Annotated in this window: 52 protein-coding genes and 1 tRNA gene (1 of these 53 cut by a window edge); 30 read left to right on the plus strand and 23 right to left on the minus strand. The window is 73.0% G+C overall.

What is annotated here, in order from left to right:
* Window positions 1–177 precede the first annotated feature (177 nt).
* A complete protein-coding gene (locus CELGI_RS02660; protein ID WP_013882571.1) occupies window positions 178–567 on the plus strand; it encodes a hypothetical protein in 390 nt (129 codons plus the stop codon).
* Between the two features lie 865 nt (window positions 568–1432).
* Entirely contained in the window at window positions 1433–3703 is a 2271-nt protein-coding gene (locus CELGI_RS16715; RefSeq protein ID WP_169315128.1) for an N-6 DNA methylase, read from the plus strand.
* Window positions 3704–3726: 23 nt separating this feature from the next.
* Here the strand turns inward: CELGI_RS16715 and CELGI_RS02670 are convergent, their stop codons facing one another.
* The 10 genes from CELGI_RS02670 to CELGI_RS02720 all read right to left on the minus strand — a co-directional run bounded on the left by CELGI_RS02670 (window position 3727) and on the right by CELGI_RS02720 (window position 12749).
* Window positions 3727–4932 carry a hypothetical protein gene (locus CELGI_RS02670; RefSeq protein ID WP_150104641.1) on the minus strand — a complete coding sequence of 402 codons (1206 nt, stop codon included), beginning with the start codon at window positions 4930–4932 and terminating at the stop codon, window positions 3727–3729.
* Between the two features lie 247 nt (window positions 4933–5179).
* Window positions 5180–6339, minus strand: a protein-coding gene (locus CELGI_RS02675; protein WP_169315122.1) for an IS3 family transposase whose coding sequence is annotated in 2 segments (ribosomal slippage) — window positions 5180–6058 and window positions 6061–6339 — 1158 coding nt in all. Because the reading frame shifts where the segments join, the coding sequence is not laid out codon by codon here.
* Window positions 6340–6706: 367 nt separating this feature from the next.
* Window positions 6707–6949: a hypothetical protein gene (locus tag CELGI_RS02685; protein WP_013882574.1), complete on the minus strand. Its 243-nt coding sequence runs from the start codon at window positions 6947–6949 to the stop codon at window positions 6707–6709.
* A complete protein-coding gene (locus CELGI_RS02690; protein WP_013882575.1) occupies window positions 6946–7185 on the minus strand; it encodes a ribbon-helix-helix protein, CopG family in 240 nt (79 codons plus the stop codon). Before CELGI_RS02690 ends, CELGI_RS02685 begins: the two co-directional genes overlap by 4 nt.
* A 391-nt stretch (window positions 7186–7576) precedes the next feature.
* Window positions 7577–8410, minus strand: a complete 834-nt coding sequence (locus CELGI_RS02695) for a hypothetical protein (protein WP_013882576.1) — start codon at window positions 8408–8410, stop codon at window positions 7577–7579.
* Window positions 8407–9642, minus strand: a complete 1236-nt coding sequence (locus CELGI_RS02700; RefSeq protein WP_150104642.1) for a hypothetical protein — start codon at window positions 9640–9642, stop codon at window positions 8407–8409. The genes CELGI_RS02695 and CELGI_RS02700 overlap by 4 nt, the downstream gene beginning before the upstream one ends.
* A gap of 17 nt (window positions 9643–9659) precedes the next feature.
* Window positions 9660–10268, minus strand: a complete 609-nt coding sequence (locus tag CELGI_RS02705; protein WP_013882578.1) for an ATP-binding cassette domain-containing protein — start codon at window positions 10266–10268, stop codon at window positions 9660–9662.
* On the minus strand, window positions 10265–11455 hold the full coding sequence (locus CELGI_RS02710) for a hypothetical protein (protein WP_150104643.1): 1191 nt from the start codon (window positions 11453–11455) through the stop codon (window positions 10265–10267). Before CELGI_RS02710 ends, CELGI_RS02705 begins: the two co-directional genes overlap by 4 nt.
* 3 nt (window positions 11456–11458) lie before the next feature.
* Window positions 11459–11911 carry a hypothetical protein gene (locus CELGI_RS02715; RefSeq protein ID WP_150104644.1) on the minus strand — a complete coding sequence of 151 codons (453 nt, stop codon included), beginning with the start codon at window positions 11909–11911 and terminating at the stop codon, window positions 11459–11461.
* 415 nt (window positions 11912–12326) lie between these two features.
* A complete protein-coding gene (locus CELGI_RS02720; RefSeq protein ID WP_049785506.1) occupies window positions 12327–12749 on the minus strand; it encodes a hypothetical protein in 423 nt (140 codons plus the stop codon).
* Window positions 12750–13331: 582 nt separating this feature from the next.
* Here CELGI_RS02720 and CELGI_RS02725 point away from each other — a divergent pair.
* Together CELGI_RS02725 and CELGI_RS02730 are read left to right on the plus strand one after the other, a co-directional pair.
* Entirely contained in the window at window positions 13332–13982 is a 651-nt protein-coding gene (locus CELGI_RS02725) for a suppressor of fused domain protein (protein ID WP_013882582.1), read from the plus strand.
* Window positions 13983–14211: 229 nt separating this feature from the next.
* Window positions 14212–14697, plus strand: coding sequence for an NUDIX hydrolase (locus CELGI_RS02730; protein WP_013882583.1), 486 nt, complete (start codon window positions 14212–14214; stop codon window positions 14695–14697).
* A gap of 71 nt (window positions 14698–14768) precedes the next feature.
* Here the strand turns inward: CELGI_RS02730 and CELGI_RS02735 are convergent, their stop codons facing one another.
* Both CELGI_RS02735 and CELGI_RS02740 read right to left on the minus strand, forming a co-directional pair.
* Complete coding sequence (locus CELGI_RS02735) at window positions 14769–15215, minus strand: DUF6924 domain-containing protein (RefSeq protein ID WP_013882584.1); 447 nt, start codon at window positions 15213–15215, stop codon at window positions 14769–14771.
* A 63-nt stretch (window positions 15216–15278) separates the two neighbouring features.
* A complete protein-coding gene (locus CELGI_RS02740; RefSeq protein ID WP_013882585.1) occupies window positions 15279–16154 on the minus strand; it encodes a class I SAM-dependent methyltransferase in 876 nt (291 codons plus the stop codon).
* Window positions 16155–16500: 346 nt separating this feature from the next.
* Here CELGI_RS02740 and CELGI_RS02745 point away from each other — a divergent pair, with 346 nt between their 5' ends.
* Window positions 16501–18639 carry a DEAD/DEAH box helicase gene (locus CELGI_RS02745; RefSeq protein ID WP_013882586.1) on the plus strand — a complete coding sequence of 713 codons (2139 nt, stop codon included), beginning with the start codon at window positions 16501–16503 and terminating at the stop codon, window positions 18637–18639.
* 6 nt (window positions 18640–18645) lie between these two features.
* On the opposite strand, the gene CELGI_RS02750 is transcribed toward CELGI_RS02745, so the two are convergent.
* A complete protein-coding gene (locus CELGI_RS02750) occupies window positions 18646–19533 on the minus strand; it encodes a nuclease-related domain-containing protein (RefSeq protein ID WP_013882587.1) in 888 nt (295 codons plus the stop codon).
* A 90-nt stretch (window positions 19534–19623) separates the two neighbouring features.
* Entirely contained in the window at window positions 19624–20043 is a 420-nt protein-coding gene (locus tag CELGI_RS02755) for an ABC transporter permease (protein ID WP_321572180.1), read from the minus strand.
* A 282-nt stretch (window positions 20044–20325) separates the two neighbouring features.
* Here CELGI_RS02755 and CELGI_RS17255 point away from each other — a divergent pair, with 282 nt between their 5' ends.
* Window positions 20326–20475, plus strand: coding sequence for a hypothetical protein (locus tag CELGI_RS17255; protein ID WP_169315129.1), 150 nt, complete (start codon window positions 20326–20328; stop codon window positions 20473–20475).
* Between the two features lie 229 nt (window positions 20476–20704).
* Entirely contained in the window at window positions 20705–21115 is a 411-nt protein-coding gene (locus CELGI_RS02765) for a transferase (protein WP_013882589.1), read from the plus strand.
* A gap of 6 nt (window positions 21116–21121) precedes the next feature.
* On the opposite strand, the gene CELGI_RS02770 is transcribed toward CELGI_RS02765, so the two are convergent.
* Entirely contained in the window at window positions 21122–22225 is a 1104-nt protein-coding gene (locus tag CELGI_RS02770; RefSeq protein WP_013882590.1) for a GTP-binding protein, read from the minus strand.
* A gap of 70 nt (window positions 22226–22295) precedes the next feature.
* Between CELGI_RS02770 and rpmB the strand changes: the two genes are divergently transcribed.
* From rpmB to CELGI_RS02800, 6 genes are read left to right on the plus strand one after another with little or no spacing between them, the layout of a single operon-like run.
* Window positions 22296–22532 (plus strand): 50S ribosomal protein L28, encoded by a 237-nt coding sequence (gene rpmB, locus CELGI_RS02775; RefSeq protein ID WP_013882591.1) that lies wholly within the window; start codon window positions 22296–22298, stop codon window positions 22530–22532.
* Window positions 22532–22699 (plus strand): 50S ribosomal protein L33, encoded by a 168-nt coding sequence (gene rpmG / locus CELGI_RS02780; RefSeq protein ID WP_013882592.1) that lies wholly within the window; start codon window positions 22532–22534, stop codon window positions 22697–22699. The genes rpmB and rpmG overlap by 1 nt, the downstream gene beginning before the upstream one ends.
* Before the next feature lies 1 nt (window position 22700).
* Window positions 22701–23006: a 30S ribosomal protein S14 gene (rpsN, locus tag CELGI_RS02785; protein WP_013882593.1), complete on the plus strand. Its 306-nt coding sequence runs from the start codon at window positions 22701–22703 to the stop codon at window positions 23004–23006.
* Window positions 23007–23016: 10 nt separating this feature from the next.
* On the plus strand, window positions 23017–23139 hold the full coding sequence (gene ykgO, locus CELGI_RS02790; RefSeq protein ID WP_013882594.1) for a type B 50S ribosomal protein L36: 123 nt from the start codon (window positions 23017–23019) through the stop codon (window positions 23137–23139).
* A complete protein-coding gene (rpmF, locus tag CELGI_RS02795; RefSeq protein ID WP_013882595.1) occupies window positions 23139–23306 on the plus strand; it encodes a 50S ribosomal protein L32 in 168 nt (55 codons plus the stop codon). Before ykgO ends, rpmF begins: the two co-directional genes overlap by 1 nt.
* A gap of 45 nt (window positions 23307–23351) precedes the next feature.
* Window positions 23352–24524: a YibE/F family protein gene (locus tag CELGI_RS02800; protein WP_013882596.1), complete on the plus strand. Its 1173-nt coding sequence runs from the start codon at window positions 23352–23354 to the stop codon at window positions 24522–24524.
* Here the strand turns inward: CELGI_RS02800 and CELGI_RS02805 are convergent.
* Genes CELGI_RS02805 through CELGI_RS02815 form a run of 3 tightly spaced genes read right to left on the minus strand, consistent with a single transcriptional unit; the run spans window position 24512 to window position 27644 of the window.
* Window positions 24512–25795, minus strand: a complete 1284-nt coding sequence (locus CELGI_RS02805; protein ID WP_150104645.1) for a YibE/F family protein — start codon at window positions 25793–25795, stop codon at window positions 24512–24514. The two genes, CELGI_RS02800 and CELGI_RS02805, sit on opposite strands and share 13 nt — an antisense overlap.
* 53 nt (window positions 25796–25848) lie before the next feature.
* A complete protein-coding gene (locus CELGI_RS02810; protein ID WP_013882598.1) occupies window positions 25849–26781 on the minus strand; it encodes an aldo/keto reductase in 933 nt (310 codons plus the stop codon).
* On the minus strand, window positions 26778–27644 hold the full coding sequence (locus tag CELGI_RS02815) for an aldo/keto reductase (RefSeq protein ID WP_013882599.1): 867 nt from the start codon (window positions 27642–27644) through the stop codon (window positions 26778–26780). Before CELGI_RS02815 ends, CELGI_RS02810 begins: the two co-directional genes overlap by 4 nt.
* 106 nt (window positions 27645–27750) lie before the next feature.
* Between CELGI_RS02815 and CELGI_RS02820 the strand changes: the two genes are divergently transcribed.
* A complete protein-coding gene (locus tag CELGI_RS02820; protein ID WP_013882600.1) occupies window positions 27751–28635 on the plus strand; it encodes a LysR family transcriptional regulator in 885 nt (294 codons plus the stop codon).
* A gap of 3 nt (window positions 28636–28638) precedes the next feature.
* Here CELGI_RS02820 and CELGI_RS02825 read toward each other — a convergent pair whose 3' ends face one another.
* Window positions 28639–30030 carry a basic amino acid/polyamine antiporter gene (locus CELGI_RS02825; protein WP_321572177.1) on the minus strand — a complete coding sequence of 464 codons (1392 nt, stop codon included), beginning with the start codon at window positions 30028–30030 and terminating at the stop codon, window positions 28639–28641.
* Window positions 30031–30498: 468 nt separating this feature from the next.
* On the opposite strand from CELGI_RS02825, the gene CELGI_RS02830 reads away from it, so the two are divergent.
* The gene (locus CELGI_RS02830) at window positions 30499–34902 is read left to right on the plus strand and encodes a hypothetical protein (protein WP_013882602.1); all 4404 of its coding nucleotides are present in this window, start codon (window positions 30499–30501) and stop codon (window positions 34900–34902) included.
* 168 nt (window positions 34903–35070) lie between these two features.
* Here the strand turns inward: CELGI_RS02830 and CELGI_RS02835 are convergent, their stop codons facing one another.
* Entirely contained in the window at window positions 35071–35337 is a 267-nt protein-coding gene (locus tag CELGI_RS02835; protein WP_013882603.1) for a hypothetical protein, read from the minus strand.
* A 108-nt stretch (window positions 35338–35445) separates the two neighbouring features.
* Here CELGI_RS02835 and CELGI_RS02840 point away from each other — a divergent pair, with 108 nt between their 5' ends.
* Entirely contained in the window at window positions 35446–36111 is a 666-nt protein-coding gene (locus tag CELGI_RS02840; protein ID WP_013882604.1) for an SAF domain-containing protein, read from the plus strand.
* 50 nt (window positions 36112–36161) lie between these two features.
* Window positions 36162–36716 carry a large conductance mechanosensitive channel protein MscL gene (gene mscL / locus CELGI_RS02845; protein ID WP_013882605.1) on the plus strand — a complete coding sequence of 185 codons (555 nt, stop codon included), beginning with the start codon at window positions 36162–36164 and terminating at the stop codon, window positions 36714–36716.
* A 102-nt stretch (window positions 36717–36818) separates the two neighbouring features.
* On the opposite strand, the gene CELGI_RS02850 is transcribed toward mscL, so the two are convergent.
* Window positions 36819–37166, minus strand: a complete 348-nt coding sequence (locus CELGI_RS02850; RefSeq protein ID WP_013882606.1) for an FmdB family zinc ribbon protein — start codon at window positions 37164–37166, stop codon at window positions 36819–36821.
* 136 nt (window positions 37167–37302) lie between these two features.
* On the opposite strand from CELGI_RS02850, the gene CELGI_RS02855 reads away from it, so the two are divergent.
* A complete protein-coding gene (locus tag CELGI_RS02855) occupies window positions 37303–39867 on the plus strand; it encodes a penicillin acylase family protein (RefSeq protein ID WP_013882607.1) in 2565 nt (854 codons plus the stop codon).
* A gap of 8 nt (window positions 39868–39875) precedes the next feature.
* On the opposite strand, the gene CELGI_RS02860 is transcribed toward CELGI_RS02855, so the two are convergent.
* Window positions 39876–40511 (minus strand): 5-formyltetrahydrofolate cyclo-ligase, encoded by a 636-nt coding sequence (locus tag CELGI_RS02860; protein WP_013882608.1) that lies wholly within the window; start codon window positions 40509–40511, stop codon window positions 39876–39878.
* Between the two features lie 150 nt (window positions 40512–40661).
* Here CELGI_RS02860 and galU point away from each other — a divergent pair, with 150 nt between their 5' ends.
* The 8 genes from galU (at window position 40662) to CELGI_RS02900 (ending at window position 51636) form a co-directional block, all read left to right on the plus strand.
* The gene (gene galU / locus CELGI_RS02865; protein ID WP_013882609.1) at window positions 40662–41555 is read left to right on the plus strand and encodes a UTP--glucose-1-phosphate uridylyltransferase GalU; all 894 of its coding nucleotides are present in this window, start codon (window positions 40662–40664) and stop codon (window positions 41553–41555) included.
* A 72-nt stretch (window positions 41556–41627) separates the two neighbouring features.
* A complete protein-coding gene (locus CELGI_RS02870; RefSeq protein ID WP_013882610.1) occupies window positions 41628–42863 on the plus strand; it encodes a molybdopterin molybdotransferase MoeA in 1236 nt (411 codons plus the stop codon).
* Window positions 42863–43474, plus strand: a complete 612-nt coding sequence (locus CELGI_RS02875) for a GNAT family N-acetyltransferase (protein ID WP_013882611.1) — start codon at window positions 42863–42865, stop codon at window positions 43472–43474. The genes CELGI_RS02870 and CELGI_RS02875 overlap by 1 nt, the downstream gene beginning before the upstream one ends.
* Before the next feature lie 73 nt (window positions 43475–43547).
* Window positions 43548–44528 carry a hypothetical protein gene (locus CELGI_RS02880; protein ID WP_013882612.1) on the plus strand — a complete coding sequence of 327 codons (981 nt, stop codon included), beginning with the start codon at window positions 43548–43550 and terminating at the stop codon, window positions 44526–44528.
* Between the two features lie 74 nt (window positions 44529–44602).
* Window positions 44603–44675 (plus strand) — tRNA-Ala (locus tag CELGI_RS02885).
* Between the two features lie 233 nt (window positions 44676–44908).
* Window positions 44909–48970, plus strand: coding sequence for an Ig-like domain repeat protein (locus CELGI_RS02890; RefSeq protein WP_013882613.1), 4062 nt, complete (start codon window positions 44909–44911; stop codon window positions 48968–48970).
* 113 nt (window positions 48971–49083) lie between these two features.
* Entirely contained in the window at window positions 49084–50082 is a 999-nt protein-coding gene (locus CELGI_RS02895; protein WP_013882614.1) for a bile acid:sodium symporter family protein, read from the plus strand.
* Between the two features lie 60 nt (window positions 50083–50142).
* Complete coding sequence (locus CELGI_RS02900) at window positions 50143–51636, plus strand: beta-N-acetylhexosaminidase (protein ID WP_013882615.1); 1494 nt, start codon at window positions 50143–50145, stop codon at window positions 51634–51636.
* On the opposite strand, the gene CELGI_RS02905 is transcribed toward CELGI_RS02900, so the two are convergent.
* Complete coding sequence (locus CELGI_RS02905) at window positions 51620–53431, minus strand: dolichyl-phosphate-mannose--protein mannosyltransferase (RefSeq protein ID WP_013882616.1); 1812 nt, start codon at window positions 53429–53431, stop codon at window positions 51620–51622. The two genes, CELGI_RS02900 and CELGI_RS02905, sit on opposite strands and share 17 nt — an antisense overlap.
* Before the next feature lie 141 nt (window positions 53432–53572).
* On the opposite strand from CELGI_RS02905, the gene rsmI reads away from it, so the two are divergent.
* The 4 genes from rsmI to CELGI_RS02925 all read left to right on the plus strand — a co-directional run.
* Window positions 53573–54421, plus strand: coding sequence for a 16S rRNA (cytidine(1402)-2'-O)-methyltransferase (rsmI, locus tag CELGI_RS02910; protein WP_013882617.1), 849 nt, complete (start codon window positions 53573–53575; stop codon window positions 54419–54421).
* 61 nt (window positions 54422–54482) lie between these two features.
* The gene (locus tag CELGI_RS02915; protein ID WP_013882618.1) at window positions 54483–56252 is read left to right on the plus strand and encodes an ABC transporter ATP-binding protein; all 1770 of its coding nucleotides are present in this window, start codon (window positions 54483–54485) and stop codon (window positions 56250–56252) included.
* Between the two features lie 90 nt (window positions 56253–56342).
* Window positions 56343–56954, plus strand: coding sequence for an isochorismatase family protein (locus CELGI_RS02920; RefSeq protein ID WP_013882619.1), 612 nt, complete (start codon window positions 56343–56345; stop codon window positions 56952–56954).
* 2 nt (window positions 56955–56956) lie between these two features.
* Window positions 56957–57384: the beginning of a PQQ-dependent sugar dehydrogenase gene (locus tag CELGI_RS02925; RefSeq protein ID WP_013882620.1), read on the plus strand. The gene runs 769 nt beyond the window's last position; only the first 428 of its 1197 coding nucleotides appear in the window; the start codon lies at window positions 56957–56959; its stop codon lies beyond the right edge, outside the window.

The raw sequence follows: 57384 nt of genomic DNA on the forward strand, positions 1-57384 counted from the left end.
CTCGGGCGAGCGCTCCCGAAACCAGGTGTCCGGAAGGGTGCGCAAGACGCGACGCGGAAGTCGTGGGCGCGCGAGAAGTGCCAGGCGTGCGACTGGGGCAATTCTCGAAACCCGCACGGGCCCCGTGGAAGCTCGAACGATCTGGGCCGTGGTTCGCACGAGTTCTACACTCTTCGCGTGGCGGACGACCTGGACGAGGCCCGCGAGACGCAGTTCTTGGCCACAGCGATCGATCCGCTAGCGCGCAAGATCCTCGACGCCACGGACCCGTGGGATGCGTACGACACGGCGGGGCGCATCCTTGGCTCCCTCGTGGATGACATTCACTGGTTGCCCCACGGTGGCAACCTGTACACCGTGTGGGCGGAACTCATCGACTTGTTCGAGACAGGCGAGACGCCTATCCCGGCCGCTCTCGCGGTCCTACGCCAGGCAGCGACCGACTGGCTCGGAAGACCCGTTGCACTCACCACCGAGTTCATCGAGACGTGGTCGGAACGCACTCAGATGGCCGCCAACGACCTATTCGACCGCGACGGCACGTTCTGGAGCCGGCCAGAGGAGTAGAACGCGCGGTCGGGCGGATCGTCTGGGGTCGAATCTGGCCCACGCTGTACACACAGATGCGCCAGCGGTGCCGGAAACACCGGCGGGTCAAGGGCGTGTGGGGCCTCGACCAGGGCGCCCAGCGGCATGTGGCGCCCGTCGACGAGCTGAGTGGGAGACTCCGACAACCCGCCGCGGGACCGCCCAATGGCGTGATCAAGCGGTCCGAGAAGCAGACTCGTGTGATTCGCCGCGGCACCTGTGTCGCACGGCAGGCCGGTCGTGTAGCTCACGGACTCGGTTGCTCCGGCCAGACTCGCCCTCGCCCTCGCCCTCGCCCTAGCCCTCGCCTCGGCCGGTGGTCGATCACATGGCGGACTCTTCTTGCACGGACACGTGCGCCAGGGCCGAACGGGCTGTGGAAAGGCGGACGGGCTCCGTCCACAGCCCTTGGATGCGGCATGCGCGTCCACAGCGGGGACCGGCGTGCACAGGTGATGTCGTACCCCCGTGCTCAACTCGCGGGGTGCACCTAGATCGAACGACGTTGGATGCGTCCGAGCAACCCGAAGCGTTGCCGTGCCAGCCAGAACTGCCGCTCCAGTACGGTCTTGACCCGTCGGAGGCCACAGCCCAGCAAACTAGCGGCGGGACGAAGGCGGTAGCCACTGCTGACCGCGATCGGAAGTCGGACGGAGACCACAGGCGAGAGTCGGACAGTCGGTACCGAGTCTTCCCGTGTGTCCCCGCTGAAGCGGCCGCCGCAGCGCAGGGCGCCCTTGACATCCCCGGCCTCGGGATACCCTTGCGGCGGCAGATTCCACAAACGCCCGCTACAAGAGGGAGCGATCGTCCATTGCGGGAGCATCAGAAGCAGATCCTTACCGTGCTCTACAACGCGACCCTGGAGCACGAAGGCCCGATTTCCCACGACTTTCAGGACTGGGCGGCCGACGTCGCGCATGTTCGAGGAGAGCTCGATCGAAAGAAGAAGGTGCCGCCTGGAGCGATTGAGACGCTCCTAGATTCTCAAGTGCGCGAACCCGAGCTTGCGAGATTCATCTATGCAGCGGAACGCTATATGCTTCTACGGGCTACCTCGGCGATCGCTGAATGTGCCCCGCTCGCTCTGGCAGATCCTGCATTCCGGAGCGGACCACTCGGCAAAGCCCTGGCGATTGTTGAGGCGATAGACGGTATTCTCGCAGAGCGCGCTCCAAACGCTCTCGCGACGGAACAACTGCAAGTGCGAGAGTTGGTGCATGGATCTCACGGCCCGCTCGCAGACGCCTTTCAAACGGAGTATGCACAACTCATTCCTCGCGAGGTCAGGCATGCCATCGGCTCGTTCTACACGCCGCAGTGGCTCGCGCGCCACGTGATCCGATCCTCCGGATACATCTGGGAGGATCGTGCGTCGCTGGTCCGGGTGGTATGTGATCCATCCTGTGGATCCGGTGTCTTTTTAGTAGCCGCCGCCGAAGAGATCCGACAGGCTGTCGAATACGGGTCAATGGATCACCGTGATGCGATAGAACTCATCGCAACGAGTTTGCGTGGTATCGACATCGAACTGGTTCCATGCATCCTCGCAACCGCCTCGCTGACTTTGGCATGCTACCGCATCGCTGAAAGTAGCAGCGAGCGGCTAGACGTCCCGATTCCGGCTACAATTCTGCACGAGGACTCTCTCGCCACCCAAGGGGTTGCGCAAAATGTGGACCTCTTGGTCGGGAACCCGCCTTGGGTGAACTGGGAGTACATGCCGGCCGAATATCGTGACAAGCACCGCGATTTGTGGCCCGCACTTGGAATCTTCACCGCCGCGGGCAAGGCAATGGCGTTCAGCAAGGAAGATATCTCCGCCTTGTTCGTCGCGCACGCCATCCACTATCGGCTGAAGGCTGACGGCGCGTTTGCGTTTGTGCTCCCGGAGTCGCTGCTGAAGTCGGCGATGAATCATCGCGACTTTCGGAGGTTCCGGCTCGGCCCAAGTGCGACCCCATACCGTGTCTCCAGGGCCGAGGACTTCGTCAGAACCCGTCCGTTCGAGGGCGTGGCGAATCGCACGGTGGTTCTCTATGGCAGCAAGGAGGGCTCGACCCAGTACCCACTTCCGTTCCGCGAGTGGGGAGGGCTCGACCGGCGCGCCCAGCCCATCACGGGTTCCGACGGCGTGGCAGCGTCTCTCGTTGAGAGCATGGCTCAACTAGCAGACGCCAACGATCCCTCCAGCAGTTGGTCCACTGGCCACCTCGACGGGCTCACAGCACATCGACTCCTTGACGGCAAGAACCCGTACCGCGGCCGCACGGGTCTATTCACGGGTGGCGCTAATGCCGTCTATCACCTCAGACTGCTCGGGGTAGACCGTAATGGCCTGCTTACGGTTGCGAACGTTGTGGAGCGCGCTAAGCGGGCAGCTCCCGCCGTTGTCGCGACTGTCGAGAACCACCATGTCTATAGATTCTTGCGTGGCCGGGACGTCCGGCAATGGTCCTGCGAGAGCGAACTGCTCGTGCTCCTGCCTCATACGTCATCCACCAGGATGGCGCCTGTGACGCCCGACGCACTTGCAGAGGATGCACCTCGAACACTTGAGTATTTTAGCCAATTTGAAGACGTTCTGGCCGCACGCAGGGGCTTCTCGAAATGGGAACAGGCGTTCTTGTCGGTTGGTTTCTACGCATGTCAGCGAGTCGGCGACTATACGTTTGCTGACTGGAAGGTAGTTTGGCGGTATATCGCGCCACGTTTCACGACGGCCGTCGTCGGTCCCGGCGCATTGCCGGGGAGTGATCAGCCGAAGCCAGTGATCCCAAATGAGAAGCTCATGCTGATTGCTTGTTCGAGCGAAGATGAAGCCTACTATGTCGGTGGTGTAATGGCTGGTTCTGTTGTCATAGAACATGTGCACAGCAGGATGGTTTCGACGCAGGTATCGCCGAGCATAGTGGCAAGCATTCAAATGCCATTGTGGGATGCCAACAACTCGCTACATCGGGACATCGCGAGAGTGTGTCGGGCCGGTCACCAAGCCGTCGCGCGAGACGAGGCCGTCGAAGATCTCGTCGACGAGCTCGACGGCCTAGTCGGCCGGATTTGGGCGCTTCCTGATCAAGCCGTGAGGGCTGCCCGAGGAAGAGTGGGTTACTGAGCGCCTGCGGTTCGTGACGGGCGTCAAGAGCGAAGGAAGACGGTCGCGCGACCCGCCGATATCGAGCGAGTTCCGGTCGGCGCGGACTCGCCGGCGGCCAGGTGTGCGGCGGTTCCTCCGTAGCGCTGATGCATCTGGGCTGCGACCCCGTCCGAATAGAAGTCCGAGTCGTATTGCACAGCCGCGACCTCGCATAGGCCGAGGCGACTTGCTGCGAGCAATGCCTTATAGACGGAGTGGTGTTGGATGAACTCGTGAAAGTAGCCCAGCATCGGGAGGACGGTGCCGTTGGGATTCTCCGCGTAGCCAATGCCATCGACGATGCCCCACATTTCTAGCGTCGACCCGGTAGAAGTGCGGTAATCGTCTAGCTTTTGACGAATGTCCCTGTTGGTTGCGGCCTTGTCGACGCCAAATTGACCCGGGTCCGACGACTGCACCAAGCCCATCACCATCGCGGCGAGGTTGCCCTGGCCATCCAGGACGCCGATGTCGGCGCTCAGAGTGCGTCCGGGGACCCTTGGAGCGAGTTCGAAAGTCTGGAGATCAACGTTCGGATCCGCGGCACCCATCGGATCCAGCGCCTTTGTCTCCGGTTCGATGCGCAGCCCAGCCGCCTGCAGCGCGGCCGCAACTTCGCCCTCAGCGCCGTGGCCCCGCCGCTTGGTTTCGTTCTGTTGCACATCGTGTGGCGCCAACCAGAGGTCGTTTATCGCACGGCGACGGGTTGCGTCCAGACTGAAGTAGAGGTCGAGGACCACCAAGAGCCGACGCGCGACAAGGTAGTCGGCTACGACCGCCGCGGCGCGTCGTCGCCGCAGTTCCGGGCCGCGGGTGATAAATCCTAGGAGAGCGCTCGTCGAATGCTTCTTCATCGTGTGGGGTAGGCAGCCGCACAGGGTGGCGGGCTCGGTGGCCCCCATGTACGTGTTTCGGCTGAAGAGGTAACTCAAGTCGAGATAGAAGCGCTTGTCTGACAAAGATAGAACAAGCCGAAGCTGATGCGCGATCGCAGGCGTTTGGTATAACCACTGCGCTACGTCTTCCCGAGTCAGCGTGCCGGGAGTGTAGGAAGTTCCAGCGGGCGATTTAGCGTCGAGGGCGTCTAGCACCCCTGCTACCCGTGCGGTGCCCGCGAGCGGCATTTGCTCCTGTGAGGCAACGTGGTACCAGTACTCGTCCTGCGGCGTGGCGCAACTTCCTAGGTTGCGTAGAGTGTCGGTCGTCACGTCGCCGCATACTGCCACGCCGGGCGTCGGTACGGGGGTCGATCGTTGACGTGTTGCCGCCGTAGGCTGGGTGTGGGCCGCCATGGACTCGCCTTTTGTGGCGTCGTGGTCAGCGGGGTGGTCAGCGCGCCCCCGGAACTGGGTCACCAGACACACTTCGCGCGCGTATTGCTGCAGGTCAGCGCGTTGACCACCGACCAGGGTCGAACTCCTAAGGGTCTGCTGCACGAGTAGGTGACAGCGAAACTCAGGCGGCGAGTGCGACCTGAGTGGTCATGATCGTCTCGTACTCGATGGGGGTCAGGCGGCCGAGGCGGACCTGGCGTCTGCGGCGGTGGTAGGTCCGTTCGATCCAGGTGATGATCGCCAGGCGCAGCTCGTCACGGGTGGCCCAGCGGCGGCGGTCCAGGACGTTCTTCTGCAGCAGCGAGAAGAAGCTCTCCATAGCGGCGTTGTCCCCGGCGGAGGCGACCTGCCCCATCGACCCAGCGAGGTCGTGGCGGGCCAGGACACGGGCCACCTTCCTGCTTCGGAACTGGCTGCCACGATCGCTGTGGACCACGCAGCCGGCGACATCCCCGCGCCGCTGCACCGCGCTGACCAGAGCGTCTACTGCGATCTGGGACGTCATGCGGTCGCTGATCGAGTATCCGACGATCCGGTTGGAGAACACGTCCTTGATCGCGCAGAGGTAGACCTTGCCCTCGGCGGTCGGGTGCTCGGTGATGTCCCAGAGCCACAACCTGTTCGGCGCATCGGCGGTGAACACCCGCAGCACGAGGTCCTCATGGGCCGGCGGAGCGGCCTTCTTCCCGTTCTTCGAGCGCTTCTTGCCGAACACCGACCACCACTGGTTGTCCCGACAGATCCGCCAGACCGTGCGGTCGCAGGCGATCAGTCCGGCGCGGGCGGCCTCGTCGGCCAGGAGCCGGTGCCCGAACTCCGGGTCGTCACGGTGGGCGTCGAACAACGCGTTAGCGAGGTGCGCCCGGGCGACCTCCCGCGCGCCGACGGGCTCAGCGAGCCACCGGTAGTAGGGCTGCCTTGCGAGCTTAAGAACCCGGCACGTCACCGCGACGGGCACCCCGTCGGCGGCGAGCTCACTCACGAGCGGGTAGAGCCTTTTCCCGGCAGATGCGCCTGGGACAGATACGCGGCCGCGCGGCGCAGGACCTCGTTCTCCTGCTCCAGCAGACGGATACGCCGGTTCGCCTCTCGCAGCTCGGCCGACTCGGTCCGAGTCACCCCGGGGCGGTTGCCGTCCGCGACGTCGGCATCACGCAGCCAGTTCCGCAGACACGACTCGGCGATGCCGAAGTCCGCCGCGATCTGCTTGATCGGAGCGTCCCCGCGGCGAGCCACGGCCACGACGTCCTCGCGGAACTCCTTGGGATAGGGCCTGGGCACGGTGCACATCCTTCCAGCGGCGCCTCCCGGCACCACACGTGGGTGTCACCTACTCGTGCAGCAGACCCTAAAGCGGGTGTCGGCAGTTCGAATCTGCCCAGGCGCACAAAGGTGTTGTTGCCGGTCAGGGGCTGGATTGACGCCTCGACCGCGGCAGAAGTCCTGTCCGAGTTGTCCGGCGTTGGTCAGCATGTTGTCTCAGGACATGGACGGCCTGCCGAGGACGTGGACGCACATCAGCGGACGGCCGCCGCGCAGGGGGTTGCGCGCGGGCGCCTCGAAGCCGGCTCCGTGTCCCTCCGACCCTCCTCGATGCGGCTACCTGCGGTCCCGGTTCCGACCCAGCGCTGGGGCTAGGCGGCGCTCCCTACGGCAGCAGGTCGAGGTACTTCCTGCGGGCCGGCATCGCATGGATGACGAGCTCGTCACCGCCGTCGAGCACGAGCACTACCGTCTCGAGCCGCCGCGCCTGGGTGTCGAAGCCCAGGCGCAGCTCGCGGAGGGGCGGGCCGTCGTCGTCTAGGGGTTCGATCCACAGTGGCCACCCGGCGGCCTGGATCGCGTCCTCCTGTCCGACGCCGTGCTTGAGCGCGCTGCGGTGGACCTTCACGCAGCGAAGTGGGCGAGCGCGGCCCGGATCGCCTCGGAGCGGGTCATGTCCTGCTTGGCTGCCGCGGCGTCGAGGGCGTCGAGCTCCTCGGCCGTGAGCCGGACGGCCACGACCTGCATCGGCTCCGCCCCGCGGCCCGGGCGTCCCCGCCCTCGACGCTTCAGGGCGTCGACGTCGTAGCCGGCCTCGGCCTCATCGGCCCACTGCTGGATCTGATCGTCGGTCGCCACGCACATATCGTATGACGAAAAGGCGTGGCGCGGCCAGAGTCGAGAGCGGCCTTGAGGTGCCGCGGCAGTGGTTGGCTGTCGTTCGTGACCGACTGGGCAGCCTTGCGCGACGTGTACGGCAGCGCGGTCGACATCCCGGCACCGAACCGCCTGTAGGTCTTCGTGTCGGCTGGCCTGGGGCTGGCCGGCAGAGGTTGGCGTCGGTCACCCGGTGCGTGTTGTGACTCCTGAACCGCCTGGGTAGTCGACTTGTCTCGAACTGCCGGAGCAGGTGTCGGCAGTTCGAATCTGCCCAGGCGCACCGTGTCTCTGTGCAGGTCAGCGCCCCCGCGGTGCCGCACCGCGGCGGTTCGGAGGCTCAACCTGGTCCAGCACAGCAGCGGGGCCTCTGCGGCTCTCATGGCCCGGATGGAGTTGCAGCAGCTGGTGCAGGGTCGGCGAGCGTGGGCGATGATGTGCGCCGCCGTCGCCAGCGAGCCGAGCCGTCCAGGAGGGGTGTGCGGGCGGACCGTACCGCCGCGGCGACTGCCAGCACGGCCCAGACGATCGCGGATGCGCATGCTGCTGTCATCGACACGGGACTCGTGTACGGACCCGCGGTGCCCGTCGCTGCGGTCAGGGGCAGGGCGAGCGGGGTGATCAGGATCAGCGGCGTGAGTGCCGGGCTGAAGTACGCGAAGCCCATGGCGGCGATGCTGGCCAGCAGGGCGACGGCGCATGCCAGCAGAGCACGCACGGCTCGTCGGAAGGCCGTGCCCAGCACGTAGCCGGTGGCCATCCAGGCGATGGCTCCGAGCACGAGCACCCCGATGCCTGTGGCGGAGACCGCGTAGGCCTGGTCGGCGATGCTCCAGCGGGCGTCGATGACGGACCATCCCACCGTCGCGCACAGACCCCCGGCCGCGCCCCATCCGGCTGCGATACCGAGTGTGCGTGCAGCGTGGAGGCCGTCGTCGCGGAGGCCTTCGCGCAGCGAACGGCCGAACGCGTAGGCGACCGCCCGCCGTGCTCGGGCCGGGGCCGTGGACGTGGCGGCCAGCCCCCACCACACGCCCCACGTGCACGCACCGACGAGAGCCCCTTGCACGCCCAGGTAGATCCCGACGAGGACACCGGGTGGATGGGGCTCGCCGCCGAACGCCGCGGCGTACGCGACGCCGACGGCGCCCCAGAGGGCGGCGACGAACGGAAGGGTCGCCTGGCGCTCACCACCCGCGTGTGCGCTCCTCATGGCGCATCCGTGACGTGGAGGGCCGGGTAGTCGGTGGCCGTCAGCTTCCAGCCCTGTCCGCGCACGGGCGTGAGGTCGACGGCGACCTGCGCGGCGTCGATGAACAGCTGGCCGGAGCGCAACGAGGGCGAGAAGGTCAGCAGGACGCTGACGTGGTCCGCATCGGGCATGTCCGTCTCGGACGAGACGACGAATGAGCTCGCCTGCCGGACGGCCTCCTGGACCTCGTCGGGCACATCTGCCTCGTGCGCGGGCGAGACGAGCGCGGACGCGGCGCTCGTGTCCTTCGACCGGACGGCTTCGAGCCATGCCGTGGTCACCTGGCGTGAGTTGTTCCCGGCCGCCGTGGCCTCGCGCCAGTCGGGGCTCCATCGCCAGGGCACCGAGGACACGCCGAAGGCGGCGGTCAGTCCGCCGATCAGCGTCGCGACGATCAACCCAGCCGCCGGGACGAGCACCCGGCGGCGTGTCGGCGCCGCGCTGCCGCGGTGCAGCGGGAGCGCGGCCGACCAGGCCCACGCGCCGGCGAGCCACAGGGCGAGCACGGCGAACAGGAGCGCCGGCGGTTGCACGGTGTAGGTGCTCGTGTGCGCACCGAGGTACGTGCCGGAGTTGCCGCTCGTCAGCCCACGCACGGCTCCGAACGGGAGCAGCCCGAGCGCTGACTGAGCCGTCTCGGAACGCGAGTAGATGCCCGCCATGAACGGGAAGCCCGGCAGCTGAAGCAGCAGGAGGACGGCGATCGCGGTGGGCGTCTTGCGAGCGATGAGCCCCGCCGCGACACCGAGCACGCCGACGAGAGCCATCGCGGCCAGCGTGCGCAGCACGTTCGCCGCCAGGCCACGGTCCAGGTCGCTCGACCAGTGCGGTGAGTGTGACCGGACGACGCCGCTCACCAGGACCCCGACCAGCACCAGGGCCCCGCCCGCGACACCGCTGACCAGGCCGGCGAACCACGCCGCACGGTGCTGGGCGGTCCACGATGCACCGAACGGCACGGTGACCTCGGCGAGCCGCGCGACCGACCCTCCGAGGACTGCAGCAAGCAGGGAGACCGCAAGGACGCCGTACACATCGATCGCGTCCTTGGCCAGGACGAGCCAACGGAGCGGCCCGCTCGCGGTGTCGATGGCGTCCGCCAAGGTGCCGACGGCGCCCACGAGGATGCAGGCGCCCAGCATGGTCAGCGACGACGGCGTCACCGAAGCTGCGCGCACCAGACGGGTGGCCACGGGGGCCGGGTGACGGCTCACGAGGCCGCCAGCTGGTGGACGCGCGCGCCGAGGCGGGCGACGAACTGCGCATCGTGCGTCGACACGACGACCGCGGCACCGCGTTGGACCAGCTCGCTCACCGTGTCCGCGAGTGCGCCGACGCCGCTGTCGTCCACGGCGATCGTGGGCTCGTCGAGGACGAGCAGCTGCGGCTGTGCGACGAGGACCCTGGCCAGTCCGAGCCGCTGCTTCATCCCGCGCGAGTAGGCGCGGACGGGCACCCGGCTGGTGCTCGAGAGCCCGACCCGCTCGAGCGCAGCCGGGACCTGGTCGGGATCGGTCGCGAACGGCCGCAGGTTCGCCGGGCCCGACGACGACTCCCAGAACACTGGACGGTCGGGGAGGTACGCGGTCCGTTGCGGAGGGTTGGCCGGGGCGGGCACCTGGCCGAAGATCTCCGCCCTGCCACCCGACGTGGAGATGAGCCCCAGCATGGCGAGCAGCAGCGTCGTCTTGCCGCACCCGTTCGGCCCGACGAGGGCGACGGCCTCGCCTCGGCGCGCGACGAGGCTCAGCGGTCCGATCTCTCGCATCCCGCGCAAGACGCGAAGGTCGTGCGTCTGGAGGGCGACCTCGTCGTTCATCGGTGGTCCTTCCACATCAGAGGGGTGCCTGTGGCTCCGATCCACCACGGCTGCCCGTCGCCCAGGCACCCGCCGAGCTGAACCGGGCCCTCGACCGAGGAGACGGCCGTGCCGTTCACGGTGGCTTTGCGATCCCGCCACGACACCCAGTCGCCATTGGGGCAGAGGGCTCCTTGGTCGACGTCGGCGATCGCTTGCTCCGGGGCGCGGGTGCCTCCCTGGACACGGATCAGGGAGCCTGCGACCCCGTCGGGGTCGGCGGGGTCTGCCGCAAGGACGCTCAAGGTGTCACCGTCGATCGCGCAAGCCCGAACCGCCACGTCGGTCGAGATTCCCGTCTCCCACTGCTCGTCTGCCTCGTCTGACCGCTGCATGAGTGCCACGTACCCGCCTGCGGTGGGGATGACGGCGGCGGACGAGCGGGCATCGGGCGACAGACAGGCCAGCGCGGCGGAGCCAGCTCCACTGGCGACGGCCCCGTCGGCGCTCCGGAGGCTCCCCTTTGCTCCCGTCATCGTCAGGGCTTCCCACTGTCCCGGCTGCAGGGCGCCACCGGTCGTCGCAGCGATGAGGGACGTCGCATCGGTGGACGACGCGAACGCGCCCGAGGCGACCTGATAGGGCGTGAGGTCGAGCTCCCGGGCAGCGGCTCGCGACATGCCGGCCCGAGCGATGTCGTCGATGTTCCTCAAGCGGACCGAGCCGTCGTCCGTGGTCGTGGCGAGCCACGTCAGACCCTGGGCCGTGCTGATCGCCGCTTGCCCGGGCGACCCGTGAACCGTCTGGAGCCAGCGTTCGCCCGTGGGTGGATCGAGCGGTGTGTCGCCGCCGATCCCGTGCAGCGTCAACTCCCCGTTGCGTTCAACCACGATCTGCGTGCAGTCATCAGCGCACCCCAGCACCGCTGCCCTCGCCGGGACGAGCCAGGTCCAGTCGCTGTCCCGGCCCCACGCGGCGCTCGCCGCCGTCAGCCTCGTCCCGTTCAGGGTCAGGGTGAGGGCGTGGCCTGGTGCCGCGAACGCGGCAGCGACCACTCCTGAGGCCTCCTCAGGGCTCTCGCCGGGCTGGTGGACGCTGGTGATCCCGCTCAGGCCGGTACGGGTCACCGCGAGCAGCCCCGCGATCGCCAACGGCACCAGCAGGGCCGAGAGGCGGACGCGGGGCTGCACGGTCGTGCGAGGTGCCACAGGTCACCAGGTGGCGGTCGAGATGTGCAGCTTGGGGTCCGACTGGCTGGGGACGTCCGGAACCGCTTCCCACGAGATCTTCGTCTGGCCGATGTACGACGTCGACTTGCCGGGGCTGCGAGAGATCCACTGACCGACGGCGCCGTTGTCCGGGCTGCGCCAGTTGTCGGCGCCCGTGCGCCACCCGGTGGTGAACTTGTAGTAGTTCTCGTTGTTGGCCACGCCGTACTTCATGCCCGGAGTCACGGAGTAGTAGATCTTGTACGACGACACGGTGCGGTATGCGGTCGAGTTCGTGTAGTACACGCGCGCCTTCGCGCACCGATGGCCGAGCAATGTGACGCCGGCGGAGTCGCAGCCGACGTCCGAGACGTAGTACTCGGCGAAGCAGTCCTGCCCTGAGTCGACGTAAGACGCCGGAGCACCCGAGGCGCTCGCCGTCACGAGCAATCCCATGACAGCCGCAGCGGCGCCAATCCTCACCATTCGATTCATCGTGATCTCCGTGGTCGGTGCCAGTTGGCTTACACACCGGCGAACGGTCACACGACTAGCGCTACGCCCCCCCAGCACGCAGAACGCTACCGGAGGCGACGTGCGTCCGAGGGCGGTTTCGCGCACCTCACTCGAGTGCATCTCGAACCAATTTTCCACGGCTCAGTCGGCGATAAACTTCGTCGGGCTTCATCGGTACTTCAATCGATCAAGGGCATGACTCGTCGCCTGGTTATGGGAAGTTTGCGCACCGGACGCAGGGACGCGAGGGGCGAGGGTGATGGCGTGGTGGCGCGCCGGCCGTGGCGCTAGAGGGCAGGAGCCGTGCCGCCGGAGGGTGCGGGACCGGACCAGCCCGAGCCGGAGGACGACGAGCCTACGGCGGACGGCTGACCTGGCGTGTGCGGGAGTCGTGGGCCGACGCCGAGTTCCCTGCATCGAGATCACCAGACTCCAGCGCCCACTCCTCTCCTTCCCACGTGAGCGCCTCGCATGACGCGAGGAGCAGGCCGGCCACGATGTTCCGGGAGATCCACCCCACAGGGTCTGCGATGCCAGCGGCGCTGAGGAGTCCCGAGACCGCCTCCGCCGTCATCGCCTCCAAGTCGTCAGGGGCTGGCAGCACGCCTTGAGCGCGAGCCGCGGAGAACACCGGGAAAGCGCCGCCGTCCTCTCGGAAGACCGTCCACACGACGTCTCCCGACGGCATGTCGGCGAACTCCCATCCCAGCCCGTCGCGCAGGCGGACGTCGCTCGCGACCGTGGCGTGAAACCTGGAACGCCAGTCGGCCATGCCCACGCCCCGCCTCTCGTCACCGTCGCTGGCACGGCTCGGCAGGGCCGCGAGCGGGCTTCCATCGCACCCGCAGTGCGAGGTAAGCCCCGGACCCGGCCCGGCTCGAACGGGCTGCCACCCTCTCCAGCTGCGGGCAGGGCGCGCCCTTACCGGGTAGTCGCGCCTTGGGCGGGCTCGCGCCAACTGTACGAAGCGACACCCCGTCGGGCGACGGGTTTCAGGACTCGATGCCCGGCGCCGCCAGGATCAGCCGACTCTGAGGATTGCCCGGGGGACGGGCGGAACGCGACCGTCACCATCGTCGCGGAATGCGTTCCGACGAGTGCGAGCAGTTCTGCAGTTGAGCCGCCGGAGTGACTGCGGACCCGCTTGACGGCCCATCCCTCGTCAACGATGGTCGTCGTCTCTCGATGTCGCACTGCGGCGCCAGACCACGGTGGCCGTCGCGCTGATCAGTGGCCCGTGGGTCCACCTCACGCCTCGCTCGCGTGTGGGAGGCTGCCGCCGCAGACGTAACTGGGACGCGAGGGGGCGAGGGCGATGGCATGGTGGCGCGCTGGGCGTGGCGGTGGAGGGCAGGAGCCCGTGCCGCCGGAGGGGCCGGCACCGGACCAGCCCGAGCCGGAGGACGACGAGCCGACGGCGGACGGCTGGGACGCCATCGACGCGGCGTTCCGCGCGGTGTACGGCGAGCAGTCGCCGCGACACGTCGGCTACTCCCCGGGCCGGGCGTTCGGCTCGGTGCTCCAGGGGTGCAGCGCCTATCGCGCCGACGACCACTGGCACTACGTGACGTACGGCCTGAGCAACCTCTTCGACGACGACGAGGGCGCGAACGACGGTTTCAGCGGGTGGGGCTACGAGCTGACCTGGCGCGTGCGGGAGTCGCGCGCCGACGCCGAGCCGCCGTCGTGGCCGTTCGCGGTGATCCAGCAGGTGGCGAAGGCGGCGTCCGACGGCGGGATCCTCCTCGCGGAGGGAAGCCGACTCGCGGTCGGCGGGCCGGTGACCGGTCACCCCCACACCGGCGGTCCCGACACCCCGCTGACCGGCCTGCTGCTGACGACGGACCCCGAGCTGGGCGAGATCGAGACCGTCAACGGTCGAGTGCGCTTCCTTCAGCTCGTCCCGGTCGACGCGGCGACGATGGCGCTCGCCCAGGAGACGAGCCCGGCCGCGGTGATCGAGCGGATGCGGCAGGAGGACGCGCTGACGGTGACGGTCGTCGGTGACTGATCCGGCGCCGGTGCATCAGCGAGCCGCGGCTCCCGGCGTGGACGAGCCCGGGCCTGCCTGCGGGTCTCGGAGCTCAGCGTGGTGCTGTCGGGAGTGCCCGTGCCGCACGGCGTCGACCTCGTCGGGTGGCGACCCAGACGGATGTTGGCGTACAGATCTGCGGCGTGCGTAGCCGCGCGACGGTCGTTGGCAGCCAGCGGCCCGCACCACGGTGCTTGGATGGCTCTTCGTGACTGCACCCCGGTTGCGCCAGGCTGTGCGCGCCCTGCTTCTGGACGAGGACGACCGGGTCCTGCTCGTCCACTTCCGCTGGGAAGGCATCGAACCTGCTGACGGGTTCTGGGCCTGCCCCGGCGGGGGAGTGCACCACGGCGAGTCGCCGGAGGTGGCCCTGCGTCGAGAGCTGGCGGAAGAGCTGGGGCTCGAGGACGTCGACATCATGGGACCCGTCTGGCGGCTCACCAGGCTGTTCCCGATGCCACCGCAGTGGGACGGGCAGACGGAGGTCACCTACCTCGCGCGGACTCCGCACTTCGAGCCGCGTCCCAGGGTCGACCTCCTCGCGGAGAACGTCCACGGCATCGGGTGGTTCTCGTCGTCCGACATCGCTGAGGGGGTCGCGGCGTTCAGCCCGAGGGACCTGAGCGAACAGCTGACACGGGTCGTGGTTCACGGCGTGCCTCCAGCGCCGCGCGAGATCCCCGCACTGGGCTGAACGCCGGCGGTGCAGCGGGTCCACACCGGATGACCCCGCCTAGCGGGGCGGGCGCCGAGCGGTGCGCGACGTCAGGGGGTCGGGTCGGGTGACCGGAAGCCGCGAAAGACGCCGTCGGGGTCGGCCGAGTCGGCGAACGTGAAGAAGTCCATGTTCGCCAGGTCGAGGTTGGCGAGGATCGACTCGAGCTGGACGGGGACCACCCGGAAGGTCCGGCCGACCTGCTCGTTGTACTCGTTGAGGTCGATCAGCACGACCGTGTGGTCCCGCATCGTCTGCGCATCCGCGACGGCGAGCAGGGTCACGTAGCCGTCTCGCGGGAGCTGCACCAGGTCGGCCGGGCTGAGACCGTCGAGCTCGGGCGACTCGACGGGGTGCAGGGCTGCGCCGAAGCCCGTGTACCCGAGGTTCTCGTACACCGCGGTCGCAGCCGCGACGGCGGTCCGCCACGCGGCGTCGTCGGAGTAGTCGGTGCGCAGCAGGAGGGTGGCCGCCTCGGGCGGTTGCGACAGGCGCATGCGGTCAGCCTAGAGACCCGATGTCGCGCCGGGGCGGCTTCTCGCGGGCGAGCGCGCGGGTCGTCAGGGGCGACGGGCCGTCAGGGTGAAGGTGGCGGGCAGGCGCTCGGGGCGGTCGGTCAGGCGGTACTCGCCGGTCGCGGGGTCGAGCGCCATGAGCCCGGGCAGGGCGTCCCACGGGGCGCTGTCGTGCTCGGTGAGCGAGGTCAGCTCGAGGCCGGCGTCCAGGACGGCGGTGACGATCTCGCCCAGGCCGTGGTTCCACTCCATGGAGCGCGGCTGCGCGACGGTGCCGGTGCCGCCGTAGGTCTGCTCGTCGTCCCAGACCAGGGGTGCGGGCTGCTCGAAGTACGGCAGCTCGAGCGCAGGCGTGGGCGCGCCGGGGCCGGTGATCCAGGGCTGCTGCGCGCGGTCGGGGTGCTCGGTGCCGACGGTCTGGGCGAGCGTCGCCAGCAGCAGGGGGTGGCCGTCGCGGACGAACAGTCGGCCGCCGGGGCGCAGGAGAGCGGCGACGGTCTGCGCCCAGCGCTGGATGCTCGGGAGCCAGCACAGGGCGCCGATGCCGGTGTAGACCAGGTCGAACTGCCGCCCGTCGAGCGCCTGCGGTGCGGCGTACACGTCGGACTGGACGTAGTCGATCGCGGCCCCGGCGCGCTGGGCGAGGGAGCGTGCCTCGTCGAGCGAGCCGCCGGACAGGTCCACGCCCGTGACGCGCGCGCCCAGCCGCGCCAGGCTCAGGGTGTCGGTGCCGATGTGGCACTGCAGGTGGACCACGTCGAGGCCGTCCACGCTGCCGAGGCGGGGCCGGTCGAACGTGACGACGTCGGACAGGCGCTCCGGGTCGGCGAGCAGGGCCTCGATGCCGTAGCCCCGGGCGTGCACGGCGGCGCGGCTGTCCCAGTTGGTGCGGTTGACGTCCAGGTACTCGTCGGTGGTCACGGCCCGGGACGGTAGCAGCGCGGCGCGTCGGACCGCCCGCGGATCAGCGGGGGCGTCGGGCTGGCGTACCGTGTGCACTCGTCGGGGTGCGCGTCTGTGCGGCCGCGACGGGTGTTCACCGTCACCGGGGAGTGCCGAGGAGAGCCGACGGCCCTCCCGGCGGGTCGACGGTCGCGGACGTCGGCGTCGCGGGTGTGGCCGGATGGGGCCGGCCGCCGGACGACGAGCACGGCCACGAGCCTGCGCGCAGCGGGGTGCGTCCTGCACCGGGTCCGCGCGGGCGTCGTGGGCTGTGTGGGCTGCACGTCTGCGGTGCGGGCACCCGCTGTCGCGCGAAGGAGGAGATGTGGCACGAGCAGGCCAGCGCCGGTCCGGTGGGACGCGCGCGGATGCGGGCGCCCAGCGGCGTCGCACGCCGCGTCCGGCCGAGCAGGGGCTCATCCCCGTGCTGGCGGAGGTCGCGCGTGACGTGGACCGCGCGGTGCAGCGTCCCCCGACGAAGCCCGCGGTGCGCACCAAGTTCCAGGTGGTGGCGCTGCTGGTGCGCGAGGAGCGGGCGCGCGTCATGGCGGACCCGGAGCTCTCGTCGGGAAGGCGCACCGAGGAGCTCAAGCGCCTGGACGGCGTGGCGACCATGCTGGCCAAGATCGCGGCGCGGGACACGTCGCTGCTCACGCTGCTGGCCGAGGACGCGCGCGTGTCCGACGCGGCGCGCGCGTACAAGGCGACCGTGATGCGCGCGGGTGGGCTGGAGCCGCCCGAGGAGCCCGAGCCGGTGGCGCCCCCGACCCCGCCGCCCGGTGCGGAGAACCGCGTGGTGCCCCGCTCGGTCGTCGCGCGGCAGATGGCCAACCCGTTCCTCGCGCCGGACTTCGAGGCCGCCGCCGCGCGCGTGGCCAAGGCCCGGCGCCTGGCCGGGTGGGAGCTGCTCGAGCCGCTGTTCCGCTCGTTCGAGGAGGCCGGGCCCGGGGCGCCCGCGTGCATGCCGCTGCCGGACCCGCGCTGGGTGACTGCACCCGTGGGTCGTGAGCTCATGCCGCACCAGGCCAAGGTGGTCGCGGCCGTGGCCCGCGGGCACCGCACGTTCCTGCTCGCCGATGAGCCGGGCCTCGGCAAGACCGCGCAGGCCCTCCTGGCGGCCCAGGCCGCCGACGCCTACCCGCTGCTCGTCGTCGTCCCCAACGTGGTCAAGACCAACTGGGCGCACGAGGCGGGCCTGTGGACGCCGCAGCGCCGCGCGACCGTGGTCCACGGCGACGGCGACGAGGTGGACGGGTTCGCGGACATCGTCGTCGTGAACTACGAGCTGCTGGACCGGCACGTCGGCTGGCTCGGGGACATGGGCTTCCGCGGCATGGTCGTCGACGAGGCGCACTTCATCAAGAACAAGTCCTCGCTGCGGTCCCGGCACGTGCTCTCGCTCTCGGAGCGGATCCGCGAGCGCACCGCCCGGCCGCTGCTCATGGCGCTGACCGGCACGCCGCTGATCAACGACATCGAGGACTTCCGCGCGATCTGGCAGTTCCTGGGCTGGATCGACGACACGCAGCCCGTCGGCGCGCTGCTCAACGCGCTCGAGGAGACCGGCCTGACACCCGCCGAGCCCGGCTTCTACGCCGCGGCGCGCAGCAGCGTCGTCGACATGGGCATCGTCCGGCGGCGCAAGGTGGACGTGGTCGCGGACATCCCGGCCCGCCGCGTCGCGGACCTGCCCGTGGAGCTGGACGGGGCCGTCGGGCGGTCCATCCGGGCGGCCGAGCAGGCGCTCGCGCGGCGCCTGGTGCAGCGCTACCGCGCCGCGCTCGAGGCGCGCGGCGGCGTCACCGACGGGTTCGACCCCGAGCTCGCGCGCCGGGTGGCCGCCGCCGAGCTCAAGGACTCGAGCTCGCAGACCGGTGGCGAGAACGTGTTCACCATGGTCCGGCGGATCGGGCAGGCCAAGGCCGGTCTCGCCGCGGACTACGCCGCGCAGCTGGCGCGCAACGTCGGCAAGGTCGTGTTCTTCGCCAAGCACGTGGACGTCATGGACCACGCCGAGCAGACGTTCGCCGAACGCGGCATCCGGTACGCGTCCATCCGCGGGGACCAGACGCCCAAGGTGCGCGAGAAGAACATCGCCGCGTTCGTCGAGGACCCCGAGGTCTCGATCGTGGTGTGCTCGCTCATGGCCGCGGGCGTGGGGCTCAACCTGCAGGTCGCGTCCAACCTGGTGCTCGCCGAGCTGTCCTGGACCGATGCCGAGCAGACCCAGGCGATCGACCGCGTCCACCGCATCGGGCAGGCCGAGCCCGTCACGGCGTGGCGGATCATCGCCGCGCAGACCATCGACTCGAAGATCGCCGAGCTCATCGACAGCAAGTCGGGCCTCGCCGCGCGCGCGCTCGACGGCGTCGTCGACGAGGACGGCTCGCCCGCCGTGGACGTCCAGCTCGAGGCGCTCGTCAGCCTGCTGACCGACGCCCTCGCGGCGGAGGGCGCCATCTGAGGTGCGTCATGCCGGGGGGAAGGCCGCGGCGAGAATGGCGTGGACGCGCTCGATCTCGGCAACGGTCCAGCCGCCGGTGGCCGTGAGCCGTTCGGCGAGCTTCTTGGGCCACAGGACGGCGACCTCGTCGACGACGAACGAGCCGCCGAGGAGCGGCCAGTCGGCCTCGACGAAGCACAACGCACCGTGTATCGGTGCGTTCGTCAGCGCTGCGGAGTCGAGTGCTGCCCTGACGAGCGCGACCTGCTTGTGCACGCCCTCGACGAGCTTCGTGCAGTCGCGCGAGCCGACGAGCAGCTTCTCGCTCCGTGGCCTGAAGAGCCCGCCCTCCACCCGCAGGCTCGGACGCCCGCGGTAGCGCTTCGCGTCGATGACGTGGACGCCGGTGGCGCTGATGGCCACATGGTCGATATTGGCGCGGGTGCCTGGGATCCGGCGGTCGTGCAGGAGGCGCACGCCCTCGGCCGCCAGGTCGTCGAGGCGCCGTCCGAGCAGCTCTTCACCCTTGGCGCCGCGCGCCCACGCGGTGGTGCTCTGCGGCTCGTCGGTGACCGCAAGGATCAGCCCACCGAGACGGGGATGCGCCTCCCGGATGCGCGCCTCCCGCTTGGCGCTGCGCCGCTCGTACTCCCTCCGGGCCGACGAACCGGCGGTGCCCGCGGCGGACGGGTCCGGTCCGACGGGCAGGGCCTGCGGGGCGGGCGTGGCCGCGGAGTGCTCGTCGACCCGCCCCATTTCGACGCACGGCAGGCAACGCACCGTCTTGGACGCTCGCAGGTACGCCGCGCGTGACCCCGCCTCGAGCCGTGCCTGGCACTGCTCGCACGTCCCGGCGTACCTCAGCCGCATGACCTTCACCGCGGTGCCACCGTTGTCCCCCGTGACCGGCTCCATGCCGTCGTCATCGGCAGTGCACGTGCGCAACTGGAGTGCAGACGCGTGCGGGGCGGCGCCCCCCAGGGTGCCGCCCGCACGGTCACTTCTTCAGATGCGGCGTTCGCGGCGGTAGAGCGCGCGGGACCATGCGTACCCGGCCACGCCGAGCACGACGCACCACGCCACGGCCTGCGCCGCGACGCTGCCGTCCAGGTCCGCGCCGCCGGCGAGCAGGCCGCGCACGGTCTCGATGATCGGCGTGAACGGCTGGTACTCGGCGAACCACCGGACCGCGCCGGGCATGGTCTCCACGGGCACGAACCCGCTGCCCAGGAACGGCAGGAGCAGCAGGATCATCGGGGTGTTGCTCGCGGTCTCGACGCTGCGGGCGTTGAGCCCCAGGGCGACGCACAGCCACGCCAGGGCCAGGCCCAGCAGGCGCGGCCGCGGACTCCACCTGCGCCTTGAGCTGGTCGGGCAGGCGCAGCGTGGTGCGGGTGGTGGAGACGTCGTCGGGGTCCAGGGCAGCGGGTCGCACGGGCTCGTCGGGTGCGGGGACCGGCTCGCCGAACGTCGCCGCCGGGGCGGGCGTCACGACGAACTCCGGGTCGCGTCCCTGCAGCCGCACGTCCACCGACCCCGGGGCGAGCTCGGCGGTGATCTCGCTCGCGGCCGTCGAGAGCGCCTCGAGCAGCACGAGGCGGACGGCGGAGCCGAGCGGGGCAGCCAGGGGTCGCGGTGAGGGTGGGCCCTTGGTCCCGTGCGACCCCCTGACCTGCAGGAGTAGGCCTAGGGCATCACAAGGAGGTGATGCCGGTGTTCGACGTCGGTGCGAAGCCGGGTAAGGGCAAGTTCCTGGACGCGTACGGCCACACGATCGAGCTCCAGGAGGGCGAGGCGCTCCCGCGCTGCCCCCACTGCGAACCCGATCACGAAGAGAAGTGGTGGCGCCTGTCCTGATCCTCGCTCCGGCCCCGCCCGGGACGGACGTCGACCAGGCCTCGTGGCAGCCCTGACCGGACTGCTGCACGCCCGCGTGCGTCGGTGGGCCAGCCCGTGCCGTGTCGCTGACGCGCGGCCGGGCCCCCACACCGGCCGGGGCTGGCGCGGTGCCCATCGGCCGACGGCGAGGTCGGCTGGCAGGACGAATGGGAACACGGGGGCGGGTCGAATCGTTCTGTCAGGCGTCATGAAGAAGCGATACGAAGACCTCGAGACAGACGACGGCACCGTCGTGCGCTACCGCCGACACGACAACGGCGGGGGCCTGGTCGCACAGACCGCCTCCGTCGACCCGACCGCGTTCGTGGCGGAGACCGCCTGGGTGGACCCGGGCGCACAGGTGGGCGGCGGCGCACGCGTCGGCGCGCACGTCTGGCTGGAACCCGGTGCGGTCGTCGGGCCGCACGCGCAGCTCGGCACGCACGTGCACGTGGGCCGCGGGGCCGTGGTGGGTGCCGCGGCGCGGCTCGGCACGCGCGTGAGCGTGGGGTCGGGTGCGCGGCTCGCGGCCGGTGTCGCGGTGAGCGCGGACGAGACCATCCCCGACCACGCGCTGGTCACGCGCCCCGACGGCGACCCGCACTCGCTGGCGGCCTGACGGCGTTCACGCGTCCATCGGGCTGCCCAGCCACGGCGCGAGCACGTCGTCGCGGCCCAGCCACGGGGCCAGGCCGGCCGCGGCCTCGTCGGCCGTGAGCAGGACGTCCTCGAACGCCTCGACGAGCCGACGGCGCACGTCGTCCACGCCCGTGAACACCAGACGCGTCTCGGGTTCGTGGCCGTCCCACCGACCCGCCTGGCCGATGCTCAGCTGGCCGCCCGAGCCGTCCCACACGCACAGCGAGTCGGGGCGGCTCGGCACCCAGAACCGGCCGCGGCTGCGCACGGGCACGTCGCCCAGCCGGTGCACGTGCTCGACCAGGCGCTCGGGGTGCAGCGCGCGCGGTGAGCGCAGGTCGAGCGTCCATGCGCCGGGCGCGGCGGTGCGGCGGGGTGAGGGTGCGGCGTGCAGGGGGTCCAGGCGGCGCTCGGCGCGCTCCGGGTCGTGCCCGTGCCGCACCAGGTCCTCCGGGCGCACGGTGTAGGGCCGGTCGACGCGCAGCCCGTCGGCGGCGCGCAGGTGCTCCAGGAGCGCGGACCCGACGGGCGCGCGCCGCGCGTCGCCGTGCACCAGGACGGTGTCCACGTGCGCGACCTGGGCGGTGAGGGCCTCGCCCACGGCGCGGCGGTCGTCGGCGGTCAGCGCCAGCCCGCGCTCGTCGAGCAGGTCGTCGCCCAGCACGTCGTGCTCGAACGTCTCGACGTCGAGCGCGCCGACGACGTGCGCGAGCCGCAGCCGCCGGAGCGCACCGCGGCTGTGCGTCGCGCCGGCCAGGGCGCGCGTGACGGGCAGCGACTCCGCCCCCACCGGCAGCGCCAGCAGCACGGTGTCCCAGCGGTCGTCGTCGGCGAGCGCGGCCAGCGTCGGGACGGCGTCCTCGCGCACCGCGCAGCTGAGGCAGGCGTGCTCGAGCGGCACCACCTCGTCGCTCACGACGCCGTCGGCGCACACCACGACGCGACGGATCGAGCCCCCGTCCTCGTCGTCGTGGATGTCGTGCCGCACGACGACGAGGCGCGGCTGGTCGGTGACCATCCCGAACACGGTCGCGTCCCGGATGACGGGGTCGATGCTCGCGAGCACGAGCAGGGGCTTGCGGCGGGTCATGGTGGTTCCTCTCGGTCGGTGCCGAGGAGACAGTAGACGAGAATGGTTATCAATACCTATAGTCGTCGTCATGCCAGCTCGCTGCCAGGTGCTCGGGGCCGTCCCCGGGTTCGGCCACTCCGTCTCCCACTCCCACCGGCGCACGCGCCGCCGGTTCGACCCGAACATCCAGCGCAAGCGGTACTGGGTGCCCTCGCTCGGCCGCCGCGTCACGCTGCGCGTCTCGGCCCGCGGCATCAAGACCATCGACCGCCTCGGGATCGACTCCGTCGTCGCCCGGATCCAGGCGCGCGGGGAGCGCATCTGATGCCGCGCCGCACCGATCTGCGCCCGGTGATCACGCTGCGCTCGACCGCGGGGACCGGCGCGTCCTACGTGACGCGCAAGAACCGCCGCCTGCACCCCGAGCGGCTGGTCCTGCGCAAGTTCGACCCGGTGCTGCGCCGCCACGTCGACTTCCGCGAGGAGCGCTGAGATGGCCCGCACCGCACTGGTGGTGCGCGACGAGCAGCGCCGCCTGGTCGTCGCGCGGTACGCCGCTCGACGCGCCGCGCTCAAGCGTGCCGCGGTGAGCCCGCACGTCCCGGCCGACGAGCGTGCGCGCGCCCGCGCGGCGCTCGCGGCGCTGCCGCGCGACGCGAGCCCGGTGCGGCTGCGCAACCGCGACGCGGTCGACGGGCGGCCTCGCGCGTACCACCGCACGTTCGGGCTCTCCCGCATCCGGCTGCGCCAGGCCGCGCTGCGGGGCGAGCTGCCCGGTGTCACGAAGTCCAGCTGGTGAGGAGAGTCCGATGAAGGTGCGCGCGTCCTTGGCGTCGCTCAAGAAGAAGGACGGGTCGATCGTCGTGCGTCGGCACGGCAAGACGTACGTCATCAACAAGCGCAACCCGCGCTGGAAGGCGCGGCAGGGCTGATGGCGGTCCCCAAGCGCAAGACGTCCCGCAGCCGCACGCGGTCGCGGCGCGCGCGGTGGACCGCGTCGCCCGCGGCGCTGGTGCCGGTGCTCGTCGACGGCCGGACCGTGCACGTGCCGCGCCGCCTGGTGCGGGCCGTGCAGCGCGGGCTCGTCGTGCCGGACTGACCACCCTCAGGCGAGAATGATTCTCGTCACCTGTAGGCTCCGGCCATGTCCGAGCATCACCACGCCCCGCCCGTACCCGTGCCGCCCGCGGTCCGGGTGCGGGCGCGGCGCGTGTTCGCCGCGATCCTGCTGCCCGCGCTCGCGGCGACGCTGTGGGGCGCGTGGGTCCTGTGGCCGTTCCAGCAGCCGCCGCGGCTGGAGACCACCGCACCCGGCACGACGATCCGCGTGGTCACGGTCACCGCGGTCGACCGCGACGCGGACGTGGGACACGAGGTCGCGGCCGAGCGCGCGGACGGAGCGGGCATCACGGTGAGCGTGCCGCCCGAGTACCTCGACGAGGTCGGCCCGGGGGACCGGCTGCGCGTCGTGGACCTGGGCGCCGACGACGCCTACGCCGACCTGGGCACCCCGTACGTGTTCCTCGACTTCGTGCGCGGGCCGCCCCTGGCCGCGCTCGCGGTCGTGTTCGCGGTGCTCGTCGTGGCCGTCGCGCGCTGGCGCGGGTTCGCGGCGCTCGCCGGGCTCGGGGTCGCGCTCACGGTGCTCGGGGCGTTCACGCTGCCCGCGCTGCTCGAGGGCAGGCCCGCGCTGCCCGTGGCGCTCGTCAGCGCGTCGGCCATCATGTTCGTCGTCCTCTACCTGGCCCACGGGTTCACGCTGCGGACCTCCACGGCGCTCGTCGGGACGCTCGTGGGGCTGGTGCTCACCGCGGGCATCGCGGCCTGGGCCAGCGGGGCCGCGCACCTGACGGGCCTGTCCGACGAGTACGCGCTCGACCTGCGGAACGTCGCACCCGGCCTGAGCCTGAGCGCGGTGCTGGTGTGCGGCATGGTGCTCGCGGGCATGGGCGTGCTCAACGACGTGACCATCACGCAGGCCTCCGCGGTGTGGGAGCTGCAGACGGCCGACCCGGGCGCGAGCCGGCGGGACCTGTTCGCGCGCGGGATGCGCATCGGGCGGGACCACATCGCCTCGACCGTCTACACCATCGCGTTCGCGTACATCGGCGCCGCGCTGCCGCTCGTGCTGCTCGTCAGCATCTCCGACCGGGGACTGCTCGAGTCGCTGTCCAGCGGCGAGCTCGCCGAGGAGGTCGCGCGCACGCTCGTCGGCTCGATCGGGCTGGTGCTCGCGATCCCCGTCACCACCGCGATCGCCGCGCTCGTCGTCCACCGGCGCGCGGACGTGCCCCCGGAGCCCGCTCAGGCGGGGTGAGCGTGGCCGTGCCCGTGCTCGGCCATCTCCCGCCGCAACCGGGCCGTCACGGGCGTCGCGCGCGCCGCCACCGCGGCGATGCCCGTGGTGAGCGGGATCGCGAGCACCAGGCCGATGGAGCCCGCCAGGGTGCGCACGATCTCGGCGGCGAAGACCCCGCCCGTGAGCGTGCGGCCCAGCGGCATGTCGTACACCTGGAGCAGCAGGAGCACGGGCAGCGAGGCGCCCACGTAGGCGAACGCGATCGTGTAGATCGTCGAGGCGATGTGGTCCCGGCCGATGCGCATGCCGCCCGCGAACAGCGCGCGCCAGGACGCGTCCGGGTCCGCGGTGCGCAGCTCCCACACCGCTGAGGCCTGCGTGACCGTGACGTCGTTGAGCACGCCGAGGCCCGCGAGCACCAGACCGCACAGGAACACGCCGTGCAGGATCTCCACGCCGTTGTCGCCCAGCAGCCCGGCCAGGCGGTAGTCGTCCTCGGTGGCCACCGCGGGCAGGCGCGCCGCCCATGCGCCGAGCGAGCCGACGAGCGTCACGACCGCGAGCCCCGCGAACGTCCCGAGCAGCGCGGTGGTGGTGCGCACCGAGACGCCGTGGGCCAGGTACAGGACCACGGTCATGATGACCACGGCCGCGGTCAGCGCGAGCAGCAGGGCGTCGGTCCCGGCGACCAGCCCCGGCAGCACGTACGTCCACAGCACGACGAACGCCACTGCGAGCCCCACCACCGCCCGCAGGCCGCGCCACCCGGCGACGGCCACGGTGACCATCAGGAACACGAGCGCGAGCGTGCCCAGCGGCACCCCGCGCGCGAAGTCGGACCACGCGAACGTCTCGTCGGCGCCGTCGCGGGCCGGGTAGCGCTCGACGATCACGCGCGTGCCGTCCGGCACCTGCGCGCTCGTCGTGCCCGCAGGGGCGAACACCTGCACCTCGCGGCCGGAGCCCGCCAGGCGGACCAGGACCTCGAGGCACGTGACCTGCTCGGGGACCGTGCCGTCGGGGCGGACGTCCTCGACCGTGCCCTCGCACGTGGTGTCCTGCGTGCGCAGCACCGTCCCGTCGACGTACTGCGTCCCGACGTCGATGATGCCCGCCTCGCGGCCCGCGTCCCGCCCGGCCGTCGCGCTCGGCCACGTCAGGACCATGAGCAGCGCCGCGACCGCGAGCACGGGCACGACGACCGCCGCCATGACCCACGTGGTGCGGGAGCGGCGGGGCCGCGAGGCGGATGCGGCCCGGTGGTCCGGCGCGTGCGCGGTGCTCGGCATGCGCCGATTGTGCCCGTCGGGTCGCGGCCACCGGACCGCGACCCGACGGCGCGTCAGGGGACCGTGTAGCCGGCCGCCCGGAACAGCTCGTACCACTGCGCGCGCGTGAGCGGCAGGTCGGAGCCCTGCGCGGCGCCCGTGACCCGCTCGGGCGTCGTGGTGCCCAGGACCACCTGCATCTGCGCGGGGTGCCGCGTGATCCACGCGGTGGCCACCGCGATCGGCGGCACGTCGTACTCGGCCGCGAGCCGGTCGATCACCGCGTTGAGCTCCGGGTACTTCTCGGAGCCCAGGAACACGCCGTCGAAGAACCCGCCCTGGAACGGTGACCACGCCTGCACCGTGATGTCGTGCAACCGGCAGTAGTCGAGCGTCCCGGTGTCCCGGGCGACCGACTGGTCCAGGTCGCGCATGTTCGACGCGACGCCCTGGGCCACGAGCGGCGCGTGCGTGATCGAGAGCTGCAGCTGGTTGACGACGAGCGGCTGCGTCACGTGCTTCTTCAGCAGCTCGATCTGCCCCGGCGTGTGGTTGGAGACGCCGAAGTGCCGGACCTTGCCCGCGGCCGCGAGCTCGTCGAACGCGCGCGCGACCTCCTCGGGCTCGACCAGCGCGTCCGGCCGGTGCAGCAGCAGGATGTCGACGTAGTCGGTGCCGAGCGCGCGCAGCGACCCGTCGACCGACGCCACCAGGTGCTCGTACGAGAAGTCGAAGTACGGCCCCTCGCGCACGATGCCGGCCTTGGTCTGCAGCACCACCTGCTCGCGCTCGCGGGGCGTGAACGCCATCGCCTCGGCGAACCGGCGCTCGCAGCCGTGCAGGTCCGCGCCGTACACGTCGGCGTGGTCGAAGAACGCGATGCCCGCGTCGCGTGCGGCGCCGACGAGCGCGCGCACCTCGTCGTCGGACTTCTCCTGGATGCGCATGAGACCCAGGACCACGTTCGGCACGGTCAGGTCGGTGCCCGGCAGCGTGAACGTCCTCATCGGGCGTCCTGCGAGAGCGCCGCGACCTCGTCGGCCGTGAGCACCAGCTCGGCGGCGCGCACGGAGTCCTGGATGCTCGCGGGGCGCGAGGCGCCGGGGATCGGGATGACGACGGGCGCGAGCGCGAGCTCCCACGCGAGCGTCACCTGCTGCGGGCTCACGCCGTGCGCGTCCGCGACCTCCTGGAACGCGGTGTGCCGCGATCCCACCTCGCCCGCGCGGCTGATGCCGCCCAGCGGGCTCCACGGCAGGAACGCGATGCCGAGCGCGGCGCAGTGCTCGAGCTCGCCCTGCGAGGACCGGAAGGCCGGCGAGAACTGGTTCTGCACCGAGACCAGGCGCCCGCCCAGGATCGCGTTGGCCTCGTCGATCTGCGCGACCGTCGCGTTGGAGATGCCCGCGAGCTCGATCACTCCCTCGTCGAGCAGCTCACGGATCGCGCCGACGGAGTCCGCGTACGGGACCCGCGGGTCCGGGCGGTGGAACTGGTACAGCCCGATGGCCTCGACGCCGAGCCGCCGTGCCGAGGCCTTCGCGGCCTCCTTGAGGTGCTCGGGCCGGCCGTCCTGGGTCCAGCTGCCGTCGCCCGGCCGCAGGTGACCGCCCTTCGTCGCGACGAGCACATCGGCGGTGCTGCCGCCGTAGGAGCGCAGCGCGCGGGCGATGAGCTCCTCGTTGTGGCCGACCTCGTCGGCGTGCAGGTGGTAGGAGTCGGCGGTGTCCACGAGCGTGACGCCCGCGTCGAGCGCGGCGTGGATGGTCGCGACGGAACGGGCCTCGTCGGGCCGGCCCTCGATGGACATCGGCATGCCGCCGAGGCCGATCGCGGAGACGGTGCGGGGGCCGAGGGTGCGCTGCTGCACGGTGGAGTCCTCCCGGGGGTGGTGGGTGTGCCCTCGTCACGCTAGGCACGCGACAATCAGAAGTCCAACGACTACGGTTCATGCCATCAAGAACTAGAGGTGATGAATGGACCTGCGTCAGATGGAGTACCTCGTCGCGCTCGCCGACGAGCAGCAGTTCACGCGCGCCGCGGCGCTGTGCGGCGTGTCCCAGTCGGGGCTCTCGGCCGCGATCCGCGGGCTCGAGGACGAGCTCGGCACCGCGCTGTTCGCGCGCACGACGCGACGCGTCGAACCCACCGAGGCAGGTCTCGCGCTGCTCCCGCACGCACGCACCATGCTCGCCCAGGCGGCCGCCGGGCGCGACGCGGTGGTCCGTGCGACGCACGCCCTGTCCGGACGCCTGCGGGTCGGGGCGGAGCAGTGCCTCGGTGTCGTGGACGTGCCCACGCTGCTCGAGCGGTTCCGGCGGCGGTACCCCCAGGTGGACATCGCGTTCGACCAGGCGGGCTCGCACGAGCTCGTCAACCGCGTGCGCGCGGGTGAGCTGGACGTCGCGTTCGTCGCGACCACGGAGCACCTGGCCTCGATGCCGCGCACCGCGCTCGGCGTGCGGCCCGTGGTGCTGCTGGTGCCGCCCGACCACGGGCTGGCCTCCGCGACGGTCGAGTGGACGCAGCTCGAGGACGCGGACTTCATCGACTTCCACGAGTCGTGGGGCGTGCGCTCGCTCAACGACGCGGCGTGCGCCGCGCACGGCGTGCGTCGGCGCGTGCGCTGCACCGTCAACGACATCCACACGCTGCTGGACCTGGTGCAGCGGGGTCTGGGAATCGCGCTGGTGCCTCAGCACATCGCGACCAAGCCGCAGGCCGCGGGGCTGGTCACGGTCCGGCTGCCGGCCGCCAGCACGCCGCAGTGGGAGGTCTCCGTGGTCACGCGCGCGGGTGAGGTCTCGCCCGCACCGCGCCTGCTCGAGCTGCTCGACGCCGAGCAGGTCCCCGCGGCGTGAACCTCAGAGCGTGACCCAGCCCGCGACCAGCGCGACCACGCCCACGACCGCCCCGGTGACCGAGGCCGCGAGCAGCACGCGCTCACGCGGGCTGAACCACCGGCGGCCCTGCTCGCGGCGCGCCATGACGAACAGCACCGTCGCCGGCGCGTAGACCACGAAGCCCACCAGCAGGTAGGTCAGGCCGCCCGCCCACAGCAACCACGTGGTGTGCACGAGCGCGAGCAGGCTCACCAGCAGCGGGCCCGTGCGCCGCTCGTCGGGCGCGAACGTCTCGCGGCGGACCACCAGGCGCACCGCGTACGCGGCCGCCAGCAGGTACGGCACCAGCACCAGCGAGCCCGTGAGGCCGAACGCGAACGTGAACGCGTCCTGCGACGCGAGCGTCAGCAGCAGCACCGCCTGGGCCAGCACCGTGGTGAGCAGCAGCGCCGGCACGGGCGCGTCGCGCGCGTCGGTGCGGCCCAGGAACGCCGGCATGTCCCCGTCCCGCGCCGCGACCAGCAGCACCTCGGCCGCCATGAGCGTCCAGGCCAGGTACGCACCCAGCACCGAGATGATCAGGCCGACCGCCACGAGCGTCCCGCCCCACGACCCGACGAGCGCCTCGAGCACGCCGCCCATCGACGGCTCGCGCAGCGCCGCGAGCTCCTTGAGCGGCAGGATCCCGTAGGACACCATGGTCACCGACGCGAACAGCGCGAACACCGACGCGAAGCCCAGCATCGTGGCGCGCCCGACGTCCTTGCGCCGGCGTGCGTGGCGTGAGTACGTCGAGGCGCCCTCCACGCCCAGGAACACGAAGACCGTGGCGAGCATGGTGCCGCGCACCTGGTCCAGCAGCGAGCCCGCGCCCGCGGGACCGGTCCAGTTGTCCGCGAACACCTGCGGGTCGAACGCGAACACCGCGATGAGCACGAACACCACGATCGGCACCAGCTTGGCCACGGTGACCACGCGGTTGACCGCCGCCGCCTGCTGCACGCCGCGCCGCACCACGGCGAACGACGCCCACAGGCCCGCGCTCGCGACGAGCACCGTCATGGGCGTGTCTCCCGCACCGAGCGCCGGGATCCACCCGCCCAGGGTCGAGGCGATGAGCACCCAGTAGGTCACGTTGCCCACGCACGCGGACGCCCAGTACCCGAACGCCGAGAAGAACCCCAGGTACTCGCCGAACCCCGCCTTGGCGTAGGTGTACACGCCCGCGTCCAGGTCCGGGCGGCGCAGGGCGAGCATCTGGAACACGAGCGCGAGCATGAGCGTGCCCGTGCCGGCGATGGTCCACGCGAGCACGGCGCCGGCCGCACCCGTGGACGCGGCGAACTGCTGGGGCAGCGCGAACACCCCCGCGCCGACCATGGACCCGATCACGAGCATGGCCATGGTGCGCACGCTCAGGCGGGCGGGTGCGGCGCCGGTGGCGCCCGCGGTCGGGGCGGTGGGCGCGGTCGGTGGCGTGCTCGTGGTCGGCTCCGTCTCTCGAGGAGGCGCGCGTCCTGCGGTCGCCTCGGGACACCGTGCTGCGTCCTGTCGAGTGAAAACAATGGACCTTCGGCCGCACGGTTGACCATCCGCTGGGTCGTGCCGCACACTGGTTCCTGACGGTGCGCATCGCCTGCCCCCTGCGCGGTGCGCACCGTTCTCACGTCCGGAAGCCCGGCCCCCTCGTGGGGCCGGGCTTCTGCGTTGTGGGAACCTGCTGCGCTGTGGGTGCCCGCCCCGGAGCGGATGCCCGGTTCGCGCGGTATGCCCCGACCTGCCCTGCCTCACGCGTTCCCACGGTGCCGCCGGGGCCGCGAGAACACGCGGCAGTCGGCGCGTCACGGCCGACGACGACGGGCCCGCGGTTACCGTCGCCGTGTGACCGTCCCCGCCCGCGTGCCCGGTACGGGAGCCGGCAGCGACCACGTGCCGGCCCCCGACGACGCGACCCCGCAGACCACCGCCTCCGGCGACCCCGCCACCGACGCGACCCCCGTCGCGCTGGTCGAGCCGCCGTCGGACGCCGAGCTGGTCGAGGGCGTCATCGCCACGTGGCGCGGCACGCTGGTCGAGGCGGCCGGGGGATCGACGCTGTCCGACATCGACCTGCTGGGCGAGGCCGCGCTCGACCTGTCCTCGGCGCACCCGTCCGGCATGGCGCAGCTGTTCGCGGGCCGCGAGACGCGACTGTCCAACCTGGTCCGCGAGGGTGCCGCGCTGTCCACCGCGCGCCGCCGTGCGCGCGCCGTGGGTGCCCGGGCCGCGGCCTACGAGCAGCGCTACGGCATCGCGCCCACGTCGCTGGCGATCGGCGTCGCCACCTGGACCGAGCGCTCACCCGTGGACGTGGCGCAGGACGACGTGACGGCGCTCGCCGCGGCGACCCGCCCCAGCACTCGGCTCGCAGCCGAGGCCGAGGCGCCCGCGGCCGGACCACGTCGGCTGCGCGCACCCGTGCTGCTGCGCCCGGTCTCGCTGCATGCGCGCGGCACGGGTGAGGGCGACTACGAGCTCGCGCTCGAGCCCTCGCTCGAGGTCAACCCCGTCCTGGCCCGCGCGCTGCGCTCGCGCGGGGCGCTCCTGGACCCGGGCGCGGTCGCTCGCGGTGCGTTCACCAGCTCCGGGTTCGACCCGCGCGGGGCGCTGGCCCGCCTCGCCTCGCTCGGCGAGGCCGTGCTCGAGGACTTCGAGCTGGTCGAGCGCGTCGTCGTCGGCGCGTTCGTCCACCCGGGGCAGATCCTGGTCGACGACCTGGACAACCTGGCCGGGAGCGTCGCGCACCACGAGGTGCTGACCGCGCTCGCGGGAGTCGAGAGCGCACGCGCGCGCCTGCACCCGCCGCTGCCCGAGCCCGTCACGGGCGACCGCGACCCCGCGCACGAGCGCGGCGTCGGTGACCTCGACCCCGCGCAGCAGCACGTGCTCGACGTCGTCGCCACGGGTGCGCACCTGTTCGTCGACACGCCCACGGGAGCCGACGAGGCCGGGACGGTCGCCGCGATCGTCGCCGATGCCGCCGCCGCGGGCCGCACCGTGCTCTACGTGCCGGGCCACCGCCGCGCGGGTCAGGCGCTCGAGGCGCGGCTCGCCGAGCTGGGCCTGGGCGAGCTGGTGCTGGACATCGCGCCCGAGGCCGGGTGGCGCACCGCCGCGGCCCGCCGCCTGCTGGGCGCCATGACGCTCGAGGCACCCGACGTGGACGTGGCCGCCGCGCAGTCGGTGCGCGCCGACCTCGTCGGGCACCGCGAGGCGCTGCGGGCGTACGTCGCGGGCCTGCACGAGGACCGCGCGCCCTGGGGCGTGTCCGCGTACGACGCGCTGCAGCACCTCGCCCGGCTCACGTCCGCACGGTCCGCGCCGAGCACCACGGTGCGCCTGACGGCCGACGTCGCGCGTCTGCTGGACGACGCGGAGCGGGCACGGCTGGGGGCCGACCTGCGCCGCGCGGGCGAGCTCGGTGCGTACTCGGTCCGGCCGGGGGACACGCCCTGGTACGGCGCCGACCTGCGGACGCGTGCCGACGCCGACGTGGCGCGCCGCCGCATCGAGCGACTGCTCGACGACACGCTCCCGCGGCTCGCGGAGCGCCTCGAGCAGGTCGACGCCGAGACGGGTCTCGTCGCGCCCGCGAACGTCGACGCGTGGGGCGAGCAGCTGCGCATGCTCGACGGCATCCGCTCCGCGCTCGACGTGTTCCTCCCGATCGTGTTCGAGCGGACTGCGGCCGACCTGGTGGCCGCGACCGCGACCAAGGAGTGGCGCACCGAGCACGACGTCCCGATGGGCTACTGGGTGCGGCGCCGGCTGCGGCGCCAGGCCAAGGACATGGTCCGGCCCGGCCGGCCCGTGGCCGACCTGCACTCCGCGCTCGTGGACGTGCAGCAGCGCCGTGAGGTGTGGCACGCGCACTGCCCGAGCGGGGGTTGGCCCCGGCTCCCCGACGGGCTCGAGGCGATCGAGGACGAGTACCGCGCGGTGCACGAGGACCTCGCGGCGCTCGACGAGGTGCTCGCGACGACCCCCGCGGGCGGCGGCCTCGGCGCGCTGCCGCTGGACGCGCTCACCGAGCGGCTCTCCCGCCTGCGCTCCACGCAGGATGCGCTCGAGACGCTGCCCGACCGCACCGGCCTGCTGCACCGGCTGCGCGCCGCGGGTCTGGGCGCGCTCGTCGACGACCTGGCCGACCGCCGCGTCGCCGCGGACCTGGCCCCGGCCGAGCTCGAGCTCGCGTGGTGGAGCACCGTCATCGAGCAGATCCTCGCGGCCGACCCCGCGCTCGCGGGCTACGACGGCGACGCGCTCGGCGCGGTGGCCGCGCGGTACGCCGAGCTCGACCGCGCGCACGTCGCCTCGCTCGCGCCGCCCGTGCGTGCCGCGGTCGCCGCGCAGGTCGGCGGCATCCTGCGCCGCCACCGCGAGCAGGCCGAGGAGCTGTTCGCCGAGCTCGTCGAGGAGCGGCTGACGTCGCTGCGGGACACGTTCACGCGCTACCCGGACGTCGCGCGCCGGCTGCGCCCCGTGCTCGTCGCGAGCCCCATGCTGGTGCCGCAGGTCCTGCCCGCCACGCGCACGGTCGACCTCGTCGTGCTCGGCGCCGCTGCCCACCTGCCCACCGAGGTCGCGGTCGCGGCCGTGGCGCGCGGGCGGCAGGTCGTCGTCGTGGGCGACGCCCGGTGCGCGTCCGGCAGCGCGGTGCGCGAGCTGGCCGACGTGCTGCCCGTCGTCGCGCTGCGCGCCGACGCGGTCCCGCGCGACCCGTACCTGACCACGTTCCTCGCGGAGCACGGCTACCAGGACGTGCTCACCGCGACGCCCCTGCCGACCAGCCGCCCGCTGGTGCGCCTCGACCTGGTCGACGGCACCGGCATGCCCGACCCGGCCACGGGCCTCGTCGCGACCACGCAGGCCGAGGTGCAGCACACCGTCGACCTGGTGCTCGAGCACGCGCTGTCCCGGCCCGAGGAGTCGCTCGCGGTCGTCACCGTCACCGCGGCGCACGCCGAGGCGCTGCGTGAGGCCGTGCTCGACGAGGTCCGCACCAACCCCGCGCTCGCGGCGTTCTTCGACCACGCCCGGCCCGAGCCGTTCGTCGTGACGGACCTGACCGGCCTGGCGGGTCTGCGGCGTGAGGCGCTGATCCTGTCCCTCGGCCTGGGCCGGACGCCGCACCGTCGGGTGCTGCACACGTTCGGCGCGCTGTCCGGACCGGGTGGGTCGGCGCTGCTGCTCGACGCGCTCGGCTCGACCCGGCACCGCCTGACGGTGGTGTCCTGCTTCGGCGCCGACGACCTGGACCCCGAGCGCCTGCGCGGCGACGGGCCGCGTCTGCTGCGTGACCTGCTCGAGTTCGCGGGCGAGCGCTCGCGCGGCGAGCTGGTCCCCGCGTCGCACGCCGTGGACCCGGACCGCCTGCTGGTGGACCTGGCCGAGCGGCTGTGGCGGCACGGCCTGGTGGTCGAGCTCGACTACGGCGTGCCCGGCGGCGCACGGATCCCCATGGTCGTCGGACATCCCGAGGCCCCCGGGCGCATGCTCGTCGCGGTCCTGGTCGACGACGACGCCTACGTCGCCGAGCCCAGCGTGCGCGTGCGCGAGCGGCTCATGGCCGACCGCCTGGCCAGGCTCGGCTGGACCGTGCTGCGCGTGTGGTCCGCCGCCGCGTTCCTGGACCCCGACGCCGAGGTGGACCGGATCCGCCGCGCGGTGCACGCGTGCGTCCCGCGGCCCGTCGAGCCGCGCACCGGGACCGCGATCATCGGCCTGCCCGAGTCCTGGACCGACGACGAGCCCGCACCGGCACCCGTGCGCACCGCGGCGCCCCGACCCGCAGCGCCGGCGGCACCGACCGAGCCCGCGCCGACCACGGGTGCGATGGTCGCGCTCGACGGCATCGTGCCGTTCCGCGCTGCGGACGCCCCCGTCACCGCTGCCGCCCCCGCCACCGGCACCGCCCCCGCGACCGGTGCCGTGCCCGCGCAGCCCGACGAGGCGCGCCCCGACGGCGAGCCCGCACCCGTCTCGCGCCCGCTGACCGTGGTCCGGGCCGAGCAGCCCGCGCTGCCCGTCCGGACCCTGCCGCGGCCCGACGTGCGGCGGGGCCTGCCCATCGCGGCGTACAGCGACGACCAGCTCGACGACCTGGTCGCGTGGCTGCGCTCGGACGGCGAGGACCGCTCGCGCGACGAGCTCGCGGCAGCCCTGCGCGAGGAGCTGGGCGTGACCCGCCGCTCCTACCGGATCGACACGGCCGTCCGCGCCGCCATCACCCGCGCCCTCACCTGACCCACCCCACCCCCCACCCGCCGACCTGGTAGTTGTCCGCCAGCTCGCGGGTTGGGGCGGGGGTCGGGTCGGCGCCCGTCCGCCGAACTGGTAGTTGTCCGCCAGTTCGCGGGACTCGGGCCGGGCGTTCTTCCGCCGAACTGGTGGTTGTCCGCCAGGTCGTGGGGGTTACCAGTGGGGGGGTCTGTCGCGGTGGAGGCGGGCGTCGTTGTCGTCCGTGCCGCGCTCGCCCCAGCCGGTGTCGGTGTCGTCCGCGCTGCGCAGGCCGAGCAACGGGTCGCTCGTCGGCGGGGCCGAGGGTGCCGGCGGGGCAGCCGGGGGAGCGCCCGGCGGTGGCACGGCGGCCGCGTGCGTGCTGAGCAGCACCGCGTCGTCGTTCCCGACCGTGCCCGCAGGGCGCACCGCACGTCGCGGCGCGCGTCGTCCCGTGCTCATGCCCTCGATGATCCCACCCGCCCACCGCCCTTCGGGTCTTCGACCGTCCACAGGCACGCCGCGGCGCGCGGTCGCCGTGGCTAGGGTCGGCGCGACGGAGGGGGCGGGATGCGGGGGGACAGGTTCGGGCCGGAGCCGCTGACGCGGCGCCGGCGGCCGTGGCGCACCGAGGTGCGCGCCGCGCTCTGGCGGTGGCGGTTCGTCGCGGTCGCGCTGGGCGTGGCGATGGCGGCGTCGGCGGTGCTCGAGGTGGTGCGCCCCGCGCCGCCGGCGACGACGCCCGTGGTGGTCGCGGCACGCGACGTCGCCGCGGGCACGACGCTCGCGGCCGCGGACCTGCGGGTCGTCCGGCTCCCCACCGCGCTGGTGGCGGAGGGCGCGAGCGCACGCGCCGACGACCTGATCGGCGACGCGACCGCGGTGCCGGTCCCGGCGGGCCTGCCCATCGTGCCGGGCGTGCTGGCCACGGCCGGGATCGAAGGGCCGCCCGGCACGGTGGTCGCGGCGGTGCGGCTCGCGGACCCGGCGGTCGCCGCCTACCTGGTGCCCGGCACGAGGATCGACCTCATCGCGGCGACACCCGAGACCCCGGGTGTCGTCGTCGCGAGTCGCGCGCTGGTGCTGCCCCGGCCCGCGGTGGCCGACGACTCGTGGGACGCGACGCTCACGGGCGACGAGGCTCCGCCGGTGCTGGTCGCGGTCACGCAGGACGAGGCGCAAGAGCTGTCCGGTGCGGCCGTTTCGTCCGCCCTGTCGGCAGTCGTCGTGCCATGATCGGACGTCACCGAACCCGGTGACGTCGGACGACCTCCCGGAGGTTCCACGTGTCGCAGTCCCCGGTCGGCTCGGCCACGAATGCGCTCGGCTCGGGCGCACGCGGCATGGGCAAGGTGTTGCAGGGCTTCAAGGAGTTCATCTCGCGCGGCAGCGTCGTGGACCTCGCCGTCGGCGTGGTCATCGGCGCCGCGTTCGGCGCGGTCGTGAAGTCGTTCGTCGACGGGATCATCAACCCGTTGGTCGGCTGGATCTTCGGCGCGCCGGACATGACGAACATGTGGGCGTTCGGTCCGGACGGCAAGGACCCCATCCGGGTCGGCCTGGTGTTCAGCGCGGTGATCACGTTCCTGCTGACGGCCGCCGCGATCTACTTCCTCATCATCATGCCGATGAACGCGCTCGCGGCGCGGCGCAAGCGCGGCGAGGAGCCCGAGCCCGCTGCGCCGGCCGAGGACATCCTGCTGCTGCAGGAGATCCGTGACCTGCTGGCCGCGCGGCCCACGCCCGCGGTCGTGGCGGACACGACGAACCCGCCCACGATCATCCCGCCGTCGACGATCCCGCCCGCCGGGCCGACGGCCCCGCCGCCGCCCACGGTCTGACGCCGGACGCACGACGACCGCCCCGCTCCACGTGAGCCGGGCGGTCGTCGTGCGTCCGGGGCGTCGGCCCGCTGCGCGCGCCGCGGCGGCGGGCGGACCTCGTCAGGACGAGGCCGCGGCCTTGGCGGGCGCGGGCGTCGCGGGCGCCGGCGTGCTCGGCGACGTCGAGGCGGCGGTCGACCCCGAGTCCGACGAGCCGGTCGACGGCGTCGACGAGGACTCGGCCGAGCCGGTGCCCGACGGCGCGGCCGGCACGGACGAGGACTTGGCCCCCGAGCGCGCGTCGTTCCGGTAGAAGCCGGAGCCCTTGAACACGACGCCCACGGACGAGAACACCTTGCGCAGCCGGCCCTCGCACTCGGGGCAGACGCTCAGGGACTCGTCGGAGAACGACTGGTGGATGTCGAAGGCGTGGGCGCACTGCGTGCACGCGTACGAGTAGGTGGGCACCGGGTCTCCTGCGGGTTTCGGGTCGTGGCGGGGCGGGTGCGCGGGCCGCGGGGGCTGGCACTCACCCGTTCCGAGTGCCAAGGATAACGGCCCGCCCACACGTCCGATTCCCTGCGACGGCACTACCCTCGCAAGCGTGCTCCGCAGCCGTGCCGCCCGCCTGACCCTGCTCTCCGTCGCGATCGTGCTCGTCGTCGCTCTCGTCGCGACGGTGGTCGCGGCGTTCGTCGTCGTCCGGCGGCCGTTGCCGCAGGTCGAGGGGACGCTGCGCGTGCCCGGGCTGCAGGCGCCGGTCACGGTGACGCGTGACGCACGCGGCATCCCGACGATCACGGCGGACAGCGCCGCGGACCTGTTCCGCGCGCAGGGCTACGTGGCCGCGCAGGACCGGTTCTTCGAGATGGACTACCGACGGCACGTGGTCGCGGGCCGGCTCTCGGAGCTCGTGGGCGAGAACGAGGACGCGCTCGACGCGGACAAGGTCATCCGCACGTTCGGGTGGCACCGCATCGCGCAGCAGGAGCTCGAGATCCTCGAGCCCGCGACGCGTGAGGCGCTCGAGGCGTATGCGGCGGGCGTCAACGCCTACCTGGACGGCAAGGCGCCGTCGCAGATCGCGGTCGAGTACACGGTGCTGGGGCTGCAGGTGCAGATCGAGGCGCCCGAGCCGTGGGACGCGGTGGACTCGCTCGCGTGGCTCAAGGCGATGGCGTGGGACCTGCGGGGCAACTACGACGACGAGCTGGGCCGGGCGCGCGCGTTCGCGTCGGTGCGGGACGTCGCGAAGGTCGACCAGCTGTTCCCGCCGTACCCGCAGGCGCTCAACGCCCCGATCCTGGCCGAGCAGGACCTCACGACGGCGACGCCCGCGATCGCGACGCAGCCCGCGCCCGACCTGGACGACTCCGCGCTGCAGGCGGCGGTCGCCCGCGCGCAGGAGGCGCTCGAGGCCGTGCCGCACCTCATGGGGGACGGCGAGGGCGTCGGCTCCAACTCGTGGGTGATCGGCGGCGACCTGACCGAGAGCGGCAAGCCGCTGCTGGCCAACGACCCGCACCTGGGCATCTCCGCGCCGGGCATCTGGACGCAGGTGGGCCTGCGGTGCGCCACGGTCAGCGACGCGTGCCCGTACGACGTGTCCGGGTTCTCGTTCGCGGGGTTCCCGGGCGTGGTGATCGGCCACAACGCGGACCTCGCGTGGGGCCTGACGAACCTGGGTGCGGACGTCACGGACTTCTTCCTCGAGCGCGTGGACTCGACGGGTGAGGCGACGATGCGCGGCACCGAGACGGCGCCGATCACGACGCGCACGGAGGTGATCAAGGTCAACGGCGGTGACGACGTCCACCTGGACGTGCGCGAGACCGTGCACGGACCGATCGTCTCCGACGTGCTGGACGTGGACGCGGTCGGCGACGCGCCGGTCGAGGACGGCGCGTTCGGGCGCGACTACGTGGTCGCGCTCGCGTGGACGGCGCTCGCCCCCGGGCGCACCGCCGACGCGGTCCTGGCGATGGACACCGCACGCGACGCCGACGACATCGCACGCGTGGGCCGGCTGTTCGACGTCCCGTCGCAGAACATCGTGTTCGCGACGACGGACGGCCACATCGGCTACCAGGCACCGGGCCGTGTGCCGCTGCGCAACCGGGTGAGCGGCGACGTGCCGTCCGACGGCACGTGGCCGCGCCCGGGCTGGGACCCCGCGTACGACTGGCAGGGGTACGTGGACCCCGAGGAGATGCCGCGCGTGCAGGACCCGGCCGAGGGCTTCCTGGTCGCGGCGAACCAGGCGGTGACGCCCGCGGGTGTGGGGCCGTTCCTCACGAAGGACTGGGACTACGGCTACCGCGCGCAGCGCATCCGTGACGTGATCGAGGCCCAGGTGGTCGCGGGGGAGAAGGTCACGGCCGCGGACGTGAGCGCGCTGCAGGGCGACGAGCGCAGCCCGTACGCGGACGTGCTGGTGCCCGCGCTGCTGCGCCTGGACATCGACGACACGTTCGACGACGACGGCCAGGAGCTGCTGCGCACGTGGGACCACGTGGCCTCGGAGGACTCGGCCGCCGCCGCGTACTTCGCCGCGGTGTGGTCGACGCTGCTCGAGCTCGCGTTCGCGGACGACCTGCCGGACGGCGACAGCCCGAACGGCGGTTCGCGCTGGCTCGAGGTGGTCCGTTCGCTGCTCGACGACCCGGACTCCCCGTGGTGGGACGACCGCTCGACGCCGGGTGTGGTCGAGGGGCGCGACGAGGTGCTGACGCGCGCGATGGTGACGGCGCGCCGCGAGCTGACGCAGCAGCTGGGCCGGGACGCCGAGGACTGGCGCTGGGGCAGGCTGCACGTCGCGGCGCCCGAGCACCCGGTGCTGGGCGGCAGCTCGGTGCCGGGGCTGGTGCGCCGGCTGGTCAACCCCGAGCCCATCGAGGTGGGTGGCGGCTCCTCGATCGTGGACGCGACGGCGTGGGACGCGTCGGCCGGGTACGGCGTGACCGCGGGGCCGTCGATGCGCATGGTCGTGGACCTGGGCGACCTGGACTCCTCGACGTGGGTGACGTTCACCGGCTCGTCGGGGCACCCCGGCAGCGCGCACTACACCGACCAGTTCGGGCCGTGGGCGGCGGGCGAGACGTTCCCGTGGCCGTTCAGCCCGGCGGCGACGGCGGCCGACGCGGTCGACCGGCTCACGCTCGAGCCGTAGCCGGCGCGTCAGTGCGTCAGCGGGACCCAGCCGGCGGGCGTCGCGTACGCGTCGACCCGCCGGTCGTGCGGCTCGTGGGGGAGCGGGTGGGTCTGCGCGTCGTAGACCTCCTCGGGGAAGACGAGCGCGACGACGAGCGCGTCGGCCCGGGCGTGCTCGAGCGCGCGGTCGTACCAGCCGCCGCCCTGACCCAGGCGTGAGCCGGCGGTGTCCACCGCGAGCGCGGGGGTGACGATCACGTCGGCCTCGGCGAGCGCGGCGGGTCCGAGCGCGGGCCCACCGGGCTCGGGCGGGCGGCCGGGCGCGCGCTCGCGCAGGTCCTCGGGCCCCTCGTAGACCGCCCAGTCGCGCTGCAGGCCGGCGCCCAGCACGGGCAGCAGGATGCGGACGCCGCGCGACGCGAGGAGCTCCAGGAGCACACCGGTGCCGGGCTCGCCCAGGCGCGAGGCGTAGACGGACACGCACGACGCGTCGAGCACCTGAGGGATGCGGGCGACGACGTCCGCGAGCGCGATCGCCGCCTCGTCGCGCAGCCGCGGCGAGCGCTGCGCGCGGGCCGTGCGGATCGCGGTGCGCAGCTGCTCCTTCACCTCCTCGGGGTCCGGTGCCCAGGCACGGGTCGACGAGTCGGCAGCGCTGCTCATGGCTCCAGTGTCCCAGACGATCCCGTGGGACCCCGGGCCGTGCGGCCCGGGCGGAGCCCGGGTGAACGCCGGACGACGGCACGGGGAAGAGACCTACGCCACATCCCGCACGGGTGGGCGGGACGTTCCGCCCGCCGCTAGCGTTCCCGCATGACGATCCACAAGGCAGTCATCCCCGCCGCAGGACTGGGTACGCGATTCCTGCCCGCCACGAAGTCGACGCCCAAGGAGATGCTCCCCGTCGTCGACAAGCCGGCCATCCAGTACGTCGTCGAGGAGGCCGTCGCGGCCGGCCTGGACGACGTGCTGCTGATCACCGGCCGTTCCAAGCGCACGCTCGCCGACCACTTCGACGCGGTGCCCGAGCTCGAGGCCGCGCTGGAGGCCAAGGGCGACACCGAGCGGCTCGCTAAGGTCCGCGAGTCCACGGACCTGGCGCACGTGCACTTCGTGCGGCAGGGCCAGCCGCGGGGCCTGGGCCACGCGGTGCTGCAGGCCAAGCACCACGTGGGCGACGAGCCGTTCGCGGTGCTGCTGGGCGACGACCTGATCGACGAGCGCGACGAGCTGCTCACCACGATGCTCGCGCTGCAGGAGCGCGTCGGTGGTTCGGTCATCGCGCTGCTCGAGGTCCCGCCCGAGCAGATCTCCGCGTACGGCTGCGCGGCCGTGGAGGCGCTGCCCGGTGAGGATGCGGACACGGTCCGTATCACCGGCCTGGTCGAGAAGCCCCCGGTCGACGAGGCGCCGAGCAACCTGGCGATCATCGGCCGGTACGTGCTGCACCCCGCGGTGTTCGAGGTGCTCGAGAGCACGGCGCCCGGACGCGGCGGCGAGATCCAGCTGACCGACGCGCTCGCGACGCTCATGGACCTGCCGGCCGAGCAGGGCGGCGGCGTCACGGGCGTCGTCTTCCGCGGCCGCCGCTACGACACGGGCGACCGGCTCGACTACCTCAAGGCCGTGGTGAAGATCGCGGTGGACCGTCCGGACCTCGGCCCGGACTTCAAGGCGTGGCTCACGGACTACGCCGCAGGGCTCTGACCGGGTGACGGGAGGCCGGCCCGCGGTCTGTCGGTCGCGGACGCCGGCCCCCGTACGCGGCACAATGCGCGCATGAGATCGGTGCAGGACCACCTGGGAGCCGTGCTCGCGGCGGTGGGGCCGGTCGCGCCCCTGGACGTCGCGCTGCACGACGCGGTGGGCTGCATCCTGGCGCGGGACCTGGTCGCACCGCGGGACCTGCCCGCGGTGGCGGTCGCCGCACGTGACGGCTACGCCGTCGCGGCGTTCGAGACCGAGGGCGCGGGGTACGCCAGCACGCTCACGCTGCCCGTCGCGCACGACCTGCGCGCGGGTGCGGCCACCGAGCTGCGGCTCGCGCCGGGCCAGGCGGTGCGCGTGGCCTCGGGCGCACCGGTCCCGCTGGGTGCGGACGCGGTGGTGCCGCTCGAGGAGACCGACCGCGGTGCGGTGCGGTTCGCGATGCAGCGGCCGGCCGCCGCCGGGCAGCACGTGCGCCCCGCGGGCGCCGACGTGCACGCGGGCGAGGTGGTGCTCGCAGCCGGCACGCGCCTGGGCGCGCGGCAGATCGCGCTCGCGGCCGCGCTGGGCTTCGGCCGGCTGCACGTGCACCCCACACCGCGCGTGGTGCTGCTCTCGGTGGGCGACGAGCTCGCCGAACCGGGCTCGTCGCGGCCCGCACAGGGTGCGGTGTTCGAGGCCGACGGCCACGCGCTCGACGCGGCGGTGCGTGACGCGGGTGCGACGCCCGTGCGCGTGGGGATCCTGCCCGACGACCGGCACGTGCTGCGCGAGGCGCTCGAGGACCAGCTGGTCCGTGCGGACCTCGTCGTGGTGACCGGCGGGCTGTCCGAGCTCGCGGGGGACACCGTGAAGGACGTGCTCGCGACGCTCGGCACGGTCCGGCTGGACCACGTGGCGATGACGCCGGGGTTCCGCCACGGGTTCGGCAAGGTCGGGGGCGAGCGGGGCGAGGACCGCGCGGTCCCGCTGTTCGCGCTGCAGGGGGACCCGGTCGCCGCGCAGGTGTCGTTCGAGGTGTTCGTGCGGCCCGCGCTGCGGGCGATGGCCGGTCACACCGAGCTGTACCGGCCGAGCGTCGCGGCGCGCGCGTCGCACGGCTGGGCCGCACCCGTGGGGCTCCGGCAGTTCGTGCCCGCGACGGTCCTCGGCACCCCCGACGAGGGCTACCGCGTGACGCCGCTGGGTGACCCGGGCGCGCCGACGGTGAGCGCGCTCGCGCATGCCAACGCCCTCGCGGTCGTCGGGGAGCAGGACACCGTGGTGCACGCGGGGCAGACCGTGCACTGCCTGGTGCTGGAGGGCTGATGGCGCAGGGATGGCCGGCCGTCCTGACCGACGGCCCGGTGCGGCTGCGACCGTTGCGCCGCCGGGACGGCGCGGCGTGGCTCGCGCTGCGCGCGATGAACACCACGTGGCTCGAGCCGTGGGACGCCACGAGCCCTGTGCCGGTGGACGGTCCGCGGCCGTCCTTCGGCTCGTTCGTGCGGATGCTGTCCGCGCAGGCCCGGTCGGGCGTGAGCCTGCCGTTCGCGCTGGACCACCAGGGCGAGCTCGTCGGGCAGGTGACCGTCTCCTCGATCACGTACGGCTCGCTGCGCTCGGCCTCGATCGGCTACTGGCTGTCCCACCACGTCGCGGGTCGCGGCATCATGCCGACCGCGGTGGCCCTGACGATCGACCACTGCTTCGTCGCGCTCGGCCTGCACCGCGTGGAGATCAACATCCGGCCGGAGAACGGCCCCTCGCTGCGCGTCGTGGACAAGCTGGGCCTGCGCGACGAGGGAGTGCGCGAGCGGTTCCTGCACATCCAGGGGCAGTGGTGCGACCACCGGACGTTCGCGCTCACCGCGGAGGAGGTCCCGGAAGGCGTGCTGCACCGGTACCGCGCGCGGCATCCCGCGCCGCCCATGCCATGACTCCGCGTCCCTCGTCGGGCGACACGCCGCAGGCTTGCCCGGGGCCGGTCCCCGCGCGGCCTACCGTCGGTCCGTGAAGGATCTCGCAGGGCCGGTGGCGCTCGCGCTCGTCGGACTGTGGGTGGCATACCTGGTGCCGCACCTGCTGCGGCACCGGCAGCAGCTGGTGGACTCCCGGGTCGACGACCGGTTCTCCGACCACCTGCGTGTGGTCGCGGTCAGCGACCAGCCGGGGCGGGCGCCCCGGGCGCAGGTCGCCGGGAACGGGCTCGACTGCAAGCCCGCCGGCACGTCGGGGCTGCTGACCCCCGGCAGAGGGGTGCACGTGACGACGCGCACCGCGACAGGAGGCAGGACCGTGGACCGACCGACAGCGCAGCACGACCGCGTGACCGCCGAGGTCGCGCGACGCACCGCCGCGGCACGTGCCGCGCACGCCGCACTGCTCGCCCGCCGCAGCGCTGCCGCACGCCGCCGCGGGCTGCTCGCCGGCGGGCTCGTGGCGCTCACCGCCGTCGGCCTGCTGCTGGCCGTGGTGGTCCCCGCGATCACGTGGGTGGTGCCCGCCGTGCCTGCCGCGCTGCTCACGCTCGTCGTCGGGCTGGGCCGCCGTGCCGTGATCGCGGGACGCGCGGCCGACGAGGCGTTCGACGCGCGGATGGCGAAGGCGAGTGCCGACGCGCAGGCCGCGCGCGTGCGTGCGGCGCGCGCCGTGACCGGTGCGACGGCCGCGGTGCCGCGCGCCGCGGTCACGGGGCACGCGGTCCGGGCGTCGGACACCATGACGCAGGCGATCGCGCGCGTGTCCGTCGAGGACGGCGCCGGCTGGTCGCCCGTTCCCGTGCCGCGTCCCACGTACGCGATGAAGGCCGAGGCGCCGCGTCGCGAGCCCGTGCCGCTGACGAACCTCGAGGGCTCGACCGCGGCGGCACCGGCCGCGCCGGAGTCGACCGCGCGCCCCGCGACGGTCGCCGCCGAGGTCACCGCACCCGCCACGACCGGCTCGATCGACCTGGACGCGGTGCTCGCGCGGCGGCGCGCCTCGGGCCAGTAGCGGCGGGCGGACCCGGCGCGACGGCGCCGATTTCCGCGGAGCGCCTCACGTGGGCTAGTCTGTTCCCGCTTCAAGGGGCTGTGGCGCAGTTGGTAGCGCGTCTCGTTCGCAATGAGAAGGTCAGGGGTTCGAATCCCCTCAGCTCCACCGCAGAAGGCCCGACCGGGATCCGGTCGGGCCTTCGTCGTCTCCGCCCGCGCCCAGCGCCGGCGGTCCGGTTCGTGCCGGTTGCCGATGGGCTGTTCACGCGCTGATCACACGCACGGGACCGGTTTCACACGCACGAAACGCGACGCACATCCCCCGTGCGCGCACGGATCTAGCGTCGAGTTCGCGTGCCGCGACCCCACCGGCACGCGTCCCCGACACGAAGGAACGACGTGCGACTCTCCCCACGCTCGCGCTTCACGGCCCTGGCACTCGCCGTGGCCCTCACCACCGGAACCCTCACCACCGTCGCCTCGGCAGCCACGGCCGCGAGCGCGACGGACACCCGCACCGACGGCGTGGTCGCCGCGGGCGACACCTGGACCGTCACGGACCTCGGCGGCACGTACCGCGTGGTCCTCGACCTCGCGCAGCCGCTGCCGATCCGTGACGACGCCCCGACGCTCGTCGTCGACGGCGCGGTCGTCGGGCTCGCGCAGGAGTCCTCCTCCGGGCGGCGGCTCACCGTGCTGACCGACGACCCGGCGGTCGCCACCGCGTCCTCGGTGCGGGCGGGCTGGTTCAGCCAGGCCGGCACCACGGGTGCCACGGTCACGGACGTCGAGCCGGCGCCCGAGCCCGAGCTGCTGCTCGAGAACGCGCCCGAGGGCACGCCCGACCCCTCTGTGCACGGCGACTACGCGTACACCAAGTCGCTGTACTCGTTCGGCAACCAGGCCATCGCGCTCGCCGGGATCGGGGGGATCCGCGGCGAGGTCGAGGGCAAGGTCTACCTGCCGACCACGGGCGGTGCGCGCCCGGTGGTGCTGTTCCTGCACGGCCGGCACACGTCGTGCAACGGTCCGGGCGCCAACCCGCTGCGCTGGCCCTGCGGAGCCACGCAGACGAACATCCCGAGCTACGCGGGCTACGACGGCGCGGCCGAGGCGCTCGCGAGCAACGGGTACGCGGTCATCTCGATCGCGGCGAACGCGGTCAACTCCAACGACAACGAGCTCGCGCTCGACCAGGGTGCGCAGGCGCGCGGTCGCCTGATCCTCGACACGCTCGCGATCTTCCGCGACGCCAACGCGGGGGTGTCGACGACGCTGCACGACGCGCAGACGGACACGGACGTCACGCTCGCGGACGCGATGTCCGGCAACGGCGCGCTCCCGGCCGCGGGCCTGGACCCGGAGATCGTCGACATCACCCCGGCCGACCTGGTCGGACGCCTCGACTTCTCCTCGATCGGCCTCATGGGCCACTCGCGCGGCGGTGAGGGCGTCACGGCCGCGGCCACGCTCAACGCCCAGCTCGCGGACCCGTTCGAGATCGCGTCGATCCTGCCCCTCGCGCCGGTCGACTTCGGCCGCATGACTGTGCCGAGCATCCCCTCGATGGTGCTGCTGCCGTACTGCGACGGCGACGTCTCCAACCAGCAGGGCCAGCACATGAACGACGACGCGCGGTACGCGTTCGACGACGACGTGCTGCGCTCCGACGTGTGGGTCATGGGCGCGAACCACAACTTCTTCAACACCGTCTGGACGCCGGGGAAGTACCCGCTGTCGGTGTCCGACGACTGGTCCGGCACGAGCACCACGTCGGCGCGCGCGACCGACTCGGTGTGCGGCACGCAGGGTGCGGCGGTCGACACGTCGATCCGCCTGACGGCCGACGAGCAGTACGACGTGGGCACCGCGCTGCTGGCGGGCTGGTTCCGCCTGACCGTCGGCGGCGAGGACGAGTTCCTGCCGATGTTCGACGGGTCCAACGCCAAGGTCGACTCGACGGCCGACGCGGACATCCGCGTGAGCGCCACCCAGCCGGCCGGTTCCCGCGGTGACATCGAGACGTTCACCGAGCCGGGCTCGTCGGTGCGGACCTACGGCACCGCGACCGCCACGCTGTGCGCGAGCCTGTCCGGGCGCACGCTGCCCGCGACGCTCCCGTTCTGCTCGACGACGCTCGCGTCCGCCCAGGTCCCGCACTGGACCCCGGCGAGCAACGGCGCCAACGTCCCGGCGAGCCCGATGAACCGCATGCTGTGGACGTCGGGCACGGGTGAGCTGCGCATGACGATCCCGCGCACGCTGCGGGACGCCTCCGCGTGGGAGAACCTCTCGATCAAGGTGGCCCCGGACGAGTCCGTGGCCTACGGCCAGGGCACGGACCTGACCCTGACGGTCGTCGACCGCGTGGGTGCGACGTTCTCGACGCCGGTCTCCGCGCTCAACCCGAACGCGCTGGTGCGCCTGCCACAGAGCACGCAGAACCCGACGACGCTCGGCAAGATCGTGCTGCAGCAGGTCAAGCTGCCCGTCGCCGACATCACGGGCGTGGATGTCACGGACCTGCGTGAGGTGCGGCTGACCGCGGCCGTCGGGATCGACGGCCTGGTCACGGGCGGTGCGTACCTGTCCGACCTCGCGTTCGAGACCCCGGCGGTCGGCACGGCCGACGCGCAGCCCGAGGTCGCGGTCGGCACCGGGTTCGTCCGGGTCGAGGAGGGCGTGGGACCGGGCGAGGCGCTCGTGCCGGTCACGCTGTCCCGTGCGGCAGCCGCGCCGGTGACGGCGTACGTCACGGTCGCGGGCGGCACCACGGCGACCTCGAAGGCCGCGCTGGCCATGAAGAAGATCACGTTCGCCCCCGGGCAGACGTGCACCACTGTGCCGGTCGCCACGTACGGCGACGTCGCGGCGAGCGCGTCGGCGTCCACGGCCTACAAGATCTCGGTGACCAACACGAGCGGCGCCGTCATGGGCTCGAGCGCGTTCGCGCAGCTCGTCGTCCGCGAGGACGACGGCACCACGGGCTCGGCGCAGCCGATCGCTCCGGTGGGTGAGCAGGGTGACCCGTGCGTCGAGGTCGCACCCACGGCCGGCACGCTCGACGCGGGCTCCGCGCCCGTGGCACCCGGCGGGACCGTGACCGTCACCGGCAGCGGGTTCCGTGCGTTCGAGTCCGTCGCGTTCTCGCTCGACGGCGTGAGCCTCGGCTCGGCCGTCTCCGCCGCGGACGGCTCCGTGAGCGCCGAGCTCGTCGTCCCGGCGGGAGCCACGCTGGGCGAGCAGACCCTGACCGCGGTCGCCGCGGGCACGGGTCGCACGGCTCGGGGCACGGTCACCGTGCTCGCACCGACGAGCACCGAGCTCGCCCTGGCCCCCGCGCTCCCGGCGATCGGTGAGCCCGTCACGCTGACCGCCACGGTCACGGGTGCCGACACCGCGGGTGAGGTCACGTTCCACGACGGCGCCACGGTCCTGGGCACGTCGCAGGTCGTGGACGGCGTGGCGACGCTCACGCTGCCCGGCGGCTTCGCGGCCGGTGAGCACGCGGTCGGCGCGTCGTTCGGGGCCACGGGTACCGCCGCGGGCTCGACGTCCGAGGTGGTGACGTTCCTGCTGGTCAAGGGCGCCTCGACGATCGCGCTCACGCTCGACGCCGCGGCCACCGAGTACGGCGCGCCCGTCAGCGGGTCCGTGCAGGTGGGCGGCTCCGGCACGGACACGGTGACGCTGGTCTACGGCGGGACGACGAAGCAGCTCGTGCTCGCCGGCGGCTCCGCGACCTTCGCGCTCCCGGCGACGCTCGCACCGGGCACCTACACGCTCGCGGCGACGTTCGACGGCACCGCCCAGGTCGCCGCGAGCGGCACGGTGACCGCCGAGGTCACGGTGGCCCAGCGCGCCACCGTCGCCACGGTGAGCGTGCCGGGTTCCGTGACCGTGGGGGGCAAGGTCTCCGGGACGGTCACGGTCAGCGGCGCGACCGCGGGCACCGCACCGACCGGCACCGTCACGGTGCAGGTCAAGAAGGGCACGGGCGCGTGGACCACGGCGAGCACCGTGGCCCTGCGGGGCAGCGGCACCGCCGCGTTCTCCGTGACGGCACCGGCCACCGCGACCGGGCTGTCCGTGCGGGCGCGCTACGCGGGCGACGGCACGTACGCGGCGTCGACGTCCGCGTCCGACGCGGTCCGCGTCGCCAAGAAGGTCACGACCACCACGGTCAAGGCGCCGGCCCGCGCGAAGCTCGGCGCCGCGATCCCGGTGACCGTCACGGTCCGGCCGACGGCCTCGACCGCGGGTGGCACGGTGCGCGTCTACACCCGGCAGGGCTCGGGCGCGTGGGCGCTGGTCCGCACCGCCACGGTCGGCGCGGGTGGCACCGTCACGGTCTCGGTCAAGGGCAAGGCGGTGGGCGGGCTCGACGTGAAGGCGGTGCTCTCCAGCACCGGTGCGCTCGCCGCGAGCACCGGGACGGCCGCGATCACGATCACGCGGTGACCGCGACGAGGTGACGGCCCTCGGGTCGTGACCCGGGACCCCGCACGGCTGACGACCAGCCGTGCGGGGTCTCGTCGTGCGGGAGGTCGACGCGCGGGTGCGAGGATGGGCGAGTGCCCGGCCCGTCCACCCCCGCCCCGGAGCGCACGTGGTGGACCCGCGTCAGGGGCTGGGTGGACCCGTTGGTCGCGATGATCGTCGCGGTGCTGCTGCTGGGCCTGTGGTGGCCCGCCGACGGTGCGGCCGCGGACGTGCTCGAGCACGTGCGCACGGGCGCGATCGCGCTGCTGTTCTTCCTGTACGGCGCGCGCATGCCGACGCACGAGGTGCTCGCGGGCCTGCGCAGCTGGCGCCTGCAGGGTGCGATGCTCACCGCGACCTACGTGGCCTTCCCGGTGCTCGGGCTGCTGGTCCAGCTGCTGCCCGACGCGGTGCTCGCCCCCGAGCTCCGCACCGGTCTGCTGTACCTGGCGCTGCTGCCCTCGACGGTGCAGTCGTCCGTGGTGTTCACGTCGGTCGCGCGCGGTGACGTCGCGGGGGCGATCACCGGGGCCACCGTCTCGAACGTGCTGGGCGTCGTCCTCACGCCGCTCATGGTGGCGCTGCTGCTGGGCGCGACCACGGGAGGCCTCGACGCGGGCGCGGTCACGGGGATCCTGTTCCAGATCCTCCTGCCGTTCGTCGTCGGCCAGCTCGCGCAGCGCCGCCTGGGGCACTGGCTGCGCACGCACGGCGGCCTCACGCGCGTCACGGACCGCGCGACGATCCTGCTGGTGGCGTACACGTCCGTGAGCGAGGCCCAGGTCTCCGGGGCCTGGGACCACGTCACGGGTGCGGCGCTCGCGGTGCTCGCGGTGGTGTGCGCGGTGCTGCTCGCCGCGATGCTCGCCCTCACGTGGTGGGGCGGCGGCCGGCTGGGTCTCGCGCGCCCGAGCCGGATCGCGCTGCTCATGTGCGGCTCGAAGAAGAGCCTGGCCACGGGGCTGCCCATGGCGGCCGTGCTGTTCTCCCCCGTGGTGGCGGCCAGCGTCGCGCTGCCCGTGATCGTGTTCCACCAGATCCAGCTCGCGACCTGCGCGGTCGTCGCCCGTCGGCTCGCGCGGTTCGGGTAGCGTTCGGCGGGACGCCAGGCCCACCCCCTTCCGGCCCGGCCCGCTCGATCAGGGAGCACCGTGACCGACCTCGGACTCGTCCCTCGCCCCGTGTCCATCCGGCAGACCGACGGCGCCTTCACGGTGGGTCAGGCGACCACCGTCGTCGTGGACCCGCGGCCCGATCTCATCGCGACCGGCGTGCTCGCGGCCGACCTGCTCGGCCGGGTGACCGGGCGGCTCGTCGAGGTCCGGTACAGCGACGAGGACACCGAGCCCCGCGACGTGGTGCGGCTGCGCCTCGCGGGCGACGACGACGAGCTGCTGCCCGGCGACGAGGCGTACCGGCTGGACGTGGCGCGCACGCGCGTGGACCTGCTCGCGCGGTCCACGGCGGGGCTGATCCACGCGGTCGTGACGTTGCGGCAGCTGATGACGGAGGCGGCCGACGGCAGCTGGAGCGCGCCGTGCGTGCACGTCGACGACGCGCCGCGGTTCGCGTGGCGCGGCCTGTCCGTGGACGTCGCGCGGCACTTCCTGGGCCTCGACGCGCTCAAGGTCGTCGTCGGGCTCATGGCGCACTACAAGCTCAACGTGCTGCACCTGCACCTCACGGACGACCAGGGCTGGCGCCTGCACGTGCCGTCCCGGCCGCACCTGGCGCGCACGTCGTCCGGGACCGCGGTCGGGGGCGGCCCCGGCGGGCACTACTCGCCGTCCGACTACGCGGACCTGGTGCACTACGCGGCGGCGCGCGGCATCGTCGTCGTTCCGGAGATCGACGTCCCCGGGCACGTCAACGCGGCGACCCACGCGTACGGCGAGCTCAACCCGGACGGCGTGCCGACGCCCGAGTACACCGGCATCGAGGTGGGCTTCTCGCGCCTGCACGCGGACCTGCCCGCGACCGCGCCCTTCCTGCAGGCCGTGTTCACCGACGTGGCCGCGATGACGCCGGGCGAGTACGTGCACATCGGCGGTGACGAGGTCCTCACCATGGCGCACGACGAGTACGCCACCCTGGTGGGCCTCGCCGCGGGAGCCGTGCGCGCCGCGGGCAAGAAGGTGGTCGGGTGGCAGGAGATCGCCACGGTGCCCCTCGAGCCGGGCACGGTCGTGCAGTACTGGGACACGCGTGCGGACCCGGCGCCGTTCGTCGCAGCGGCACGCGCCGGCGCGCTGCTGCTGATGTCCCCGGGCTCCAAGGCGTACCTGGACATGAAGTACGACGAGCACACCGAGCTGGGCCTGGAGTGGGCGGGCCACATCGACCTGCGCGACGCCTACGACTGGGAGCCGACCACGCTGATCGAGGGCGTCCCGCCCGAGGCGGTGCTGGGCGTCGAGGCCGCGGTGTGGACCGAGACCATCCGCGACCTCGACGAGCTCACGTCGATGCTCCTGCCGCGGCTCGCCGCTGTCGCGGAGGTGGCCTGGACCCCGCCCGAGGTGCGCGACTGGGCGGACTTCCGCGAGCGTGTGGCCGCGCACGGGCCGTTCTGGGACCGCGTGGGCTTCCGGTGGCACGCCACGCGTCAGGTGGACTGGCCCGGGTCGGTCAGATCCAGGTCTTGAGCCACATGTGCTGGTGCCAGAAGTCGTACGGCACCGGCCAGGCGCTCCAGATCGGGTAGAAGAACACGCTGACCGCGACCAGCGCACCCAGGAACACCCCGACGCCGATGATCGCGCCCCGCCGTGAGCCCTCGGGCATCGAGGGCGGCCCGACGATCAGCACCAGCACGTACACGAGCGTGAGGACCATCCACGGCGTGAACGCGATCGCGTAGAACGTGAAGACCGTGCGGTCCGCGTACGCCATCCACGGCAGCCAGCCCGCGACCAGGCCGGACACGACCGCACCCGCGCGCCAGTCGAAGTACCGCACCAGCCAGAACACGGCCACCAGGACGGATGCGGCGGCGGCCCACCACAGCACCGGGTTGCCGACCGCGAGGACGGCCTGCGCGCACTTGTCCGCACCGCACGCGGCCCGCGCGTCCGCACCGGACAGCGCCGACAGGTCCGCGTCCCAGAAGAACGACGTGGGGCGCCACTGCACGATCCAGCCGAACCAGTCGGCCTGGTACGTGTGCGGCGAGGACAGGCCGGTGTGGAACTCCCACATCTGCCGGTGGTACTCGACGAACGAGCGCAGCGAGTCGGGCAGGAACGTGATGCCCTCGTCCGGGTGCTCCGCGCCCCACTGCCGGCCCCACGACTGCGGGTGGGCGAACCAGGACCACCAGGACGCGACGTAGACCAGCAGCGTGCTGCCCACCATGACGACCGCGGCGAGCAGCCCGTCCTTGACGAGCGCCGCCCACGCCCACAGCCGCGCACCCACGGTGCGGCGCGCGGTCGCGTCCCACGCCACCGAGAGCAGGCCGAACACCGCCAGGAAGTACAGCGCCGACCACTTGGTGCCCAGCGCGAGCCCGAGCAGGACCCCGGCGGCCAGCCGCCACCACCGGAAGCCCAGGTCGGGGCCCCGGCCGAGGGGCACCTTGCCGTCCGCGAGCACGGCGGCGGTGCGCTCCGCGAGGCGCCGCCGCGCCTGCTCGCGGTCCAGCAGGAGGGCCCCGAACGCGGCGAGCAGGAAGAACATGAGGATCGGGTCCAGCAACGACGTGCGGGACATGGCGATCGCCATGCCGTCCACCGCGAGCAGCAGCCCCGCGACGACGCCCCACGCGGTCGACGCGAACAGGCGCCGTGCGATGCGCACCATGAGCAGCACGCTGAGCGTCCCGAGCAGCGCGACGGTCAGGCGCCAGCCCCACGCGTGCTCCATGCCCCCGGACAGGCGCATCCCCAGGCCGATCAACCACTTGCCGACCTGCGGGTGGACCACGTAGGACGCGTTCGTGCCGAGCGCCGAGTCGTCGCCCGCCTCGAACGCCGGGTTGGGGTTCTCGCCCCAGTCCGCCTCGTAGCCACGCTGGACCAGCGACCAGCCGTCCTTGACGTAGTACGTCTCGTCGAAGACGAGCGTGTCGGGGCGGCCGAGGTGCCAGAACCGCAGGATGCCCGCGAAGACCGTGACGCCCAGCGTCCACGCCCAGCCGGTGAGCCGGTCGCGGCGGGTCGCGTCGAGCAGCAGCGTCGCGCGGCCCAGCAGCCGCTCGAGCAGCTCGTCGCGCGTGGGCGGGGACGGCGGTGCGGGCGGCTCGCTCGACGCGGCGCCCTGGTGCGGGTCTCCGCCCGGCTCCTGGGTGACGGCCGAGGGTGCCGTGCCGGCGCTCACCGGCGACCACGGGTTCGGCTGCGCGGGCTCCGTGCCTGTGCCCGTGCGGCCCGCCTCCGCGCGGGCAGGGTCCGGCGTCACGTGGTCGGGGGCGTCCTCGGGCGTCGTCGGCACGCCGGACATGCTACGGGCGCGACCTGCGGCATCTCCCGCCATTCCGGGCACCCGTCGCGGCGCTGCACGTCGGCCGCCCACGCGGTCCCACGGGCCGTCACGCGGCCCGCGCGGTCCGCCGGGGGGTCGGCCGGATGGCAGGGTGGGGGCGTGGAGCGGAGCGAGGGCGGGCGGCTGGTGCTGGCGGCGACGCCGATCGGGAACGTCGAGGACGCCTCGGCCCGGCTGCGCGAGCTCCTGGCGACCGCGGACGTGGTCGCGGCCGAGGACACGCGGCGGCTGCGGTCGCTCGCGGCCCGCCTGGGCGTCGAGGTGCGCGGGCGCGTGGTGAGCCATCACGAGCACAACGAGGCGTCCCGCGCCGACGACCTGCTGGGCGTGGTCGCGTCCGGCGGGACGGTGGTCGTGGTGACCGACGCGGGCATGCCCGCGGTGTCCGACCCCGGCTTCCGCGTGGTGACCGCGGCGGTGGCCGCCGGGCTGCCCGTGACCGCGGCGCCGGGCCCCAGTGCGGTGCTCACCGCGCTCGCGCTGTCCGGCCTGCCCACGGACCGGTTCTGCTTCGAGGGCTTCCCGCCCCGCAAGCCCGGCGAGCGCGCGCGGGCGCTCGCGGACCTGGCCGACGAGCGCCGGACCATGGTGTTCTTCGAGGCGCCGCACCGCGTGGGCGCGCTGCTCGCGGCGATGGCGCAGGCGTTCGGCGGGGACCGGCCCGCGGCGGTGTGCCGCGAGCTGACCAAGACGTACGAGGAGGTGCGGCGCGGCACGCTCGACGAGCTCGTGGCGTGGGCGCAGGGGGAGGTGCGCGGAGAGATCGTCGTCGTCGTGGCGGGGGCGACGCGTGCGGCCGCGGCCGACGACGTGCCCGCGCTCGTCGCGCAGGTGCGCGCGCGCGTGGATGCGGGCGAGCGGCTCAAGGACGCCGCGCGGACCGTCGCCGCGCACGCGGGCATCCCCACGCGCGTGCTGTACGAGGCCGCGCTGCCCCCGCGCTCCTGAGGCAGGACGGCCGCCGCGGACACCTCTGGAACTCCCGGGGTCGAATCGTTACGGTCGGGGGATGGGCGACGGCGTTCAGGACCTGTACCTGCGGGACCGGCCCGTGCGCACGCTCGCGCGGCTGTTCCGCGGTCAGCGCGGGCGGCTCGTGGTCGCGGCGCTCGCGTTCACGCTCAAGCACTCGCCCATCTGGGTCCTGCCGCTGCTCACGGCCAACGTCATCGACGTCGTCGTCGACCACCGCCCGCTGACGCAGCTGTGGATCAACGCGGCCGTGATGGCCGTGCTCATCCTGCAGAACCTGCCGCTGCACCAGGTGTACACGCGCATGCTGTCCCGCGCGGTCCGCACCGTGGAGACCGGCCTGCGGATGTCGCTCGCGCAGCGCCTGCAGGAGCTCTCGATCGGCTTCCACCGGCGCGTGAGCGCGGGCGTGCTGCAGGCCAAGATCGTGCGGGACGTGGAGAACGTCGTCGAGAGCACGCGGCAGGCGTTCGACTCGGGCATGGCCGCGGTCACCACGCTCGCCGGCGCGATCGTCATCACCGCGGTACGCGTGCCGCAGTTCCTGCCCGTGTACCTCGTCGCGGTCCCCGCGGGTGCGCTGCTCGTCGTCGCGATGCGCCGGCGCATGTCCGCGCGCAACGCGGCGTTCCGCGCCGAGGTCGAGCACATGTCCGCGCGCGTCTCGGAGATGACGCACCTCATCCCCATCACGCGCGCGCACGGCCTGGAGCGGGACGAGCTGGACCGCATGGACGCCACGCTCGTGGGCGTGCGCAACGCGGGCATCCGGCTGGACGTCACCAACGGCTGGTTCGGCTCGCTGTCCTGGATCCTCATGCAGCTGCTCTCGGTGGCCACGCTCGTGGGTGCCGCGTGGATCGCGTGGACCGGGCGGTTCGGCATGAGTGCGGGCGACGTGACCATGCTGTCCGCGTACTTCGTGGCGCTCACGGGTGCCGTGACCGCGCTCATGTCCCTGACGCCGATCATCGCCAAGGGCCTGGAGTCCGTCCGGTCGATCGGTGAGGTCCTCACGGACCCGGACGTCGAGCGCAACCAGGGCAAGGCGCTCGTGGCGGAGGTCCGCGGCGAGGTCGAGCTGCAGGACGTGCGCTTCGCGTACGACGACGCGCCCGACGAGGCCGCGGTCGACGGCCTGTCGCTGCACGTGCGCCCGGGCGAGACCATCGCGCTCGTCGGTCCGTCCGGCTCGGGCAAGTCCACGGTGCTCAACCTGGTCATCGGCTTCCTGACCCCCACGTCCGGCCGTCTGCTGCTGGACGGCCGCCCCATGACGGAGCTGGACCTGCGCTCCTACCGCCGCCACCTGGCCGTGGTGCCGCAGGAGTCGCTGCTGTTCGAGGGGTCGGTGCGGGACAACGTCACCTACGGCTCGCCCGAGCTCGGCGACCGTGCGGTGACGGACGCGCTGCGGGACGCCAACGCGCTCGAGTTCGTCGAGGCGATGGGCGGCCTGGACGCCGTGATCGGCGAGCGCGGTGCCCGCCTGTCCGGCGGTCAGCGGCAGCGCCTCGCGATCGCGCGGGCCCTGGTCCGCGACCCGCGGATCCTGGTGCTGGACGAGGCGACGTCCGCGCTCGACACCGCGTCCGAGCGACTGGTCCAGGAGGCGCTCGCGCGGCTCATGCGCGGCCGGACCACGTTCGTCGTCGCGCACCGGCTGTCCACCATCCGCGGCGCCGACCGCATCGTCGTCATGCGCGACGGGCGCGTGGTCGAGACGGGCGGGCACGACGAGCTCGTGGCGGCCGGTGGCGCGTACGCCGCGCTGCACCAGCTGGGCGCCGCACCCGCTGCCGGCTGACGCGCGCGGGTGCGCGGCCCGCGGCGCGCGGACCCGGTTCCGGGGTGCGACCCTGGTGCCCCTCGAAGGACGCCGACGAAGGGGTGCGACATGGGTGGACGCCGGGCGCTGCTGGTCGTGGACGTGCAGCCGACGTTCTGCGAGGGCGGCGCGCTGCCCGTACCGGGCGGCAACGCCGTGGCCGAACGCATCGCGCGGCACGCCGCGGCCCACCGGGACCGGTACGACCTGGTGGTGACCACGCAGGACTGGCACGTGGACCCCGGCGGCCACTTCAGCGAGCTGCCCGACTTCGTGGACACCTGGCCGCCCCACGGCGTCGCCGGGACCGCCGAGGCCGAGCTGCACCCGGCGCTCAGCGAGCTGGGACCCGACGTGAGCGTCAAGAAGGGCGAGTTCGCGGCGGCGTACTCGGGCTTCGAGGGCGTCGACGGCGAGGGCCGTGCGCTCGCGACGATCCTGCGCGAGCGCGAGGTGACCGACGTGGACGTCGTCGGCATCGCCGAGTCGCACTGCGTGCGCGCGACCGCGCTCGACGCGCTCGGGCTGGGGCTCGCGACGCGGGTGCTGACGGACCTCACGGTCCCGGTCACCCCCGAGCAGGGGGCCGCCGCGCGCGAGGAGCTGGCCGCGGCGGGCGCGGCGCTCGTCTCCAGCGCGGACGCGTTCGGCGACGACCCGGGTCCGGCGCAGGGGCGCTGACGGTGCGCACGCCGCGCGGCCTCGCGGCGATCGGTGTGGTGGCCGTGCTCGCCGTGCTCGTGGCGGGTTGCTCGGGCACGCCCGAGGTCGGACCGACCGGACCTCGGGTCACGCCGTCACCTGCCCCGTCGGGTGCTGGGCCCGAGCCGTCGGCCGGCGCAGGCCCGTCGGGGCCCGCCACCGTCGACGTGGTCGACGGCAGCGACGTCGCGACCGGGCTGCGCGCACCGTGGGGTCTGGCCGCGCTCGCGGACGGCCGCGTGCTGGTCACGTCGCGCGACGACGCGCGGCTCGTCGTCGTGCGGCCCGACGGACGGGTGCTGGACGTGACCGGACCCGGCGCGGCGCAGCTCGCCGAGCAGGTGGTGCACCGGGGCGAGGGCGGGCTGCTCGGCGTCGCGGTCCTGGGTGACGACGGCGCGCACGACGG

The organism is Cellulomonas gilvus ATCC 13127 (genome assembly GCF_000218545.1).
GTDB classification, from domain to species: Bacteria; Actinomycetota; Actinomycetes; order Actinomycetales; family Cellulomonadaceae; genus Cellulomonas; species Cellulomonas gilvus.

Coding starts and splice junctions, on each gene's coding strand:
- CELGI_RS02770 (WP_013882590.1), bottom strand. CDS start 22,225: ATGACCCGCCGCAAGCCCCTGCTCGTGCTCGCGAGCATCGACCCCGTC.
- CELGI_RS02735 (WP_013882584.1), bottom strand. CDS start 15,215: ATGCGCCTGTCGCAACCGCCCGAGGCGGCCACCCTCCTGCTGCGCACC.
- CELGI_RS02695 (WP_013882576.1), bottom strand. CDS start 8,410: ATGAGGAGCGCACACGCGGGTGGTGAGCGCCAGGCGACCCTTCCGTTC.
- CELGI_RS02875 (WP_013882611.1), top strand. CDS start 42,863: ATGGCGCAGGGATGGCCGGCCGTCCTGACCGACGGCCCGGTGCGGCTG.
- CELGI_RS02715 (WP_150104644.1), bottom strand. CDS start 11,911: ATGGGATTGCTCGTGACGGCGAGCGCCTCGGGTGCTCCGGCGTCTTAC.
- CELGI_RS02800 (WP_013882596.1), top strand. CDS start 23,352: ATGTCCGAGCATCACCACGCCCCGCCCGTACCCGTGCCGCCCGCGGTC.
- CELGI_RS02920 (WP_013882619.1), top strand. CDS start 56,343: ATGGGTGGACGCCGGGCGCTGCTGGTCGTGGACGTGCAGCCGACGTTC.
- CELGI_RS02750 (WP_013882587.1), bottom strand. CDS start 19,533: ATGGAGCCGGTCACGGGGGACAACGGTGGCACCGCGGTGAAGGTCATG.
- CELGI_RS02840 (WP_013882604.1), top strand. CDS start 35,446: ATGCGGGGGGACAGGTTCGGGCCGGAGCCGCTGACGCGGCGCCGGCGG.
- ykgO (WP_013882594.1), top strand. CDS start 23,017: ATGAAGGTGCGCGCGTCCTTGGCGTCGCTCAAGAAGAAGGACGGGTCG.
- CELGI_RS02805 (WP_150104645.1), bottom strand. CDS start 25,795: ATGCCGAGCACCGCGCACGCGCCGGACCACCGGGCCGCATCCGCCTCG.
- rpsN (WP_013882593.1), top strand. CDS start 22,701: ATGGCCCGCACCGCACTGGTGGTGCGCGACGAGCAGCGCCGCCTGGTC.
- CELGI_RS02690 (WP_013882575.1), bottom strand. CDS start 7,185: ATGTGCGTGGCGACCGACGATCAGATCCAGCAGTGGGCCGATGAGGCC.
- rpmF (WP_013882595.1), top strand. CDS start 23,139: ATGGCGGTCCCCAAGCGCAAGACGTCCCGCAGCCGCACGCGGTCGCGG.
- CELGI_RS02905 (WP_013882616.1), bottom strand. CDS start 53,431: ATGTCCGGCGTGCCGACGACGCCCGAGGACGCCCCCGACCACGTGACG.
- rpmB (WP_013882591.1), top strand. CDS start 22,296: ATGCCAGCTCGCTGCCAGGTGCTCGGGGCCGTCCCCGGGTTCGGCCAC.
- CELGI_RS02860 (WP_013882608.1), bottom strand. CDS start 40,511: ATGAGCAGCGCTGCCGACTCGTCGACCCGTGCCTGGGCACCGGACCCC.
- CELGI_RS02765 (WP_013882589.1), top strand. CDS start 20,705: ATGAAGAAGCGATACGAAGACCTCGAGACAGACGACGGCACCGTCGTG.
- CELGI_RS17255 (WP_169315129.1), top strand. CDS start 20,326: ATGCCGGTGTTCGACGTCGGTGCGAAGCCGGGTAAGGGCAAGTTCCTG.
- CELGI_RS02870 (WP_013882610.1), top strand. CDS start 41,628: ATGAGATCGGTGCAGGACCACCTGGGAGCCGTGCTCGCGGCGGTGGGG.
- CELGI_RS02705 (WP_013882578.1), bottom strand. CDS start 10,268: ATGAACGACGAGGTCGCCCTCCAGACGCACGACCTTCGCGTCTTGCGC.
- CELGI_RS02835 (WP_013882603.1), bottom strand. CDS start 35,337: ATGAGCACGGGACGACGCGCGCCGCGACGTGCGGTGCGCCCTGCGGGC.
- rpmG (WP_013882592.1), top strand. CDS start 22,532: ATGCCGCGCCGCACCGATCTGCGCCCGGTGATCACGCTGCGCTCGACC.
- CELGI_RS02820 (WP_013882600.1), top strand. CDS start 27,751: ATGGACCTGCGTCAGATGGAGTACCTCGTCGCGCTCGCCGACGAGCAG.
- galU (WP_013882609.1), top strand. CDS start 40,662: ATGACGATCCACAAGGCAGTCATCCCCGCCGCAGGACTGGGTACGCGA.
- CELGI_RS02810 (WP_013882598.1), bottom strand. CDS start 26,781: ATGAGGACGTTCACGCTGCCGGGCACCGACCTGACCGTGCCGAACGTG.
- CELGI_RS02915 (WP_013882618.1), top strand. CDS start 54,483: ATGGGCGACGGCGTTCAGGACCTGTACCTGCGGGACCGGCCCGTGCGC.